The following is a 55,050-nucleotide window of genomic DNA, read 5'->3' as shown; positions in this document are numbered from 1 at the left end:
CGGCGCCGTGGGCGGAGCCGACATAGGCGCCAACGATCCGCTGCAGGTGGATCTGCATGGCGCGGTCACCGAGGCCGTCACTGAGCGCATCCGCGGTCTCGATGATGAGCCGTTCGTGAAGATCTCGGATCCCGTCGCTGTCGACAACAGCGTTCCCGAAGCTTTCGGCGATCTTGATCGCCTGGGCGCTGTCTGGGCAGGTAAGGCGGACCATTTCGAGGGTGGCACCCTTGCGGAGCTGAACGACCCGGGCAGTCTGGCGAGGATTGTTTGTGGGCTTGGCCATGTCTCTTCCTTTCGAGTCGAAGCGGTTCCGGCCCCGTGCCGGCTTGTCCTTCGGTGCGGTCGCCACGAACCGGCGGAAGACGGGCGCTTCAAGGTCCGGACATGCCAGGCCAAGCGGAGCCGATCTGCGAGCAAGCAGGGAAATTGCCCTGCGAAGCCGAGCGGAGCTGCTCCGTGCAGAACGGCAGGTTCCGGCCGCCCCGCGGCGCGATAGCGGACTTGAAGCGGACGGACGCTGGTTCAGACCGCAGCAAAACCGAAGGACAAACCGTCACGGTGCCATCACCGGACACGATAGGAATATGGCTCCAGCCCGCTCTACTCCTCGCCTTCGCCGGCGCCCACGTGCGAGACCGCTGCGATGCCGTCGGACTGGCCCCCCAGGGCTGCTTTCGGCAACCGGTAGGAGCGAAGCCATGTGGGACCATGGGTGTTACGGAGACCGCGCAAGATCCCGCCATCGTCATGAGGCGGCCCACCCATCCAGACTTCACTGAGGATGCTCTTCCACGGTCGGCCATGCCTGTCGGCATATGCTTGAAGAGCAGCTTCCTGATCGTCGCTCAGAGCCGGCAATCGCTGACGCCGGGATTCGCTGGTACGCGACTCGGTCCCCTCGCGTTCTGCGATCATCCGCTTGAGCTCGGCCACGCCCGCATCGAGGCACGCTTTTCCGTCGGGATGATGGAACCGCAGCCAAAACGCAGAACGGTCAGCATCGGTAGATTCAATCCCGGCCTTTTGCTCGAGGTCGCCTATCGTAGCTGTAGGGGGGTGTTACCTTCTGGACACGAACCTGCGGCCCGAGAAACGAGCGCAACATCCTGTCGGACAAGGATAATCCGTTACGCAGCCTCTAACGAGCGCGGGCCGCAAAATGCAAATTGCCTTTCAAAAGTGCGGAGATACCGCGCAACCTTCTGGACAGATTCGCGCATTCTTCCCTCATTGTTCTGCCAACACCGCTGACAAGAACGCATTCCCACCAATGATCTGTGAAATAAGGGCATTGAGCTGTCGGGAAACGGTCATCCCGCAAATGGCGCGCGAGAAATCAACGCGACGGGAGGACGAGGAAGAGAGTTATGGCGCATTTGAGGTGGGAAATTCCTTCTCACCCTGGCGGAAAACTTCCCACCTCGCCTAAGTGGCTTGATTTACTGGGAAATTCGGGCTGCTGGATAAACTTCCGGTGTCGCTTGGTGGGAAACGAAAAAAGCGGCCACCAAAGGCCGCCGTCCGATCCTAAACTGACATCAACTAGAATTGATGCCGTCTGTGTTCCAGGGGGAATTGATTGCTCAATCGAAACCAGACTCGAGCACTTCGCCATAGGCGCAAAGCACGCGCGGGTTTGCCATATCTCCGCTTTCTAGATCGACCGTAACTTGGTAGGCGGCGACGCCCGCAAAGCGAGCCGACATCGAATTTGCCATACGCTCTGCGGTGGCGACTGTTGTCGCTTGCCTCATCTCTGCTGGCACGGTCCGGCCACGAACTTTCTTAAATGGAAGAACAATATACTTCTCGGCTTTCGACATTTCGCTTCCTTTCGATGTTCCCTTTTTGTTCACATCGGCCGAAAGCTGTCAAACCCATAGTTGCAGCAATCCCGCTATGATGAATGGCCTATGAAAATCACCCTGCCCACCACGTTGAAGTCTTCGACACGGTCTGCGTCGAACGTCTCGGTAGGGTAATTGCCGGATAGATTATCGGACGCGAGTTCCAGCTTGCCATCCATGCGCCATCGAGCGCGCTTGACCACAATCGCATTGCCGACCGAGAAGACGTAAATGCGCCCGTGGTCCACAATGTTTTGACTCGAATCCACGATGAGCAATGAGTTGTCTGGGATTGTCGGCAACATGCTGTCGCCCGTGGACCACATCATAAAGCAGAAGTCTGGTGCGCCACCGAGGTTGCGTAGAAAGCTTCGTTCGAACGCGGTTTCTGACACCGGCATTTCATTGAACGGTATAAGCCCGCGACCGGCCGAAGCTCGGACATCGTATTGGGGCAGGTTCACGAAGTCTGCCGCAACGAGCTGCGCCGGCAATCTTTTGTCCGCACTGAGACCTTCCATGACGTGGGTCAGGAAGGTTCCGCTTCCGCTCGCCGGATCGAGAACGTGATCAGACATCCGTCCTTCGCCGGCAATCAGCCAATCCAAATTAACAGAGAATTTCTGCTTATAGAAAGCAAGGAAATCGATGTCAGGATTCGAATCGCCCCGCTCATATCCGCCCAAGGTTTCGGCGTGGATTCCCAAAAGTTCGGCAAACTGCTTGCGATGCGGATAACCCGCCGCTTCCCTGACCGCTGTAAGCCTTTGACCCAAAGGCGTTTTTGCAATTGCTGTTCGCGCCATGACATTTACAGATAATGTCTGTTTTCAAAACAGAAAATCTCTGTTAATTCTCCTATCGGCGAAGCGCACATGCGTTTCGCGGTTGTGAAAAGCAAGTCACCAAAAAAACGGGCGCTGCAACGCCCGTCTCTCCAGCGGAGTGAAGACTATGGGTAAACCAAAAACAGTGTTGGACTGGCAGGCTATCAAAGCCGAAGTCCATCGAAGAGGCATGACGCTAACGGCGCTCGCTGTACGTTCCGGCTTTCACCAGTCCCTGCTACGGAAACTGAACACCACTACGCATTACGAGGGCCAAGCTGCCCTGGCTGCTTTTATCGATCAGAGGCCCGAAGACCTGTGGCCGACTCGATACCCGAAGAAAACCTCCGGGATACTAGATACCGCGAAATGGCCGCCGTTAGAAAGCCAAAAATCTAACGACCACGTTGACATACGGGCCGCTGCCTAGCCGGCCGTATGCCAGCCGAAGGCGTTCAAGCTGGCGGCGGTCAGCGCAAAACTAGCCTGCGCACTCCAGCTCGCAAAACGCCCTTCCATTCCCATCACCCACGCCGATCCGGTCTTGCGTCCGGCTTGGGGATTAACGGAGCCGCTTCACCCCTTGCGGCTCCGTGAACGGACAGAAATTCCAGCACAGGTTCAGCATGACCGCGCATATTGAAGTAGTCGCCCCACGCCTCGGCCAGATCGAGGATACTCCACTTACAGATATCGATATCCCCGAAGATCGTGCCCGTGCATTCGACCCTGCTTGGGCGGAGGCTTTGGGCTCGATGGTTGCCAGACGCGGCCTCATCAACCCCATCACAGTTAGAATTGTGGAAGGTCGGAAGCGCCTCGTAACGGGCATGCATCGCTACGCGGCTTTCCAACTCAAGGGTTGGATGACAATTCCCACCCGTGTGTCACTGGCAATGTCTGATGACGAAGCCCGCCTTGACGAAGTGATGGAAAACCTCGGCCGACACGAGCTTAAGGTGCTGGATCGCTGCCACCACCTCTATGAGATGAAACAGGTCTATGAGCGGCTTCATCCTGAGGCTGTGCACGGCGGTGCCCGAAAGTCCGAAATCAAGAGCCAAAGATTGGCTCTTGAAATGGGACTACCGGTTGAAGGTGAAAAAGCCGAGGTCTTCGGCTTTGCACGGCAGACCGCCGAAAAGGTCGGTTTGAGCCAGAGCGCCATCAAACTCGCCGTGAAAATATGGAAAGACCTCTCCGTTGCGTCTCGACAGCGCTGCGGCGGCACATGGCTGGCTGATCATCAAGCAGGCCTCAAGCAGTTGTCGGAGCAAACCCCGGCTACCCAAAAGAGCGTTCTCGATATCCTGTTTGCGGAGCCGCCGCGCGTCACCAACGTTCCCGACGCGCTTACCATCATCACCAATGGCCGCGTCCTCACGCATGACGAAAAGAAGCTCGCTTCGGCCAAAAAGGCACTGAGCGCGTTGCCGGAAGCGACCCTGGCTACCGTCGTGGCGTCCAACCAGATCGATCAGCGCATTGCCGACTTGCAGAAGTCCATCGCGACGATGAGCAAGTTCTTTTCCGAGCTGAAAGATGACGAGTTGGACACGGTCATTTCGGAAAACGAAGAGCGCATCATTGCGTCTCTGAAGCGCCGGGGCCGCATTTAATGAGCAAGCGCCGCGATCCCGACACTATGGACTTGTTCCGCGACTATCAGCCTCCCGAAGTGGCGGCGCGTTTTCCGTCCGAGGTCGCCAAGGGCGGCACTCTGGACGTCAAGATTGCCCGCGTTCTCTCCGAGGCAATGACCATGAGCGGCAAGCCCCGTGAGCGGATCGCGGCGGAAATGTCCGACTACCTCCAGCAAAACGTCACCGAGAACATGCTGGATAGCTATGCGTCCCCGGCGCGGAAAGATCACAAGATCACATTGGAGCGGTTCATTGCGGTGATCGAAGTCACCGGCTGCTACGAGCTGCTAGGCTTTATCTGTGAGTTCGCTGGCTTCGTGGCCGTTCCCGCGAAGTATCACGAAGTTATCCAGCTCTGGCAGACGGAAGAGCGTCTGGCCGATCTTGAGCGCAAGCGCGCCGCCCTCCGTGGTCGTGTTGGAGGTCTCCTGAAATGACCTTCCAGCTTTACCTTTCCGCACAAGAGATCGCCGACGCTGGCACCCGCCTCAACCTTCGCGCCATGCCGACCACAAAGCGCGGCGTTCAAGATTATGCCAAGCGTTTCGGTTGGGATGCCACCACTCTCTATCGCAAGCGCCCCGGCCGAGAAGGCGGCGGCGGCTTCGAATATCATATCTCCCTGCTGCCTGACGCATTGCAGGCGGCGTTGCAGGCTGAACAGAACCGCGCGTTGGTTCTCGCCGCGCAGCAGAACGCAAAATCCGCCGAGCTGACCAAGCGTCAGGCGCTAACGACCGCAAACCTAACGGCGCGGCAACGCGACGTCATGAACGCGCGATCGGCCATCCTGTCGGCCATCGACGTGCATCAGATTTCTAACGGTATGTCGCAGCGGCAGGCCATTCAGGCATTTCTTGCCGACCCCGCCGCCATCGACATTTCCGTTTCCATGCTCACGGCTGCGAACGATCGAGCCTCCGGGAAAGCCTCGGTGAGCCGTGCCACGCTCTACGATTGGTTCAAGCTCCGCGACACGGTCGGTGTTGGCGCACTCGCTCCACTGCCCACCAAAGAAAAGCAGGACGTGCCGTCGTGGTTCTGGCAGTTCCTTCGCTTCTATGCGCAGCCGCAGAAGCCATGCCTGACCGATGCCTTGGAGCAATTCACGAAGGCACTGCCGGCCCATATCCTGCCGCCGAATTATGATCAGGTCCGTCGCCTCATGGCCCGCCTGGGCAACGTTGAGCGTCATCGCGGTCGCGAAGGCTCGCTGACCCTGAAGAGCCGCATGGCTTACACGCTCCGATCGACCGACGATCTGCTTCCCGGTTGCGTCTACACGGCAGACGGCAAGACGTTCGATTCCGAGATAGCGCACCCGATCCACGGCCAGCCCTTCCGGCCGGAAATCACCAGCATCGTCGATGTAGCCACGCGCCGCTGTGTCGGCTTCTCCTTCGGTCTCGCGGAAAACACGATCGGCGTCGTCGATGCCCTTCGGTTTGCCTGCGAACGGAACGGCATCCCGGCAATCTTTTATGTGGACCGTGGTCCGGGCTTCAAGAACGACGTGCTGGACAACCAATTGACCGGCGTGACCGAACGCCTCGGCGTCACGAAGCTGCATTCGCTGCCGCAGAACTCGCAGGCCCGCGGCATCATCGAACGGTTCAACGGTTCCGTCTGGAACCCGCTCGCCAAGGAATTTGAGACCTATATCGGCGAGGAAATGGACCGTCAGGCCCGTCAGCGGTCCTTCAAGGCGACCCGGAAGGACATCAAGGTTTTCGGCGCGTCGAGCCGCCTGCCGACGTGGGACGAGTTCATGGCCGCATGCTCGAACGCCGTCGCTGCCTACAATGCCAAGCCCCATTCCTCGCTTCCGGGCAAGATGTCGCCGGATCAGTATTGGGAATATCACGTCTCCACCGGCTTCGAGATCGTTCCGGTTCTGGAGCACGAAAAGAACGACCTGTTCCGCCCCTACGTCAAGCGCAAGGTCTCCCGCGCGATGGTCGAATGGCTGACGAACTCGTACTTCCACATGGCGTTAGAGGAGTTCCACGGGGATTACGTTCTCGTTGGCTACGATATCCACGACGCCAAGAAAGTTTGGGTTCGCGAGATCGACACCACGTCTGGCGAAGAACGCATGGGCCGCTTGATCTGCGTTGCCGTCTTCGCTGGTAATGAAGAGCGTTATATCCCGCTAACGATGGAGCGGGCCGCAATGGAAAAGCGCGCCAATGCCCGCGCCCGTCGCCTCAAGGATCATCTTGCCGAGGTCGAAGCCGAACTGTCTCCCGGCAGCTTCATCGACGCGGAAATTCAGACGTTCATGCCGATCATCGAGCACGTGCCAGAGCCGGTGCAAGCTGCGCCGGTTCTCGTCTTCGATCACGGGCAGGAAGTCGTTCCACCGGCTACCGGAGCCGTCGAGCAGCCGCGCAGGCGGACCTTTGCGAGCGATGAAGCGCTTGCAGCGTGGGTTCTCGAAAATCCGGATCAGCTCACTAGTAGCCACGTTCGCGTATTGCGGTCGGCCCTCGAAAGGCCCGCCACAACTGAACTCTTTCGACTGTCAGGCATCGACCTGGACGCGCTTCGAAACCTCATCCGAGCCGCTGCCTGACACTCACTTCACACGAGGGAAATAGCATGAAGAACTTGTTTGTCGAGACCACCAATGTGAGGCGCTTCCTTGCCGCTTTGTCGGCGCTGTCGCAGCGCGGTGCACAGGAAGCCTGCCTGACGGTCGTCGATGGCGCTCCCGGTCTCGGAAAGACCACCACGCTCAAGCATTGGGTTGCGCAGAATGGTGCCGTCTATCTGAGGGCAAAAAAGGAATGGACCCCTGCATGGTTCATGAACGAGCTGCTGGAAGAGCTGCGCGTTAATCCGCCCCACTCCTTCCAGAAGAAATTTCAGAAGGTCGTGCAGGAACTCGTCATGCGTAACAACGCCGCCGAGTTGGGACGCCGCAACTTCGCGCTCGTTATCGACGAAGCCGACCACATCAGCAACAAGGTCACGATCCTCGAAACCGTCCGCGATATCTCGGACATTATCGAGCTGCCGGTGATCCTCGTCGGCATGGGCAAGGTCAATGACCATCTGACGCGTTTCCCGCAGGTCGCATCCCGCGTTAGCCAGAAGGTTCGCTTTGAGAAGGCGACGATCGAAGACGTGCGTCTGCTGATCGACAAGCGTTGCGAGGTCAAGGTGGCCGACGATCTCGCCAAGTTCGTGCTGAAGGTCTCGCAGGGCTATAACCGCGAGGTTCTGGAGGCCATCGCCAATATCGAGCGGTTCGGCCTGCGCATGGAACCAGACGAACAAGGCGTAACCATGCGCGACATGGCAGGGATGGCGATCCTGAATGACCGTCACACCAGCCAACCCGTTGTTGTGCCGGAGCTTGTCTAATGCAGCGCCTTGCACCGGGTACATTGCCCAACGCCGCATTGGAGGGCCTTGCGGACGGCGTTTGCAGAACGCTCGTCGAGTTGGAAGCACTGTTGCCGATCTCGCGCCGGAAGATCACGGACGGTATCTTGTTGCTGGTTCAGCAAGGTTATGCCGAACGCGTCGAAGCGGGCTGCTACCAGCTCACGGCGCAGGGAAAGGCTTTCGCCGCTACCGGCAAGAAGATCGGGGAAACTCGCGGACCCAACACGCGGGTCCGAAAAGTTCGGTCCAGCACCCTCAATCAACGGCTTTGGACGGTCATGCGCATGTCCAGCAGCTTCACGATCGCGGATATCGTCATTTCCGCCCGTCGTGAGGAAGCAGACCCCGAACATCTTGCCCGTCGATATGTCGCGCACCTTGTCGCGGCTGGATACGTGCAGGAATTGGCCGGCCGCGTGAAGGGCAATCGCCCCGGATCGCAGGGTTTCAAGCGCTTCCGTCTGCTCAAGAACACGGGTGAATATGCGCCCGTCTGGCGCAGCAAGACGAACGCCGTCCACGACTTCAATACGGGCGAGGACGTGCCATGCGCCAAGCCAGTTTGATGTCGCTGCCCGATCCGTCGTGGGTCGATGTTCTCCGCGCCGAGGCTGAAAAGCCAGGGCGCTCGAAACAGGCCATTGCCAACGAGCTGGATATCTCCCGCACGGCGGTCTCCCTTCTGATCGCCGGGAAATACACAGCTCGCATGGACAAGGTGTCTGCCAAGATCGCCCCGAAGGTCATGGCGCTCTACTCGCATCAGCTCTGGTGCCCGCATTTGCGGGCATCGATCGGGCCAAGCGTTTGCGCCAGCCACCACACGGCACCGATGACCATGAGTGACCCCGACAAGCTCAAGCAGTGGGCTGCTTGCCGGGGCTGCTCCCAAAATCCTGAAAATCAGCAATCCGAGGTGAATGATGCTGTCTGACGCCATCAAAGAGATGCGCGAACGGTTCCGTGAGGACGTTAGCGCGTCCGATCCGACGGGTTTCCTGTTGGCGCTCCGGGCTTTCGAGCTGGAGGCCCGCAACATGGAAGATCGGATCGAACTTCTAACGGGCCTGCCGCACGTCGCTCTTGATGGACGCCTTGTCTCCGCACCTTCGCCAGTCATCGCCCTTAGCCAGTCGGAGCACTCCCATGGTTAGAACTTCGCAATTCCTGAAAATGCTGCGTCTCCAATTCGAGATGCGCGCCACCCTCGGGCAGCCGATTGATATCGGCGTACTGCCTGACGTTTGCGGCTACCTCCGCTGCTGCGAAGCGCAATGCGCGGAGATGGAAACCCGCCTTGCCGGTGAAATCCTGCCGGCCGCGCTCATCAACCAGCCTGACACCAATGTTGTTTCTCTCGCCGCCTTCGTAGCGGCCAGAGCCACCGACGCCGCCTTCAACTCCAAAGACTAACGAGGAAAAACTACGCATGAAAACCGCATTGAAGAACAAGGCTAAAGCAATTTCCCGCGTTCCGCAGAACCGCGAAGACGCCGTTTTTGCTGTCGGCCGCATCGGCTCGCTGCGCCGCGAACTGGCGGCGCTGAAGGCCGTGGCCGATGAGAAAATCCGGGTGGCGGGAGAGACGTTAGAGACGGCGAGCGCCGATCTTGCGACGGAACTCGCGGAACATGAGCGCGGCGTGCAGACGTGGTGCGAGGCCAACCGCGTCAGCCTGACGAACGACGGCAAGGTGAAATTCCACGACTTCGGTACCGGCCGGATCAACTGGCGGATGCGCCCGCCGAAGGTATCCATTCGCGGGGTCGAAGCGGCGCTTGAGGCCTGCAAGACGCTTGGTCTGAAGAAGCTGTTCGTTCGCACGAAGGAAGAGCTGAACAAGGATGCCATGCTGGCCGACCCCGACAAGGCCCGTCTGATCGTCGGCGTCAGCATTTCGTCCGAGGGCGAAGATTTCGTCATCGAACCGCTGGAGCTTGAAACCTCCCGCGCCAAGGCCTGAGGTGATCCATGGGCCTTTGCTTTGAGCGTTCGACCAATGAGCCCGATTTTCGCATCGGCAGGTTCGTCGAACATACCGTGACCGGCCGATTGGGCCGCGTTCACTCCGAAGTCGAGGAGGGCGCGCAGTTCGTGCGCGTCCTTTTCCACGGTGACAAACGAACCCTTCCTTGCCGGATAGAAGAGCTGGAGTTGCTACATGGGTAGAAGCCTCGATCCGTCGACCTTTTCAATCGCGGGTGCGATCTCTCCAGTAATAGGAATCCTCAACAGCGCATCTTTCGGGCGACCAATAACCGCTGTTCTCATGCCACCAAACCTTGGCGACTTGGGCCGAATAATCTTTGGGCTCCATGCCGAAAGGGCGTCGGCCTGCGCGATGCAGGAGGCACACTCGCTTCTCAAAGCGTTCGCAGAATTCATCCTCGGACATGAGGAGATGCTAACACGAAAGTCACGTCTGTCGACAGGAGATCAACGGTCCACGCGCAATGAAGAGGGCAAGTGCAATGGGTGAGAAATCTATCCCCGCCGCGTTCGCCCAAGGCTACGCACTCTGCACGCCGACTGGCGTGCTCTTGCCACACAGCTTTCGTCGCACCCAGGCAGAGGCGATCGCCTCTGTCCTAACCGACGCCGACAAGCGTGCCGAACATTGGGAAACCGCCAAGCAGCAAGGCATGACGTGCGAATTCGTTTACGTCCGTGTGTTCCCGCCGCGCTTCTTCGTGTCCGCCGCGCTCGCAGCCTTGGAAGCGCACGAAACGGCAGGTGCGGCATGAAGGCCACCGCCGTCATCAATATCGCCAAACAGCAGCTCGGCATCGAAGAGAACGCCTATCGGGAAATCTTGGTGCGGGTGACGGGTGTTTCGTCGCTCCGATTGATGTCAGAAACGCAGCGGCTTGCCGTGGTCAAGGAAATGCAGCGTCTCGGCTTCAAGGTCGCGGCCGGCTCCAAGAAGCTGCCGATCGCCACCAAGCCTTATATCCGGCTCGTGCACGCTCTCTGGAAGTCGTGCCACCTCAAAGGCGTCGTTGAGGACGGATCGCGGCAGGCGCTGCGCACATTCGTCAGGAAGCGCACGGGCGTCGATGATCCTGACTTCCTCACCTATGCCCAGGCAAATCCCTTGATTGACACCCTGAAAGCCATGGAGGCACGAGGGAAATGACATTGAAAAACGGCCACAAGGCACGCAAGAAACTACGCATGCCGCTTGCAACGCTGGTCGATCTCGCGCCCGCGATCATCCCGCAGCACGACCGTTTCGTCGGCGAAGGATATTTGCTTCAGGCTTCATCCGGCATCTATCGAAATCGTGTCGGCGGTTTATCGGCACGCTTCGTCTATCGCCCGCGTGGCGGAACGGAGCTTGTTCAAAGCTTCGTCATCACCGTCCGCAACATCGTTCTCGACAGCGATACCCTGTCTTATCAGAAAATTGCGCGGAACGCCTGACGCATGGTCTCTAACGTCTCCATCGCTGCGCTGCCTTTGAGCCTTCAGGAAATGGCCGACGCCCTCGGCGTCGCCATCGTCCTGAAGCTCATTGCCGCGTACGGTGGAGCCGAAATCAGCTTTCCCAAGCATCCTGACGACAGCCACCCGATTTTGCTGGCTCTTGGCAAGGACGATGGAAAAGCGCTATGTGCTTACCTCGCGGGCGAACTGATCTATGTTCCCCACATGCGCCCCCGCAAATCAGCGCGCATGGACGTGCTGGCCTTGCAGGATGAGGGCAAACAGCGCCGGGAGATCGCCCGGATGCTCGGAATTTCGCAGCGGCATGTTCGCCGCGTGGCAAACAAGCCCGAAACTCCCAACCAATTCAAACTCTTCGAAGACTGACCGGACCTGTTGTCCGCAAGAACCGGCTGATTGGCTGTCATAGGTTGCCTCGACTTGAAGGGGCAACACATGAATTTCGATCAGTGGCTTATTTCCCGCCTGCGTTCGCATGGGGCTTACGCGGGCCTTTATGATGACGCGCATGGTCGCGCCGTCATCGACGCGCTCGAAAAGTTTCAGGAAGCAGCAGGTCTCCCGGTCACCGGCAAGGCCGATCAAGCAACCGTTGACGCGCTTCGCGTCGATGCGCGGTCGATCGACGGCGTGATTTCCGTGGTGCCGCAGAAGGTTCCGGCCGAACCCGTTTGGATGCGCGAGGCGCGTCGTTATATGGGCCTGAAGGAAGTGGTCGGTAGCGGCTCCAATCCAACGATCATCGGTTGGGCCAAGCGGGCGGGTGGCTGGATCGCCAACTATTTCACCGATGACGATATCGCGTGGTGCGGGCTGTTCGTGCAAAACGCGATCTCGGTCACGCTGCCGAAAGAGTTTCTGCCGTCCAATCCGCTCGGCGCTTTGAACTGGAAGGCATTCGGCCGGCAAGCGTCGCCAGCGCTCGGCGCAATTCTCGTGTTCTCCCGATCGGGCGGCGGTCATGTCGGCTTTTACGTGGGCGAGGACCGCACGCACTTCCACGTCCTCGGTGGCAATCAGGACAATTCCGTTTCGATCAAGCGCGTCGAAAAGGCCCGGCTCGTGGGTATGCGCTGGCCGCTCACGGGTGAAGCGCCGGTTGGCGGTTCTGTCCAACTCTCCGAGTCCGGTGCGCCGATGTCGCGGAGCGAAGCGTGAGCAGACAGGGTCCGTCCTACAACACCACGAAGCTGCACATGGCTGGTTCGGCCGTCATGGCATGGCTTGTCATCGCGGCCCTGACAGCCGGCGCAATCGCCGGTTCTGAGCAGGCGGTCGCATTCGGCATGATGGCGGTTCCGGCCATGGTTGCCCTTATTTGCGGCCAGCTCGGACTTCATCGCCGCTACGGCTCCAAGGATTTTGCCGCCAGCAAGGCGCGAGGTCAGCGCGACGGCGAAACCCCGTTTCCGCCTTCCTCCTCCTTCAACCCGCGCGATGATCCGAGCGCGGGGAAGGGAGAAGCCCGATGATCCCGGCATGGCTCACGAAGGCGGTCGTGTCGGTGATCATTCTCGCCGCCCTCGCGCTCGGCGGCGTCTTCCTCGTGCTGAAGGTCATCGACACCGTCGAAGACATCCGATCGACGGCGCGGAAGGAAGGGATTAGCGAGCGCGATTCCTACTGGACGGCGGAAATCGAGAAATCGAACGCGCTCACTGCGCAGGCGGAGGCAGCGCAAGCGCGCGACACTCTGCGCATCAACACCGAGACGGCGAAGGTCATCGCCGATCTGCAATCCAACATTACCACCTTGAGGAAGGCCAATGCAGCCCTACCGAATGGCAACGCTGTCGGTCTTGATCGCGCTCGCGTCCAGTTGCTCCCCGATTGACCGGCCGGCCCCGCCCGTCGTCTCGACCCGCTTCGTGAAGACGGAGCTGCCGCCCGAGGCGCGCGAGGAAACGCCGGCACTGTCGCCCAAGCCTGACCGCGACTTGCCGCAGGAAGAACTCTTCAACAACTGGTCATCCGATCGCACAGCACGGAACATCGGCGAGCTTCGCCGCAAAGCGTGTGTTGCGGCGGTCGATGCCACCCCTACCAGCGAAAGGCTTGGAGTGAAGTGACTGGACCTGAAACCATATTCGGCCTGAAGGTCGCCACCCTGCTTTCGTCGGGCGTGGCCGCAGTCATCACCGTGCTTCTGGATTGGCGCAGCCATGATTTTCTAACGGCTGTCGGCTCGATTGTTGCCGGCGTCTTCGTTGCGACCGTCGCCACCGAAGTGACGCTTGATCTGCTTGGCGTCGCCGCCAACCCCGGCACGTGGGGATACGCGGTCGCCGCTGCATACGGCATCACCGGCCGAAATCTCATCCTTTGGCTGCGATCGGCTTCGATCAATCCGCCCAAGCTCATCAAAGACATTTTCGGCCTCGGGAAAGGAAATTCCACCAATGGCGAATGATATGGATGTTCGCCGCAAGGCCCGATCGGATTACGTCTACCGCCGCATGACGGCGGCAACGATCTCGATGACGCTTCAGATTTCGCAGGCCACGTTCGGCCGCTGGAAGAAGGCCGCAAAGGAAGCCGGCGACGATTGGGACATTGCCCGTTCCGCGTCCCTTATGGCCGGCGAAGGTATCGAAACCGTCGTTTCGTCGGTCGTCGAAGATTTCATGATCATGGCGCAGTCGTTGCTTGATGAGATCAAGAACGGCCAACTTGCCCTTGATCAGAAGGTGAAGCACCTCGTGGCGCTCGCCGATGCCATGACGAAGATGACGGCCAGCGCCGGCAAGCTCGCGCCCAAGATCTCGGAATTGGGCGTGGCGCAGGACGTCATGCAGTATCTGATTGAGTTCGTTCGCGAAAACTTCCCACAGCATATCGCCGTGATCCTCGAAATCATCGAGCCGTTCGGCGAGCAACTGGCACGTCGTTACGGATCATGAAGCGCCCCGCACTGAAGGCAAACGTCAGCGCGAAGGACTTCAAAGACCGGATCGCGGCGCTGGCCGACGAACTGTCGCGGTTCGTCGAGCTGTCGGTATCGGCTTTCCCGGCCGATCCGAAAGCAAAAGCCGAGCGCCTTCAGCGCGTCAGAGACCCCGAGACGGGGTTTCAATTCTTCATGGAAACCTATCTGCCGCACTATGTTCGCGGCGAGCATAGCCTTTTCCATGTCGAGATTTTCCGGCGCTGCCCGGAAATTCTTGCCAGCAAAAAGGGCGTCCGCGATCTCTTCGTTGCGCCTCGCGGTTCGTCCAAGTCCACGCACCTGTCGCTCGGCTTCGCGCTCTATTGCATCATGCTCGGCCACAAGCGGTACATTCTTGAAGTCTGCGACGTCTATGAGCAGTCGGCGCTTCTCATTGAGGCCCTGAAAGCCGAGCTGACCACGAACCCGCGTCTGTCGTTCGACTTCCCCGATATTTACGGGCAGGGCCGCGTCTGGCGCGAAGGGGAGTTCGTCACCCGCAACAATATTCGTGTCGAAGGCCTCGGCGCTGCCAAGAAAATCCGTGGCCGTCGCCATGGCCCATATCGCCCCGATCTTATGTTCTTCGACGATCTGGAGAATGACGAAGCCGTGCGTTCGCCCGAGCAGCGCAAAAAGCTCGAGAACTGGATCAACCGCGCGGCGCTGAAGGTTGGCCCGCCTGACGGTTCCATGGACGTCATTTGGGTGGGAACCGTCCTTCACTTTGATGCCGTGATCGTTCGCGCCTCCAAGTCGCCAGTTTGGCGCACGACGGAATTCCAGGCGATCGTGAAATGGCCCGATCGGATGGACCTTTGGGATTTGTTCGAAGAGGTCTATCAGGCTGAAGGCGATGAAGGCGCGCGGGCTTACTACGCTGAGAAGAAAGCCGAGATGGACGCGGGCGCGGTGGTCAACTGGCCGGCCGTGCAACCACTTATCTCGTTGATGCTGGAGCGGGCCGGCGACCACGACAGCTTCGCATGCGAGTATCAGAACAAGCCGATTTCCGAGGATAGTCCTTTCAAGACGCTGACCTTCTGGACGTATCGCATTCCCGATCTCATCCACTTCGGCGCAATCGACCCGTCGTTAGGAAAAAAGGGCAGCGGGCGCGATCCCTCGGCCATCTTGATCGGCGGCTTCAACCGGCTGCACGGCACCATGGATATTCTGGAGGCGTCCATTCGCAAGCGCCTGCCGGATATCATCATCTCCGATACGATCGCGCTTCAGCGCCAGTATCAGTGCCTGCTCTGGTTTGTCGAAGCCGTCCAGTTTCAGGAATTCTTGCGCACGACGCTGATGGTCACTGCTGCCAAGCAGGGCGTCGGCATCTCGGCTATTCCGATCACGCCGAACAGCGACAAGAACCTTCGCATTGAGCGCCTTCAGCCTCCGATCGCGGCCGGCATGATCCGCCTTAACCCCGGCCAGCAGACGCTTATTGACCAGCTTCAGCAGTGGCCAAACGCCGATCACGACGACGGACCCGATTGCCTCGATATGCTCTGGCAGAATGCCCTGTTCTACGCGGGCGGCGGGGCTGCTGTTGGCGGCGGGCAAATGATGACGGCTTCCGATAGCCACGACAGTTATGGAGACTTCCGCCTATGAAATCCCCCACGAAGGCGATTCCTGAAGAGCCGCGCAAGAACCTGCCGGCCAGCGCCGCCAACCTGATTGCCGACGCCAAGAACGATATCACCATCCCGTATTTCTCGGGCGCGTTGGTGCACCAGGACGATACCCTTATCCAGCGTGGCGGCGGCAAGGGTCTCAAAATCTATGACGAGATCGAGCGCGATACGCATGCTTTCGCCATGCTCCAGAAGCGCAAGAAGACGCTGATTGCTCGTGAATGGGAGCTAGAGGCGGCATCTGAAGACGCCCGTGACGTCGCCGCCGCTGATTTCTGCCGTCAGGTTCTCGATGATCTGCCGTTTGACACGATTTGCGAAAACCTGCTGGACGCGACGCTGAAGGGCTTTGCCGTCTGCGAAATCGTCTGGAAGCGCGATGGGAGCCGCATCGTGCCGGCCATGGTTGTCAGTCACGATCAGCGCCGTTTCGCCTTCGACGAAAACTGGCGTCCGCGCCTGCTGACGTGGACGAACATGCGCGATGGTATCGAGCTGCCCGAACGCAAGTTCATGGTTCACCGGTTCGGCGTAAAGGGCAATAACCCCTATGGCCTTGGCCTCGGCACACGGCTGTTCTGGCCGACCCTTTTCAAGCGGGAAGGGATTACCTTCTGGCTTCACTTCCTCGAAAAGTTCGCCAGCCCGACAGTCGTCGGCAAAACGCCCTATGGGACGCTGACCGAAGAGCAGTCGAAGCTCTTGAACACGCTGCGCCAGCTCCGCAGCAGTTCCGCCATCACCGTCCCGATCGGGACCGACGTCGAGTTTCTGGAAGCATCTCGCGGCGGCACGGTCCACTACGGGGATTTCTTGGCCTATTGGGACAAGCAGATTTCCATCTGCGTGACCGGCGAAACTCTAACGACCGATATCGGCAATTCGGGTTCGCGGGCCGCGTCCGAGACCCATGCCGAGATGCTGAGCCTCGTTGTCGACAGTGATGCCGATCTGCTTTCCGACACCCTTCGCGGCCAGCTCCTGACGTGGCTCGTCGAATACAATTTCCCCGGTGCCGGCGTCCCGTCGATCTGGCGTGTCCGCGCTAAGAACGAAAAGGCCGACGCGGAGGTTGATCAGGCCAAGGCGGGCGCTGCGACCGCTGTTAACAGTGCCCTGATGGCTGTGCTGGCGACCGCTGGACAGATCGACGATGACGAGTTCGCTCGTGAATACCTGACCTCGTTCGGTCTGACCGACCATCTGTCTGACGCTGCGATCGACCGGCTTGTTGAAGCGCGCTTCTCCTTCATGGAGGGCGGCAGGCGCGCCCGCGATCTGCGCCAGCTCGAAAAGGAAAGCCCCGAATTCGCTGCACTGTTTTCCGAGCCACGTAAAAAAAAACTGCAACCGCTAACCACGTAGGTTTTGCCGAGGAAAACAGCCGCGTTAGCGGTATCGCCGGCCAGCTCGAAGACGCGACGGCACGGCATTTCGATCGTCGCCTTTCTGCTGTCCGCAAGGCTCTCAACGCTCGCGATCTGCCAGAGGCCGCGCGCGCCGTTCTCGCCTTCGGGGCGTCGTGGTCGCCGATCGCGCTCGGCACGGTTATCGGTGACGCGCTCCAGCTCGCCGCGCTGCAAGGCCGCGAGGCGGTATTTCTGGACGGTGAGACGGATGCGAGCTTTGCGGAGCCGGACGTTTTCAATCAACCGTTCAAGGAACAGATCGACTATTTCAGGCAGAAGCGCGTCAAGCCGACGAAGGCTTGGACCGATGCCATGCGCGGGGTTCACGATCGCGCGTTCGTCATCGCGGGTGCTACCGATCTCGACATGTTGTCGGACTTCCAGAACGCCATAGCCAGGGCGATCGAAGACGGAACCACGCTCGACGACTTCCGCAAGGATTTCGATCGGATCGTTGGGCAATACGGTTGGGAATACAACGGCGAACGCGGTTGGCGCACCCGCGTGATTTTCGAGACCAACATTCGCACGTCGTTCATGGCCGGCCGGCTGAAGCAGATGCGGGACCCCGACGTCGTCAAGATGCGTCCGTTCTGGATGTATCGCCACGGTGAAACCCGCACCCCTATGAGCCCGCGCCGGCTGCACGTTGCATGGCACGGCAAAATCCTTCGTTGGGACGATCCGTGGTGGGATACGCATTTCCCGCCGAACGATTGGCTTTGCTCTTGCGGCGTCCGCACTCTGTCTAGGGCCGATCTGACGCGACTCGGCAAGACAGGACCGGACGACGCACCGGGCGCTTTGTTCCGGCCCGTGTTGGATCCGATTACCGGCCAACTCACGGAAGTGCCGCAGGGCGTCGGCTATGGTTGGGATTACATGCCCGGTGCTCAATGGGAGCAAGGATTGGTGCCGTCCGCGCTACTGGACGAAGGCACGCCAGCCCTCGGCAACCCGCGTCAGGCTGTGGAGATCGACACCCCCGAGCCGATCAGCACGCTTGTCGCTAACGCCAAGCCATTCGCTGCCAAACCGCTACCGGAGGGCTTGCAGCCTGAAGACTACGTTGCGGCCTTCCTGAAGCCATTCGGTGCGGAAGCCAATCAGGCCGTGCTTTTCACCGACGCGGCCGGCGACGTCGTACCGGTCTCCGACTGGCTGTTTCGGAACCAGAGTGGCGAGCTGAAGGTGATGAAACGAGGCCGCAACGTCCTGACGCCTTTGATGGCCGAAACCCTGATGGACCCCGATGAAATCTGGATGGGTGTTGCTCGGAAGAGCGATCCGACCGACCCGACTGTTGAAGAGCTTATCGTTGACCGTCGCTACATCCGCGTCGATCCCAAGACCGGCATTCAGGTGGTCTTTGAGATGGGGCAGCGGGTTTGGCAGGCTATCACCTCGTACAATCCGACTACGAAGAAAGGCGAGGTGGATTTCAACGCGATCGACAAGCGCCGGGGCGGCAAGCTGCTGTTCAAGCGAAAGGGAAAATAGAAAGGCCGGGATGATCCGGCCTCGCCACCGAAGAGCTATCTGGACCATCATCGGTCATTGCGTGTTCGGCGGAAGTCACAAACATAGTCTCAAAGTCAGGATTTGTCGACATGACCGGCATCAGCATCACCCATAGCGTCAGCATCAACGATGCCGACATGCTCGACCAGCTCGGCAAGCTTGTCGATCGAATGGAGAACCCGCTTGGCTTTTACAAGAACGTCGGGGAGCATCTGCGCAATTCGATCCAGGACAATTTCGAGCGTGAGACCGCACCCGATGGAACGCCGTGGCAGACGCTGAAGCCGCGCACGATCAAGGAACGGGAAAAGCGCCGCCTGACGCCGATTACCATCCTGCGCGCACGCGGCCGGCTTGTCGGCTCGTTCTCGGTTGCTGCCACGGCGACGGAAGCCCGCGTTGGGACGCCCGTCGAATACGCTGCAGCTCACCAGTTTGGTGCCGAAATCAAGATGCCGGCGCGCAAGCAGACGATCTATCAGCGCTACGATGCCAAGTCGGACACGCTTGATCAGAAATTTCGGCGCAAGGCGAACTCTAACTTTGCCCGTGAAGTCGAGATTGGCGAGCACACGATCAACATTCCTGCGCGTCCGTTCGCGGGCGTCAAGAAAGAGGACGAAACCATAATCATCGGCATCGCGGATGATTGGTTACGGGGCTAGTTAGTTGGGTGGCCTTGAAACTGATCTTTACCACCCAAGGGCGGCATGCTTATTTCAGATGCAATTATTTCGAGGCGCTTGGCGTGAGCCTAGGTGGGCAATGGATTAAGTAAAGATGTTTCGCGAGAACACGACATTCGTCATCGGGGCGGGCGCTAGCGCCGAGTTCGGTATGCCAGTAGGAACGGAACTAGCTCAAAGAATAAAGCGAAGCGCGGTTCTGCGAAACCTTGGCGCTCCGAAATCCGAAATTGGCGATCAGAACTTTTTTGAGACGCTTCTTAGGGCGTATCCAGCCGGAGAGCCGCGAGAGCGAGCGATCGCCGCCGCGCGCGCCATCCAGGGCGGTATCCATACGGCGGTTAGTATCGACGCTTTCATTGATCGGTTCCCGGAAGAGCGCGAAATTGCGAATCTTGGAAAAGTTCTGATCGCTCTGGAGATTATCAAGGCGGAAGATGACTGCAGCTTGACTGCAAAGCGAGAGCCGGATTTTGAAGCTCGTCCGGCCGCCCCCATGCTCAATAAGTCGGGAAAACAATTGATCAACCCCGATAACACTTGGATCGGGCACTTTTTCCGTATTCTTTGCGACGGCGTTCGCAATGCCAAGGATATTGGGCGGGGTGTCTCGATCGTCTGCTTCAATTATGATCGGTGTATTGAGTACTATCTTCGCAAGCAGATCGCAGCTGCCTATCGGATTACGTTGTCGGAGGCTCATGAGATCGTCATGGGCATGAACATAATTCATCCCTACGGTACGTTGGGGGAGCTGGCGTTGCATGACAGTGGTTACGGAGAGAAGAAACTTGGGTTTGGCCTCCATCCAAGCGACGTTGAGCTAGAGCACATCGCCGCGAACATTAAGACCTACACGGAGCAGCAACACGATCCCGAAACGATCGGCCGCATTCACGGTGCAATAGAGTTTGCCAGTGTGCTCGTCTTCCTCGGTTTTGGCTTTAACAATCAGAATTTGGACCTATTACGGGTGGATGGCGGTCCTGCCAAAAGGGAGCACCGGATTAACCCCGTAGTTTATTCAAGCGGCTATGGAATAGCTAAGCAGGTAGAAGACACGCTTAAACGGCGCATCCTTCACCTTCTCTACTCGCATCGACCGCATCACGATGCCGTAAAAAACCGGGTATCGGTTGAGTTCGGGCAGACGTGCGCGGAACTGTTTAGTGTGCACAATATGAACCTGTCTTCTTTCACCCGGGCCGTGTTCACGCCCGGAGCGCTTCCCGGCATAAGCGAGCGCACGGTCATTTCCTTTGGGGACGAGTAGACAGACGCTCGATCCTGTAACTTTCGGCATTAAGGATTCTGAAATGTTTAATCTGAGACCCGGCGACAGGTGGCGGTGCCCGTACTGTGGTACGAATACGTTCGTGACCAAAGAAAGCATCAGCGAGTCAACGATACAGGTCAACACGCGGTCGAAGCGCGGTCACGTCGGCCTTAGAGTCGAGTCTGTCGCCTGCGCGAATAGTGATTGCAGAGAGCTGAGCATCAATGTCCAGTTCGGAGATGTCGCGTTGCAACGTTCCACCACCGGCACTTACCTCCAAATGCAGCTTGACAGGTTCGAGCGAGCATTATTGCCTGAGGCTAGGCTGGTGACGCTTCCGACTGACGTTCCCGAGGAAATAGCTATTACATATCGTGAGGCCGTTCTTGTCGCCGAGGTTAGCGGAAGAGCCTCTGCTGCAATGGCACGGCGTTGTTTGCAGGGAATTGTGCGGGACTTTTTCAACATACCGAACAATAAGCGCGGAAACCTCGGCGCGGAATTGAGTTATGTCAGAAGCAGTATCGATCCAGAATTATGGGAGGCCATTCAAGCGGTTCGTGGGGTAGGCGATATCGGCGCGCACATGGATCAAAATGTCGACCACATCATCGACATTACCCACGATGAGGCAAAGTTGCTGATTGGTCTGATCGAAACGTTGTTCAAGGAATGGTACGAAGCTCGTGGGACGCGCAGAACCGCCACGGCTGCTTTGCGAGAACTCTTGGGTGATAAACGCGATCAGCAGAAGCAGGCAAAGAAAAATGCCACCCAGGACAGCCCAGAGGTCAGCGACAGCGAGGACAGCTTGACGACCGAATAGCTCTCCCTTCGGCTCCGAGAAAATAGCGGTTCCCAGTGCGCGCAGAACGGTCTGGCGGGCGATGATACCAGATTTCGGCGCAACCCCCGTTAGACCCCCGTTAGAAATCGACTGTGACGGCATCGCGCCTTGCCCTTGGCCTCCAGATTGCGCGCGGGACTTGAAACAACGATCGCCCTGACGCATTGTGTCCCTGACGGCGGCCGGGGTGAAGATTGACCGGACCTGTTGTCCTGAGGTGGCATAACCCACCCTGACGCATTGTCGTTTCCAGCAACGCACTGGAAACCGACATGCCGAACACCACTCCCAAGAAGACCGCCCGCATTGAGGTTTTCCGCACCGGCACCTTTACGCCGATGGAAGGCCAGCAGCTTTCATTCTCTGCCGCCGACCTGAAAGCGATGGCGGATGCCTACGATTTTGCGACGGCACCGGCACCTGTTGTCGTCGGTCATCCGAAGACGGACGCGCCGGCTTTCGGCTGGGCGCAAAGCTTCGACTACGACGCAAAGGCCGATCGGCTGTTTGCCAACGTCGGCGAGATCGCTCCGGCCTTCGCTGACGCCGTGAAGGCTGGCACCTACAAGAAGGTGTCGCTGTCCTTCCATCGCCCCGATGCTGCCGCCAACCCGGTTCCCGGTACGTGGTACCCGAAGCATATCGGTTTCCTCGGCGGCGCGGCTCCGGCTGTGACCGGTCTCCAGAACGTCCAGTTCTCGCAGCCTGACGATGCCGGCACCTGCACCGTCGAGTTCGGCGAACGCGGACTTGAGGAAACCGCCAGCATCCTGCGCGCTCTCCGCGAGTTCTTCATCGAAAAGTTCGGCATGGAAGACGCGGACAAGGCGCTTCCGGGCTTCCGCATCGAGTGGCTGGCCGAAACCGAGCTTCAGACGCCGGCCGTGCAGCCGTCGTTTTCCGCTTCACCTATCATCGAACCCAAGGAACCGCCCGTGACAAAGCCTGTCGATCCGGCCTTCGCAGCCCGCGAAGCCGAATTCACCACTCGTTTCGCCGACCTTCAGAAGCGCGAGCAGGCGCTTGCCAATGCCGCCAACGTCTCCTTCGCCGAAACGTTGGTAACGGACGGTAAGCTGCTGCCCGCGTCGAAGGACAAGGTTGTTGCGATCCTCAATGCGCTGCCGGCCGACACCGCCGTGTCGTTTGCGGACGGCGCGAACACCGTCACCGCTTCGGTCAGCCAGGCCGTCCGCGACGTCCTGTCGGCACAGCCGAAAATCGTCTCGTTCGGAGCAACCGATCTGCCGGAAGCCGGAAAGCAGGCCAGCGCCTCGTTTGCGTCTGACGGTCATGCCGTCGATCGGGAGCGCATGGAAGTCCACGACAAGGCGCTTGCCTATCAGCGCGCCCATCCGGGCACCGAGTACATCGCCGCCGTCAAGGCAGTGCAGTAACCCCCAACGGAGTTTCCAAGCATGCAGTTTTTTACTGAAGCCCTGTCGGACACCGTCGTTGCGACGACGGCAATCGACGCCTTCGATCTTGTCGGTTTCGACGACGCCAAGGTGGCCGCCGACGACGCGCCTGTGAAGGGCATCGCCAAAAACCCGGCCGCGATCGGCGAAAGCACCGCCGTGATCATGGTTGGTACTGGCCGCGTTCGCGCCAAGGGTGCCATCGCCAAGGGTGCCAAGGTCGTTTCCGCTGCGACCGGCGGCGTCAAGACAGCCGGCGCTACGCCTGCCAACGCCTTCGCCACGGCGCTGACCGCCGCTGCCGATGGCGAATTCGTCTCCATCCTCGTTCGATAAGGGCCTTTGCCACGATGACCACCGTTCTTAACGCACGCACCGCCGCTGTCGTCGATCCGATTCTTTCGACGCATGCACGCGGCTACCGCAACTCAACCTTCATTTCGCACGAGCTGTTCCCGCGCGTGACGATCCCGAACCGCTCGATGCGCGTCATCAAGTTCGGCAAGGAAGCCTTCCGGTTGCTGAACACCCGCCGCGCTCCAGGCGCGCAGAAGAAGCGCGTTCAGTACGGCTACGCGTCCGACCCTGTTTCGCTGGCCCAGGATGCGCTTGAGGGCGTCGTGCCGGTCGAACATCAGGAAGAAGCCGAAGCTGTTCCCGGTATCGATCTCGGCTCGGGCGCTATCAACATGGTGCTTGAAGTCGTTGACCTAGGGCTTGAAGTCGAGACGGCCGGCATTGCCCGCAACGCCGCCAACTACGACAACAATCACAAGGTCGCTCTGACTGGTTCCGACCGCTGGAAGAGCGAAGACAGCGACCCCAAGGCTGACTTCGACGACGCGAAGGAAGTCATTCGCCAGTCGATCGGCCGCTATCCGAACACGCTGGCGCTCGGGCCAAGCGCCAAGAACGCGCTCTGCAATCATCCGAAGATTAAGGAGCACTTCAAGTACACGTCGAAGGACAGCATCACCGTCGATATGCTCGCGGCCTATTTCGAGCTGAAGAGGGTTGTCGTCGGCGCGGCTGTCTACCTGCCGGAAACCGCAGCCGATTCCGATCTTGCCAACGACGTTTGGGGTGATGACGCCATCTTGGCCTACGTCCCGGATGCCGGCGACAATTTTCAGGTTCCGTCCTTCGCCTACACCTACGAGCTGGCCGGCTATCCGCAGGTCAATCAGCCGTATTTCGAAAACGGGACGGATAGCTGGATTTACCCGACCAAGGTCGAGCGCCGCCCGATCCTAACGGGAGCTGAAGGCGGGTTCCTGTTCCAGAACGCTGGCGCCACGCCGGCCTAACGGGAGACCGAAACCATGGATGACAACAAGGTATCCGTCACGCTCGCCAGCCCTGCAAAAATCGAGGGCAAGCGTGAACCTGCCGGCACGGTCGTGCTCGTCTCGGCTGCCGTGGCAAACCACCTTTACGCGGCCAGGGCGATCGGCACCGCGCCGCTCGTGTTCGACACGTCCGACACACAGACGTCGGCCGATTTCGACAGCGAAGTTGCGCTGACTGCCAAGATGCTGGCCGATGGCATCGTTGCACATGCCGTCACGGCCGCAGTCGCTCCGATCGTCGCCGAGCGTGACGAGCTGATTGGCAAGCTAGCCGAGGCTGAAGAGAAGCTTTTCGAGGCTGAAGCGCACCTTGAAAACGCGGCCTTCGACATGGCCAGCGAGCAGGAAAAAGCCATCAGAAATGAGGTGGAAGCCGCCGCCGAGCTGGACGAGCTGCGCAAGCGCGTTCCCGAGCTGGAAGCCGCTCTGGCGGAAGCCACCAAGGCGGGCGCTGCCAAAGCCATCAAGAAATAAGGGCCGTTCCGAAGTCTCCCAAGCCGGCCCTTATCGCGGGGCGGATGCCTCTACACCATCCGCCCCGTTCGGACTTCACCAATCCCCAACAAGGAACCTCGAATGCGCATTTGCTTCCTTCGATCCTGCATGCTCGGCGCTCTGGCAATCGTCGCCAGCGCCTTCTTCGCCAGTGCTCCGGTCTACGCGGACGTCTCCGCTGATCCCGGCTTCTATCGCGCCGTTCATGATTCGATTGTCGTTGTCATCGACGCGATCGACGTCGCGCCGACCAGCGTCGTTGTTGCCACCGATCGCCGCGACCTCGGCCTTCGCCCGGTTGATGTCACCGCAGCCGAGCCGCTGAAGCGGGAGTTTGCCGAGAGTTACGCGACCAACGGTCTCGTCTTTCTCAAACCGCCCATGCGCTGCTGATTTCTAACGAACGCGACTGCACCGGTCGGGTCGATCCCGGCCGGTGGCTCCCCCCTGAAGCAACGGTAATCGCTTATGTCCTACGCAACGCTTGAAGATTTGATTGAGCGCGCTGGCGAGACGGAAATTCGCCAGATTGCCGATCGCGACAATGACGGCGAAATTGATGCCGGCGTTATAGGCGCGGCGCTTGAACACGCTGACAACCTCATCAACGGGTATGTCGCGACGAAGTACACCCTTCCTTTCGCAGTCGTTCCCGATCTCGTCCGCACGTGGGCGATTGATATCGCGCGCCACCGCCTGCACCACGAAGCCCCGCCCGAATGGGTCATCACCGACTACGACAACGCGATTGCCGCGCTGAAGGACGTTGCCAAAGGCGCGATCACGCTGCCGATCGCCAGCGGCGAGACCCCGGCGACGTCATCAGGCACCACGATGTTTTCCGCACCTGAAGAGGTGTTTTCCGAACGCGGTTTGAGGGGCTGGTAATGATCAACACTATCGTCGAGCGCCTGAAGGCGGCCACCGATTTGCCGGATGTCGTCATGGCCGAGGATTTGGACGTCATCACCAAGTCCACCGCACGCCCGAGCGGAACGACGTTCGTCATTCCATTCCGCGAAAAGGCGAAGCCGAACACGCTGATGAGCGGCGGCTTTCGCCAGCACGTCACCGAGCAGTTTCTCGTTGCGATCATTCTCCGTCATCACGGCGATGCGCTTGGCGCAATGCGCGCCAAGGAGTTCAGCGGCTTCAAACACGCCATCGAACAGGCGCTTGCCGGTTGGGAGCCGACCGACATGAGCGAACCCTGCGAGCTTGTCGGCGGCGAAGGAACGCCGGTTGGCAACAACGCCACGGTCTACGTCCAGACGTGGGAAACAACACGATTTCTAACGGTTGAGGACTGAAATGGATCAGCCAAAAGCAGGCGGGCGTTTTGTCCGCGACCCCGAAACCGGCGCGCTCGCCAAGGTCTCCGAGGCGGTCACGCCTCCTGAACCTGAAGCCGCCGCCCTGACTGAAACTCCCGCACCGGCCGTCAAGGCCAGCACGCCAAGAAAGGCCGTTAGATGAGTGGTACCCGTTTTTTCCGTAAGCTCGCCATTCTGGTCAAGAACGAAACCGTCCAGGGCGAAGACGCCGAGCCGATCGCGGCGAATGCCGTCATCATGTCGAACGTCACGTTCACGCCTATGACCGGCGAACGTGTCTCGCGTGACCTGATGTTGCCATACATGGGTAACCAGGGCGTCATTCTCGCCGGCATCTTTGGCCGCTTGGAAGGCGATATCGAAATCGCCGGTTCTGGTGTTGCCGGCACCCCGCCGAAGTATTCACCGCTGCTACGCGCGGCCAACTTCGCCGAAACCGTCACGGCCGGCACGAAGGTCGAATATACCATCGTCGAAGACGAAGAGGAGTCGGCCTCGGTCTACTTCATCTCCGATAAGGTCCAGCACATCTTCGTTGGTGCCAAGGCCAATTTCGCGCCGTCGTTCGCGCCGAAGGGCATTCCGAAGTGGCGTGTGACCATTGTCGGCATGCTCGGCGAGATCACCGATATCGGCGTGATGCCTGCCGTGAGCAAAGTCGGTTGGGCGATCCCGGTTCCTGTCAGCAAGGCCAACACTGCCATGTCGCTGCACGGCTGGCCGTCCGTCGCTGAAAGCCTGTCGATCGACCTCGGCAACACGCTGACGCCACGCTTCCTAATCGGCGACGAAAAGGTGCTGGTTTCGAACCGTTCAGCCACCGGCACGGCTGTCGTCGAAGCGCGGGCGCTCTCCGATATCAACTGGTTCGAGAAAGCACTTTCCCGCGAACCCGGAAGCTTGTCGATCGCCCACGGCACTCAGGCCGGCAACACCATCACGATCACCGCGCCGGCCGTCCAGATCGGCGAGCCGACCCAAGGCCAGACGGACGGCATTCTAAACTATTCGCTGCCGCTCGATTTCACGCCGGTCAACGGCATGGACGAACTCAAGTTCGTCTTCACCTGATCCTTTCCCTCCAACCCAACTTTTCAGCTTCAGGAGACAAAGCATGAAATTCGTTATCGAGGAAAACTATCGCTATTTCTGGCCGGTCAAGGTTCGCATTCCCGACCCGGAAGCGGCCGGCAAGATCATCGAACAGACCCTGAAAATTCAGTTCGAACCGCTCCCGCGCGACGAAGCGCTTGCAGCTCAAGAGCGACACGAAAACCTCACCACGGCAAAGGAACGTGCGGACCATGAGCACGAGCAGTTGCTGCTTGTTTGCAAGAATTGGGATGACGTTATCGCCAAGGACGGCGGCGCGGTGTCCTTCTCCGAAGATCGTTTCCGCTCGGCGCTGCAAATGAGCTGGTTCCGCACGGCGGTCTATGAGGCCTATGCCGACAGCCTGAATGGGCAGGAAGCCCGCTTGGGAAACTGAGGGAAGCGGCGCGGGGTTGGGCGTATGCCCGCCTCGGCCGCTCCGATCCGCGAGCGACCGTCACAATTGATGAGGACGTTGCGGCCCAACTCGAACAGATGGGTGCCGCCGTCGATCCCTCACTGGTGACGGATGAGGCTAGCGAGGCGTTCAAAGTGTTTGCTCTCAATTGGGATAGCGTCACCGCCTTTCTCGCCTGTGAAACGCAATGGCGCGTGATCGCAGGCTCGTCCGCTCTGATCTGGACTGGCTTCGACTATTCCAGCGTTGACGTTGTGCTTCGCCGCTTCGACTTCGCTCCCGCCATCTTCGCTGACCTTCAGGTGATGGAGCTTGCAGCTCTCGCCGTTTTTGCAGGTGCCTCGGCATGACCAAGCAAATGGAATTCGAGCTTGTCTTTAAGGCGAACACCGCGTCAGCGCGAGCCGCGACGGCTGATCTCAAAAATGATGTTTCAGCGTTAGGAAGGGAGGCGTCCGAAACGGCCGTATCGCTGGATAAGCAAACCGCCGCCCTCGATCGCGATGCGCAGGCCATACGCAGGAACGCAGATGCGGCGAAACGGGCGGCAGCGGAAGAGAAGAAAGCACGTGACGAACTTCTGCGGGCATCCGGTGTTGGCACCCCGGCACCTCGCTCTACGCCGCAGGTTCCGAGCTTGCCGCCCGCGAATGACAATGCCAGCGCCGATCGCTACCGACGCCAGAACTTGACATATCAGGTTTTTGACGTCGGACAGACTGCATTCATGGGCATGAACCCGGCGATGATATTCGCCCAGCAGGGGCCGCAGATCATCCAGCTCTACGCCGGCCAGGGCGGCGTTAACGCGGCGCTCAAGGACCTCGGCGTTATCGCTTCCGGCGCGACCAAGCTGCTCAATCCGTTGACGCTCGGCGTCGGCGCGTTGGCCGCTGCCGCCGCGTTGGGTGTCATCTCCTACAGCAACTATCTGACCTCGACGAAGGAGGTTGCAACCGCCGCCGCTGGCCTCGGTCGCGCCACGGCAGGCACCGCAGCAGCGATGGAGCAAGCCGCGCGAGCTGGTGCAGCATCTGCCGGCATTTCGGTTTCATCAGCACGTGGGATGGAAGCGCAATTCCTTCGCACCGGTCGCATTGGCTCTGAGAACTTCGCCAGCCTGATCGGCATTTCCAAAGATTTCGCCGCGACGATCGGCATTGCCTCTAGCGACGCCGGCAGCGCTCTTTCCGAATTGTTCGCCGATCCGGCGCAGGCAGCACAAACCCTCTACGAGAAATATGGGCTGATTGATGCCGCCACGGCACGGCAGGCAACCAATCTTGCAAATCAGAACCGCCAGTCTGAAGCGCAGGCCGTGCTCTTGAAGGCGCTGCCCGATCGGCTTGCCGATGCGGCCGAAGCAACCACCGCGCTCGGTCGTGCATGGGACTTCGTCAGCACCAATGCCTCTAACGCTCTCGATTCGATTGGAAGCGCGATTGACGAGGCGATTTCGGGCAAGTCCGGTGCGGCTCGTATCGAAGAGCTGAAAAAGATATTGGCCCTGCCGCGCGTGCGAGGCCGCGAGGGGCTGCAAGCCGAACTTGATAAGCTGCTTGCAGATCAGGCCGCCGCCGAGGAGAAACAGCGACAGGCGGCGGAAAGCCGCAAAGGCGCGGCGTCCCTGACGATCGCCAATGCATCGAACGCGAATGCGAACTCGAAACGTGAGCAGGACCTTCGCAACGAAATTGCCGCCTTGCAAGCAGGACGCGGCGCACCGGGTATGGACAGCACGCAACAGGCTTCCATCGACACGGCCATTGACGCCAAGACGCGGGCGCTTGATGCCCTGATCAACCGGCAGCAGCGCGCTCTTGAGCTGGATCGGCTTGATATCCAGATTCAGAACGAGCGAAACCCGCTCCTGCGTGCCGAGCTGGAGGCCCGCCGCGCTCGCCTTCAGTTGGCAGGCGACGAGGTGTCGGCCGACACGATCGCCACCGAGGCGGCGCGGGCGCGGACCCGCGTTGTCGAAGAGACCATTGCTGCAGCCGCTACGCAGGCCAGCGATATGAATGCCGAGCTGGAAACGCGCCAGCGCCTCAATGCCATGGTGGCAAGCGGCGCGCTGACGTCGGCCGATGCAAACCGGCTGCTTCAGGAAGAGTCGGTTTTGCGCCCGTTGGTCGCCGCTGCCGCTGCCGCCGAAGGCGACGAAAAGGAGCGGTTGAACAAGGTCATCACTGATCTGAAGACGGGATATGCCAGCCTTGCGGCTGAGCAAAAGCGAGCTTCCGCGCTGGAGTATCTTCGCGGCCAGGACGAAAAGCTTCAGGAGCTCCGTCTTGAGAAGGCGCTGCTGGGCGAGAACGAGACCGTTAGAGCGCGTGCGCTGGCGCAGCTCGAAGCGGAACAGAAAATCCGCAGCATGGGAATTGAGACCACAAGCGATCTTGCTGCGCAATTAAGGGCGCAGGCTCTTGAGCAAGCGAACCTCAATCGAGAGATCGCGCGACAGGCCGACGCGTGGGGAAAGGTCAAAACCAGCGCAGAAGACAGCATCGACGGCATCGTTGATGGACTGATGTCGGGCGATATCGGCAGCGCGCTAGAAGGCGTCGCCAAAGACATCACCAGCATGTTCACGGAACTCACCATCAAGAACCCGCTCAAGAATGCGATCCTTGGCACGGACTATGGAACGCTTTCCGACGTCGGTGGTGTGGGGGGCATCTTTTCGAGGCTCTTCGGCGGCGGCGCAAAAGATACCGGTTCGTTGGTCAGCCAGGCGCTCGGTCAAACCGTCGGCTCGATGTCGGTTAATGCTGCTACCGTCATCGTAAATGGCGGCGTTAGCGGCGGTATTGGCAATCTGGCTTCCGGCCTCCTTGGGTCCAATGACAATGGAGGCGCGGCTGCGACCCCGACAAACCAGAGCGGTGTTGCCGCGCAGGTTTGGAACTTTTTTGCCTCCAAGGGCCTGAAGGACTATCAGGTTGCCGGCATCATGGGACATGCGAAGGCCGAAAGCGCCTTCAATCCGCTTGCCGTGGGCGACGGTGGCAACGCGCTCGGTCTGTTCCAATGGAATGATCGCGCGCCCGCGCTGCTGCAAGCGCTCGGGGGCCGGCAGAACCTCGGGAACGTCCAAGGCCAGCTCAACTTCGCTTGGAAGGAACTGCAAACCACGGAAAGCGCCTCTTATCGGGCGCTGCTGAACAGCCGGAACCTGAAGGAAGCCACGGCGGCATTTGGCGGTTTCGAGCGCCCGCATGGCTATAGCGCGAGCACGCCCGAAACGATGCACAATTGGACCGGACGCCTCAGCGGGGCGGAAGAGGCTCTTTCGAAGCTCGGTGCGACCACCAACAAGACTGCCCAAGGGCTTGGCAATCTCGGCACGGGATTCGATCAGTTCGGCAAGAACCTGACGAACGCTTTCCCCGCAGCGCCCTCGGGCGGCGGCGGGATTATGGGCTGGTTCAGCAAGCTCTTCGGCGGCGGCCTGACGAGCTACGGCACCTCGTTGCTTGGCAGCTCCTCGCAGTTTGCCTCTGCTTGGGCTGGCGGCGGCCTCGGGCTTTACGACGTCGGCGGCTGGACCGGTCCCGGCGCGGAAAAGGACGTCGCCGGCGTCGTTCATGCTGACGAATTCGTGTTCTCGAAAAAGGCTGTCCAGCGCGTCGGTGTCGCCAAGCTCGATGCCATGCACAAGGGTTTGCTGCGCGGTTACGACAGCGGCGGCTACGTCAGCGCCGGCAATGTCTATCCTTCGGCCGTGAATTCTAACGGGGCTTCTGGCTCCGGGCGTCCGTCCATCATCCTCAACAACTATTCCGGCGCGCACGTCGAGACCGAGGAAAAGGAAGACGATCGCGGCGGGCGGCAGACGATCTTCACGCTCTCGGAAGGCATCGCGGCAGGCATCGCCAAGAAGGGCGGAAAGGCCTCCCGCACGATCGAAGAACAGTATGGCGTTCGCCGCAGGGGGATTAACCGATGAGCGTCGCTATCTGGCCTGAAGACCTGCCGAGACCGGAACGCAACACCTATCAGCGAACGGCAGCGGAAGCGCGCCTGAAGCGTCAGGCCGAAGCCCCAACGCCAGCCTATCGACGCCGGTTTTCATCAGTACCGAAGATGGTGACGCTCTCCGTGATGCTGTCGCGCGCCGGCAAGGGCGTGTTCGATACCTTCTATGAAGAGGACACGTCGCACGGCGCGCTTCCATTTTACATGCCTGACCCGACAACGGACGGCTGGCCGATCCTGACTGGCGACGGCCAGCGCCTTCTTATGTCAGACGGTCGCCCGATGCTAATGGCGGCGCGTTGGTTGTGCCTCTTCGGTGACACGTTGCCGGTGGAGACCATTGTTGGTGTCGAGTTCCGTATCACTTTCAACGTGAGTGTGATGCCATGAGGCGCGTTTCGCTCAACGCCCGCTTGATGCAGGACGCATCGGCGACCGACGAAATCTATGTGGCGCTTTTCTACATCGAGCACGAGCTGCTGGACGCGCCCATTCGTCTCTCGACGGATAACACCGAACGGCTATCGGACGATCCGCTGACCTATGGCACGCGGTCTACGTGGATGGGCACAAACCCGGCCAGCAATCCGTTCTTGTTTGTCCTCGTCAGCGCAGTTGTTCCGTCCGATCTGGAAGATGCCCCGGCGTCGGGAACCTTCGTTCTCGAGAACATCGACAACGACATCGCCAAGCTGATGCGCAGCTTTACCAGCCTTGCGACGATCCACATGGCCGTCGTTCTGGCGTCATCTCCAAACCTCATTGAAGCGGAGTTCCGCGATATGAAAATCACCTCGGCCGACATCGATGCCGGCGAAGTCACCATCGAGTTTTCCCGCGAGGACATCGAGGAAGAAAAGTATCCCTCCGGTCGAATGACCAAGGATCGTTTTCCGGGGCTGCACCGATGAGCCATTGGACCAACCGCTATGTCGGCACCCCGTACCACGAGTTCGGCCATACGTTCGAAGGTGTCCATTGCTGGGGCCTTGCTGTCCTCGTCTATGCCGAAGAGCTTCGCATAACGCTTCCGACCTATTCCGGCTGCTATGTCTCGTTAGAGGAACAGGAGCAGATTGCTGCTCTGGTCGATGGCGAGCGCCGCGATCCCGTGTGGCGCGAGGTGGCTGGTGCTCGCACCTTCGATCTCGTCACCTTCCGGCGCGGCCGGCTGGAAACGCATATCGGCATTGTCGTGTCGCCCGGCTTGATGCTGCACGTGACGGCCGACGATCAGGCCAAGATTGAGCACTACAACACCGGCAAATGGCAGCCCCGTTTGACCGGCACGTATCGGCACGTGGCCACGACCAAGCGAGGTGGCGCATGAATGCCCTCGTGATGCCGGCCGGTCTCGCTTCAGCCGAACCGCGGAGTATTCCCGTTCTCGCGGCTCCCCTTCTTGATCCCGGCTGCGGACGCGTGGACATCGAGCTTCCGACCGGCCTGACCGTGGCGCAGATCGTCCAGGCGGCTCTTCCGAGCGCGACGCAGACCGACATGGCGCAGATGCGTGTGGTTCTCGTGTCGCGGCTCGGCTCGGTGGTGGTCGATCGGCAGCACTGGCACCGCGTTCGACCACTTGCCGGCGTCCACGTCGTCATTCGCATCGTGCCCGGAAAGAACATCCTTCGCTCGCTGCTTCAGATCGTCGTTTCCGTCATTGCGGCTGCCCTCGGGCAATATTGGGTCGGCGCTCTCGGGCTTGCCGGAACATTCGGCGGCACGCTGTTGGCGGCCGGCATCGGCATCGGCGTCAGCGTGCTCGGAAGCCTGTTGATCAATGCGCTTATCCCGCCGTCAAAGCCGAAGACGACGGATTCAACGCGCAATGAGACCTATACGATTTCCGGCTGGCAGAACCGGATCGATCCCAACGGCGTCGTTCCCGATGTCATGGGCACAATCCGCTATGCGCCGCCTTTTGCCGCGAAGTCATACACCGAAATCGTCGGCGATATTCAGTACATTCGAGCCGTCTTCAACTTCGGATACGGTGGCCCGAACGGGGTCGATCTATCGAAGTTCCAGATCGGTGACACCAAGCTTGATGACTATGACGAGGTCCAAACCGAGATCCGCGAAGGGCTGGCTTCCGATCAGCCGCTAACGCTCTACCCGAAGCAGGTCAACGAAGAGAACGTCGGCGCGGAGCTGGTTCGGCCATTGCCGCGAAACGATGCCGGCACGGTGATTTCGGGTCCCTCGAAATCGACCCCGATCATTCGCAGCACCGGCCCTGATGCGTCGGGCGCTTCCATCATCGTCGGGTTTCCGGCCGGCCTTGGTTCGGTCAACGACAATGGCGGCAACGTCAACGCAACGGTTGCGATCCGTGTAAGGCAGCGCCGTGCCAACACGGAAGCATGGACCGACGTCGTCACCCTCAACATCACGGCGGCGAAATTCGAGGGCTTCTATCGCCAGCACACATGGGATTTCCCGACGCGCGGTCGCTACGACATCGAAGTGGAGCGCATGACGGATGAGCACACGTCAACACGTACACAGAGCCGATCGAGCTGGCTTTCGCTTCAGACCTTGCGCCCGGAATACCCGCTTAACTTCAATCGGCCGCTTGCGCTCGTGGCGGTACGGGTAAAGGCGACCTATCAGCTCAACGGCGCACTCGACAATTTCAACGCCATCGCTGCCAAGCGCATTCCTGATTGGGACAAGACGACGGGCACATGGATCGTTAGAACCACCAGCAATCCGGCTTCGTGGTTCCGCTATGTCCTCCAGTCGCCGGCCAACCCGCGCCCGGTTCCTGATAGCTCCATCGATCTGCCGGCGCTTCAGAGCTGGCACGAATACTGTACTTTGAAGGGCCTGAAATACGACCGGGTGCACGATGAGGACAAGCTGCTGCGCGAGGCGCTTGCGGAAGTCGCCTTGGCCGGCCGCGCTCGCCAGCGCCATGACGGCATCCGCTGGACGGTGGTTGTCGATCGGCCGCAAGAGCTGGTGATCGACCACATCAACCCGCGCAACAGCGCGCAGTTCAAGACTACCCGAAACTACTTCGACCCACCTGACGGCTTCCGGGTCGCCTTTCTCGATGCCACCAACGACTACAAGCCGGCCGAACGGCTGGTGCCATGGCCGGGGCACTCCGGCGACATCACCTTGACCGAGGCGCTGGAGCTTCCGGGCAAGACCGATCCCGCCGAAATCTGGCGCGAGGCCCGTCGCCGTATGTACGAGGCCCAATATCGGCTGGACACCTATTCCGTCGTGCAGGATGGAGCCGTTAGAGTTGCCACGCGCGGCGATCTCGTCATGGGGTCGTTCGACGTTCTGGAGCGCACACAGGTCGCCGGCCGCGTGAAATCCGTCACCGGCAAGCTGATCGAGCTGGACGAAGCCGTGACCATGGTCGCCGGCCGCGATTACGCCATCCGCTTCCGCGTCTTCGTTGATGATGAGGACACGATCGGCGTTAGCGTCGTCAGGCCAGTCGCCACGATCGCGGGCATCCATCACACTGTCATGTTGATCGGGGACCACTCCGAACGCCCGTTGATCGACGACCTCGCGCATTTCGGACAGTCTCTAACGGAGAGCCTGCCGCTTGTGGTGACGCGGGTCGAATCCGGCCAGGACTTTGCATCGCTCTATCGCCTCGTTGATGCGGCTCCTATCATTGACGAGCTGACCGACGAAGAGGTGCCGCCAGCGTGGTCGGGCCGTGTCGGTGATGACGTTGGCGATGCGACGGGCCAACCTCCAGCGCCCGTGTTCACGTCCATCAAGACCGGGTTCAACGGCACCGGCTCCGAAGGCGGTTTGACTGTCCTGCTTCAGCCCGGATCGGGAGCGATCGTCAGTTCGATGTTCCGCCTTCAGCATCGCCTAAATGGGGCGACTGTCTGGAACTCAATCGACTTCGTTGCGGCAGACGGCGGCACTAGCGTCCCCGGCTATGCGACCGGCAATCCCGTTCAGCTCCGCGCCGCCGCGATCTCGCCGGCAGGCGTGGTTGGTTCGTTCACGACGGTTGTCAGCCTGACGATCGGCAACGATGACGCACCGGTTCCGACCGCGCTCGATAGCGCCACCATCTCGATTGGTGCCTTGCTCGGTGGCGCCAGCATTCTGTTCTCAACTAGCGACAATGCCGCCACCAAAAAGGTCCAGCTCTATCGGTCGATGTCCAACGTTCTCAACCGGGCAACGGACGCGATCGGGGTGGCGATCGACGTTGCGGCCTCTCGCAGCTACAGCCTGCCGGACGGCGACACGACGCGCGCGAACCTGCTGGCGAACGCGGGCTTCGACAGTGCCGCAAGCTGGACGCTCGGCACCGGTTGGACGATCGGCAGCGGCGTTGCCACCCACGCGGCCGGCACGGCGGCAGTCATCTCGCAGCCACTCGCGGCGACGACTGGAAAGACCTATCGCATCGCCGGCACGTTGTCGGCCGTCACTGCCGGCGCGTTGACGCCTAGGCTCTCGGGCGGCTCTAACGCTGATGGCGTTGCCCGCAGCGCGAACGGCAATTTCTCCGATCGCCTAACGGCGGTCGCCGGAAACAACGTCTTCGCCTTCTCCGCAAACTCCGCATTCGCAGGCTCGGTCGATAACGCCGTCGCCTTCCTTGAAACCGAAACCTGCCTGCCGGCAGGCACCCACTACTACTGGCTTGAACCGCAAAACGCAGACGGCGTGGCGGGTCCGATTTCCGGGCCTTTCTCCGTTGTCATCAGATGAGGAATCCCAATGGCTGATTCAGGCGTTAAATCGCCCAACATACCTTCTTCTTCGATCGTCGAAGACTTCATGGGCAATCGCAACGGCTCAACCGTTCGTATTCCGGCCGATGCGGCAGCACTTCAGTTGCTGGCAACTGGACCGTTTCAGATGCTCACCAACGCCGGCAAGCTGTTCGAAACCTTAGCCGAGCTGAATGCGGCGGCGGTGGGCGATTTCACGCCTTGGGTGTTTGCCGATCCAGATGGCGAAAAGAACGGAATCTATCGCCGGATCGGTTCGGCTTGGGTTTGGGCGATGCCGCTGCCCTACAGCTTTATCAAGGCGACGAACTCCGGCGTTGGCACGCCTTCGGCCATTCAGGCAGACACCGGCATTCCCGTTTCGGAGGCCGCTCTGGTCATCGTCCCGATCGCGGAGACGAGCGATGAAAGCCCCGTTGCGATCTCGTTCAATGGTCAAGCCGCCCTAACGGTCAAGTCGAACTCGGGTAATGATATTGCCGAAGGCGGGCTGATTGCCGGCATGCTGATTGTCGGTGTCAAAGACGGCGAGACGTTTCGGCTGATAACCGATCAGGCTAATTCCGCGATCGTGGCGCAAGCCGAGGCCTTTGCGCAGCAGGCTCGCGGTTATCGAGATGATACCGCCACCGCTGGCGAAGAGATTGCGGAATACATTGTTGAAGCGCAGGGCTGGAGCACCAAGGCCAAAGAGTGGGCCGTCTCCATGAACCTGATCGATGGCAGCTACCACTCTGCCGCCTATTGGGCCAATCAATCCTATCTCACTGGTGGGGTTCCGATTGGGACCAAGGTGGCAATGTATGGGAATGGCGCGACAACGCCTCCCGGCTACATCAAATGGATTCCGGGCTTTGAAGTCACCTCGGCGCTTCCCGATCTACGCGCTTATGGCCTTGCCAACGGTTGGGCAGTCAATGGTAACGGCAACCCGGTCCTGCCAGCAGGGGATAGCTTGTTTGAACGCATGTGGTTGCCCGGCCAGACCCGAGATGCGGGCCGTGCGTTTGGTACGGTGCAGGCTGACGCCTTCCAAGGTCACAAGTTCGAATTACTCACCAACGCTGGCGGTCGCGGTACCTCTACTGTGGTTGGGCAGGTTGACGTCATTGACGGCTCCACCACGGGTTCGGTCACTAATCGCATTGGGAACCCGATCACTGATGGCACAAACGGAGCACCCCGCACAGCTACTGAAACCCGAGTGGCTAACGTCACCTTTACGTGGTTCATCAAGGCCTATAGCGCCCCTATCGACGCCGCCACGGTCGCTGCGGCTCAGGTGCTCAGTGACTTGGCGGATGCACGAGCGCGGGTCGCGGCGCTTGAGGCTTCTCAGGGCTGGAAGTATGTCGGCAGGTATCAGCCGAGCGCTGCGGCATACGCCCTTGTCCCGAACCTAAGTGCGTACAAGAAAATCCGCCTCAAGGGACGCGTGCAGAAGTCTGTAACGAACGAGGCTATTCTCCTTCAGTTCAGTGCAGACAACGGCAATGCGTTTGTCACCACATCGACGTACGGCCAAGCCTATTACGGTCAGCAGGCAGCGGCAGCGATGATCAACACCTCAAGCCTTTCGGGCGTAGCCATTTCGGTCACCAATCTGGTGAACTCCAACGATATGGAATTCGAGATCACCATTGATCGGCTGAACGAGGCGGCTCAGACCCACATCCTCGGTAAGGCTGGCGGATACAACACCTCCAGCGTGCTTTTCGCCACCAGTTACTATGCCCGCCAGACGGACAGCACGATTTTTAACGCTCTCCGGCTGATAGCGCCCACGGGTACGCTTACCGGAGACTTCATCGTAGAAGGTATTGCCGCATGACAAAGATTTTTGATGGCGAGGTTACGCGTGACATGACGCCCGAGGAGGAAGCAGAGCTGGAGGCTTTTCGCCTGTCGGCTCTGCCAAATCTGGCCGGCGTGCAGACCGCGCTCAAGGCTGCGATAGACAGCCAGGCCGAAGCGGAGCGCCTGAGATACATCACGCCGGGGGCTGGCCAAGCTATGACATATCAGCAGAAGGCAGGCGAGGCCTCCCGCTTTCTCGCCGACGCTGAGCCGAATCCAGCTGACTACCCGATGCTTTCTGCCGAAGTTGGAATTACGGCAGAAACCCTTGCCGGCGTCGCCAACGTGGTCAACGATGCCTACATTAATTGGCAGATGATTGGGGCAGCGATTGAATCGATCCGACTGAGCAATAAAGCGGCGATCGATGCTGCAGCCGACATAGGCATTGCTCAGGCGATCTTCGATGCCATCGTGTGGCCACTCCGGTAAATGAGGACCTTTCAAGCAGCCGCTAAAGGGCGGCTCTTGGCGAATCAGGTGATCCAAAGACCAAGGTCGGCAGGCTGCAATCCCATTCTGCGAGCTGCCGCATGGCCTATTGCTTGTCCTACAGTCGTTAGCTTCAACCTCCGGAGTTGTGTCTTGTCCCACGCGTCGATGAGATCGCCGATGTTTGGAAGTTGCATCCCTACAACCTCTCGAAACTCGTCTGGTGTAAACGCGGAGCTTTCATAAATTGCCCAAAGCCCAAAACTGGCTTCCTCATCCAGTAAGTGCCTCGCTGCCTGCTCCTGAAACGCAGTTCGATTTCCAACCTTGAACTGCAACTTAGTCGAGTCATGCAGGCAGCTAACGAGATTCTCATCTAAAAATGGCCGATAACTCGCCCACCATTCCGAATTTATTCGGGATTTCTCAAACCCTTTGCTGACGACGCCGATACACGAGCTTCGGATAATTTGCATGAAGTCTTGTTCGAAAGGCGAAACGTTCGCGATTCCGAGGCTCTCTAGGTAGTCATACGAGGATGACTTAACAGAGACGTCGGGGACGAACTGCAGTAGCGCGCCCAGCAAATTTATAAACTGTTGATAGTTCCGAAACTCCCTGACCGTGTGTCTGAATACGTGGGCAAGCCCGAGTTCTGCGAACTCATTACGAGTGAGCAGGGCAGATTTCTCGATCGCGTCATTCAAAGTCAGCGTCAAGCGAGAGCGGTCGTTTTGCATTGATCGTTCGGTTACCATATCGGTCAGTATGTCGCCCAGCTCACTGTCCCCAGATCTTGCGAAAGCCTGCTGCGCGCGACCAAGAACATACTGAAAATCGGGGTCGCGAAACGCTTCAGGTCTTCCTCGCGCGCCTGGCACGAATTGAGCCAGCACTTGATGCCGAAACGCATCCAGCCGCTGCTCAACCATCTCACGTGCGTTCTCGGCGTAGGTGTCCATGACCTTTTTTAGCGCGTCGAAAACCATCATCATGTCCGTCGCAGACAAGCCGATATTCGTGTCACGCGCGCTCTGGATAATATGGCTATCGGATGATGCTCTCGCCTTTTGGTCTGTCATTTAAGATTGGTGTCCCGACCTGATTGTATTACGGTGGACCCGCTGCTGGCTTTGGCACTCTGGCGCGACCGATATACTGTCAGTCCCCCAGCCACGCCGATTACTACAGTAACCAAAATCCCTATCGCCCACTTCAGTGTGTCGCCATCCATCTCATTCCTCCAAGGTTGGTTAGTTGTTTGCTTTAGCCGCATCCGGTTCGGCGATTCCGTCTGCTAGTACCTAAGGTGGCAGAAGATCGAGGCTTCAACAACGCGGCTCAGACCCCACTATATGTTTTATCGGCTATGCCCCTCTTTCAGTCGCTCGAAATGCTCCTCTACTCGCCGGGCCGCTTCCGAAAGACTGTCGTACATCGAAGCCCTTGTAGTCCGCGTGGTATTCGCCCAACCATGTCTCTCGCCACCTGTAGCGTGGCTGACACTCTCCGTCGCTCGTCGCCATATTCACTATCTTTTTAAGCTTTGCCTGATGTACTTATCATATGGCAAAGTCTCCACGCTCCAAGCCGCTCGTCGCTGACGATAAACCGCTTCGCAGTCGCGTTCGCAAGCCGCGCGATCCTTCCCAGCCGCGCCTCCCACTGGACCCGATGCCGGCGCGTGTCGAACCGTGTTTGGCGCTGCTGAAGCCGCGTCCACCAATTGGCCCAGATTGGTTGTATGAGATCAAATGGGACGGCTACCGCATCGCTGTCCACCTTCAAAATAAGCAGGTCAGGATTCTCACTCGTGGCGGCCACGATTGGACACATCGTTTCCCCGCGATCGTAGGGGCAGCAAAACGCCTTGGGGTTGGGAGCGCCATTCTCGACGGCGAAGCGGTCGTTCTCGATGAGCAGGGCCGATCGGATTTCAGCGCGCTTCAACAATCGCTCGGTGGTCGCGGCGGCAAACTGAACTCGGGAGCATCAGTGATGTATGCATTCGACCTTCTCTATTTCGACGGCCACGACATCCGAGGCCTTGAATTGACGGCGCGGCGCTATTTCCTGCGGCAGCTTCTTGAAGGATCGCAAGACGCCATCCGGCTATCCGAAGATATAGAAGGCGACGGGCGGGAAATCTTCGCCGCCGCCTGCAAGCATGGGCTTGAAGGCATCATTGCCAAATACAAGGACAGCACCTACCGCTCAGGCCGGCTTGGCGAATGGGTGAAGGTCAAGTGCATCCAGAGCGACAGCTTCATGATTGTCGGCTACGAGCATTCGTTATCAGCCCGAGGCGGCATCGGTAGCCTGTTGTTGGCCGCCCGGAAGGGCAGTGATTGGGTTTATGTGGGTTCTGTCGGTACCGGCTTCAGCGAACGTGTAGCCGCGCAGCTCCGCAACACGCTCGATCGGATCAAGCGTAAGGCACCACCGCTACAGTACGATGGCCGACGCAAGGAATTGGTTTGGGTGCAGCCGACACTCATCGCAGAGATCGAGTATCGGGCATGGACGCATGACGGAAAGCTGCGCCACGCCTCTTTCAAAGGCCTGAGAGAGCGCCAGGACAACGCGGCGGTTTTCGAGCTGATTTGAAGTCCTTCGTCGCAAGACCAGACGGACCGTTAAGTTTCAATTCCCCTGAATCCATGGAAGACACTGCCACGCCTTGCAGCTTTGGTATGACAGGATTTAATGCGCATTGAATGAGGAAGTGCAAAGGGGCAGGCCACACATGCAGGAACACGCGCCACAGAAGGGTAAACCAGCCAGGAAGGGGAGCTGGCCGACGGCATCCGTGATTTGGTTGTTTGGTGCGACGCTGGCCTCTCTCGCTTGGGTTGGTCTCGCGGTCTCTTTTCTAGCCGGGCAGGAACCCGGGTGCGCGGTCACCAGTTGGCGTGCGTGTTTTGAGAAGGTCGGCGATTGGGGAGATTTTTGGGCCGGCACCTTCTCGCCCCTTGCATTCCTCTGGCTGGTAGTTGCGGTGATTTTGCAACGAGCCGAACTAGCACTGACGCGTCGGGAATTTGAGGACAATCGAGCGGTCGCTAAGGAGCAAGCCGAGGAGTCTCGGCGACAGGCGACTTTCATCGGAAAGCAAACAGACATCCTCGTTGAGCAGGAAGAGCAGCGAGCCGCAGACCAAGCGAAGAAGCAGTTCGATGGAGCTGTGGAAGTTCTTGCAGCTCGCCTTCTGAACTATGATCACATCTGGACGTTTTTCGGCGCATCGGCAGATTTGGTCGGTCGGGGGTTGTCGTTCCGGCTTGAAGACTACGAAGGCGGCAGCGATCAGCGGATCGTGATAGGCACTGGGCAAGAGCTACGCAGCTCCCTTAGACAGCTGAAACTATCAGCTATGTCGCAGATGGAAGCGCGATACCCGGTTGACTTTGTCCGGGTCTATCGCAGCGTTTTGGCTTGCATAACCGCACAGGACGCCCTCGAAGGCGCAGCGCTGACGATTGCAAAGAACTTGGAGCTGAGAAATCTGCGCTTGAATATGGAGCGTCTAGTCAACATGACGCCAAACCTTACAGACGCATTCAACACCGATGGCGATCTTGATGACTAACGCCACGCTGAGAATTTGTGTTTTGGTGTCCAAAAGCTAACGCCGATCTGTCCAGAAGGACGCGCCGCGCCACAGTAGCCATCTCATCAGCCCTCCTGGCACGCGTGTGGGCCGGCAGAAGACAAGCGATCGCGCAGCGCTGCTATCGCAGCGTCCTGTCGAGCGAGCTTCCTCGATAGCGCTTCGGCCTCCGGCTGACGCTCTGCGGTTAGCCCGGCAAGGTTGACGCGATAGCGCTCGAGTAAGGTGCGGCCATCCGGCGCCTTACCGCGATGGTATCCGGTCTGGCGTTGCGCAAGCTGCGGCAAGATTGCCGTCATCCGGCGGGTGATCTGCCTGTCAATGGGTTCCAGCTGCCTCTGGGTCTGACGGCGAACGTCTTCCATGCGAGAGAGCTGGGTTTCAGGTGACATTACCGGCGCCATCATGCCGCCCTCGTGCTCCAACCCACGAAGCTCGACGGACCGTCATAAGCGGCATGGCGCGCGAGATCGATGACAAATCCAAAACGCCCGCGTCCGCCGTACTCATCATGACTGACGAGAAAACGGCGTTCCTCAATCTGGAAATCGCGATTGCCAATTTTGGTGGCGACGACCTCGGTCATGCCGGAATGCTGATTGGATGCTATCGCAGAGATGACGACCCAGTCGTCGGCATGGACGCGCTCGAACTCAGTACGATCCTTCGACCAGGATTCGCCGACACTGAGCGGGCGGCCGCGAAGCTTCTCCCAATAGTCCGGAACGCTGTTGCGAGCAGCTTCGTCAGCACATCGGCGCTCGTAGCCGGTGAAGAGATCCGGGAACGTCAAGGCGACGATCGCCCATTCGCAATCTTCCTCGTACCAACCGCCCGCGCTTCGAACCGATGCGTCGACCTGACGATTTCGGTCGGGTGATAGATGAAAGCCCCCATGCCCTGAGGTCGAGTGGCTCACTATTCCCTCGGCATAGATCGTCGCCAGCTGTGAGCCGCCCCAAGGCGTGCTCGCAGACATGCGTGTCTGGACACGAGCCAGGGCAGATAGTTCCCGCATGTGCTCCGCGGTTTCGATCACCCTCAGACGGAAGGCAGCTTCGTCGGCCACGCGACCATCGTGGCCATAGAAATGGTGATGTCGCACCTCAGCAAGCGGCTTGGTGATGCGCCACGCGCTGGCCAGAAAGAAGGCGCCGCCTCCGTTGGAAATCATACCGAGGAGGATTTCGCGGATGCGTGCGACGGGAAATCCGTCGGCGCTAACCCCGAATTCGACGTCATCGGTCGCTGGGAACATGGACATTGGATCAGTGGCGGAAAGAGTTGTGGGTCCGTTCATGGCCGGGCTCCTTGTTTGGAGGTCCTGAAAAGCAAGCCGCCGCCGGAATAACCGGCGGCGGTGCTGTGAAAATCTGGAAGGGATTGGTACAATTATTCGGCCGCGATACCGTAAGCCGCTTCGTGATCGTCGAGCGTGCCGGGCTCCTCATCGGAGCCGACTAGATCGGAGGCATCGACCTCGACATGCTCGTCATTGGGAACGGCCTCCTCGGTTTCGACTTCGTCTTGCTGGCCGGTGTCGTGATCAAGGTGCTTGAGAAAGGCGAAGACCTCCGGCGGCTCCGGCGCGAACCGAGCAGAGGGATGGACGAGGTTCGCATCGCCTCCGAAGTGAGTGACGAGAGCTGAGCGGGTCTCGCGGACGCGTGCTCCCGGTTCGAGGCCGGCATCCTTGGCGACGCTTTCAAGCGCCTGACGCGAGAGGGATGTGAGGAACTCCTCGCTTCCCATGTTCGGCAGGTAGCCGTCCGCGCCAATTGCCTCGCCGGCGAGACGCGACACGACGCCGCTGTTCGACATGCCGCGCCGGCACGAGAGCACATCGATCAGGGCCGCACGTGCCGCGACGCGAACCGTGTCCATGTCGAAAGACAACCTGCCATCCTCGGTGACGAGGCGAGCCGCATGGCGGCCGAAGCGCACACCGCCATAGAGACCACCTTCTGCGCCGGAGTCGACGCGAACATTCTGGCCGGCGAACGCCAGCACAAGGATTGCCATCAGCATGTCGTCTTCGATTGGAGCGCGGCTGAGGGCATCGTGCAGGGCGTCGGTGCGGAAGTCGCCAATCATGTCCTGACCCTTCTGCGTGACGTCAGGACGCGCCTTCGGTGTCGACCCGTTATCACTGTCAACGACACCGTCGGCACCATTGGCACTGCCGCCCTTAGGCTTGGTAGCCTCGGGCATGCGATAGTGAACGGTCTGAACCTTGCCGTCGCGATCGAGATAGAGGCCTGCTTGATCGGATTTCGAGGGCTTGCCGTAGACCTGGCTTGCCTTCTTCGGCAGTTCCGGTTGGCCCCAGCTGTTAACTTCGACGATCGCGCCGCGCTTCGGCAGATTGTTGGTCATCCATTCATGCTGGGCGCCGAGAAAGCCCTCGACGTTGGTTGTGTAGCGACTGTCCTGATCGGCCGGTGCGAAGAGGTCCTCTGCCCACTCGATGCCATAGGCCTCGCGCAGATCGTCGCCGAAGCTCGCATCCTTGGCGAACATGCGCTTCTTGGTCAGGGCATTGGCAATCGTCCACCAGGCTGCGGTGTCGCCCTTCCTCGGCTTGTTCGCCTTCCAGACTTCCTTCTGCTCGCCTTCGCCGGCGGCTGCAATGATCCGAAGTTGCTGCTCGGACGGTATGTCGCCCAGTGCCATTTGTTCCAGCATTGCCGGCAAGACGTTTGCAAGCAGCCGCAGCTTGCGGATCTGGCGGAGGGGGAGTGCCAGCGCGACGGCGATCGCGTCCTCGGTCCAGCCGAGTGCGACCAGCCGCTCAATGCCGCGCCATTGGTCAACCGGGTTCAACGCTTCGCGCACACTGTTTTCGACCATCGAGCGCATGGCGCCGTTGTCGTTTGAGGCATCCGCGACGAGGATCTCTATCTCCTCGAGGCCGGCTTCGATCGCCAGGCGCACGCGGCGATGGCCGGCATCGATGATGTAGCCATTTCCACCATCCGCCTCGGGCGCAACGACCGGCGGCTGGACGATACCGACGGCCTTGATCGTCGCCAGCATCAGCGCATCGGCCTGCGGCGACGACTTTGTCTGACGCATGCGGTCGGGATTTTCCTTCAGGGCGCGGGGATCGATCGTCTTGATCTGCATGGGACTGTCCTTTCGGGAGAGTTTCGGGCCAGCGCCTTGCCGACCCTTCCTGTCTTCATTTTTTTCTCGAAGACATCTCCCGGACCGCGGGGCGGCCGGACTGCCGCAACTGCGGCCGAGCATCCCTGTTGGGCAGGTCAAGCGGGGCACTGCCCTGCGAAGGACGACCGGCCGGGATCGCGCAGGCGGCAATTGAGCGAAAGCGACGGCAGGAGGACCGATCTGCGACCGATTCGCTTTTCATCGCTCTTACTTCATCATTCTCTAATTCATTTTGCGGCGACGACCTGGCCGAATGACGCGAGGGGACATCAATGACCACCCGGGCCAATCACGAACATCACCGGTCCGAAAGACCTAAGGACGCCTTTTCAGAAGCGAGAACGCGTCAGCGATCATCCGCTTCAGCGTTGGCTTTCGATCGGTCTCAGCGACCGACGATTGGGCAGCGGAAGAGGCGTTGATCTGCTCGGCAACTTCGGGATCGGCAACCGTGGCTGCGCGAGAAATAGCCGGTTTCGCAGGAACGACGATGTGCGAGACGGTCGTCTCGTCGAACTTCACGGTGACGGCGACTTTGTCGCCGGAGCGGATCTGGTCGACCGCAATTCGAGCAGCGGCGTGCTCGTCTTCAGCTTCGATGAGAGAGGTCTGGGTGACAAGATAAAAAGGCATCGATTCCCGCAATATTTTGACTTTGATCTCATCGAGTTCGAGCATCGGTCAAGGCATGGAAAGCGAAAAGGGCGCTCATCCCGCGTGGGGAGCGCCCTTTTCTTGATCCCGGACGATATCAAAAGCCGCGGGTGTTGCCGGCGGCAGAACATCATCGAAACGGGAAGTGATCCTCAGATATTGTTGATAGCGTCCGATTTCAAGTCGCGGCTTAAGCAACCCCCTGATAGATGTCGCCGCCCACCTGATCAATCCCAAGTCGAGGCAAGATGAGCACGGACCCTAGCACCCGGAAATCCATCGCGCAGCGCGCCATCGACAGGGCGAAAGCCCAGGGCATGTCCATCGATGAAAATCCAACCTTCATCGCGCTTGTCGACGAATGGGTTCGCGGCGAGATCGATATCAAGCAGATGCGCGAGCGCTACCTCGACAGCCTCGCCGCCAAGGAGGCGGAGCAACGCGAGCGCCTCGCGCGCAGGCGGGCGGGACCAGAACCAGGCGAAGCCTGATTGCGCCCGGTTCCGGACCGGGCATCTAAGCGGCCTCCTGCGTGGCGTCTTCAAGGGCGGCGGTCGCGAGTTCCTCTTCGATCCCGCGTAGAAGGCGACGCTTCTCTAAGAGCTCGTCGGCGAACTGAAAGGTTCCGCCCGTGCGGGAGCGATAGGACGCCAAGCGTCGCTCGGCGTCGTCCAGGCGCTGGCGATAGCGGCGCTGCTCTTCCTCGAATCCGTCGAGCCCATGCTCCACCCGTGAGATGGCGCCAAGTGGGGTGACAGTAATGGCAAGCTCGATCTCGTAGTTAGCGCCCGTGCGTTGGAGGAGGGTCTCGTAGCGATAGCCATCACCCTTGCCGAACCGCTCGCCCTCATAGACGAGATCGAACCCGCCAATCTTCGCTACGTGAACCTCGCCCTCCTGTTGCAGTTGCAGAAGCGTCAGGATCTCCTTCATCAAGGCGCGGCCGGCCTCCTTGCGCTCTGTAAAGGTCTCGCCGAGCACGGTCATGCTGAAGGCATCGCCTGATGTGGGCTGAAGCCGCTCGACGTCCTGGCCGATCTCACCTATGCGCCGGGTTGAGACTTCGATCTCGCGCTCCGCGTCTCTCATCTGCCTGCGGACAGCGTACTGATCATCCTCATGCGCGGCGCGCAGCCGTTCCAGACGCGCGATGTCGGCCTCGAGCCCGGCTTTCTGCATCAGTCGCTCGTCGCCGGACGCGATCGCCTTGGCCATGGCGAACTGATTGGCGGCGCCTTCGCCGATATCGTCAAGCCTCCGGATTGACGTGTCTCCGGAAAGCGCAGCGGCGATGAAGCGGGCCTTTCGCTCATTGTTCTGCCACATGGACGCATCGAGCGAGCCCTCGGTGGCATAGGCGAAGATATCGACCTCGTCATGCTGGTTTCCCTGGCGAACGATGCGGCCCTCGCGCTGTTCGATCTGCGACGGCAGCCAAGGAACGTCGAGATGGTGGAGCGCCTTCAACCGCAGCTGAGCATTGACGCCGGTTCCCATCGTCTCGGAGGACCCGATCAGGAAACGCACCTTGCCGGCACGGACATCGCCGAACAGCCGTTGCTTGGCTTCGGTCTTCTTGAAGTCCTGCATGAAGGCGATCTCGGAGGCCGGCACGCCAAGCCGGACCAGCTCGCCGCGAATGAAGCGATAGGCCGAGAAGCCCCGGGTTTTCTCGACATTGATCGTGCCGAGATCGGAGAAGATCATCTGTGCCGCACCCGGCAGATCGAAGTCTTTGCCATCCGGGCGGCGATAGAGGGTTTCGCCGGTTTCCTCCCAGATGCGATGCGCATTGCGGACCAGGAGGTTGAGCTTGTTGTCCACCTCGTTGTCGGCCGCTGGCGTGACGAAGCGCAGGTCGATTGCCGCATGGCGGCCATCGGTGATGACGGACAGCAGGATATCATCGCCTGGCTTGGCCGGACCCTCGCGCTGCTCGATCATCTTGATCCTACTCCCGAGGGTCTGCTGATATGACTTGAATAGCGCCGTCGGTTTTGCGGTCAGGATCTGCCGCCGGCCGGTCGAGATGTCGGGCACCCTCACATACTGCCGCAGGTCATCCGGCACGACCACGTCGGCAAACGAGCGGAACATCGCGATCAGCTCGGGGACATTGACGAAGGAGGCAAAGCGGCTGACCGGCTTGTACTTGCCAGATGGTTGGATTTCGAGTTCGGTGGTCGTGTCGCCGAAGCAGGAGGCCCAGGCATCAAACTCGTGCAACCCGCGCTCGGCAAGCGCCGCATGGCCGAGCAGGCGCTGGATCGAGAACATCTCGCCGAGCGTGTTGGTGATTGGCGTACCAGAGGCCAGCACCAGCGCCCGGCCGGGGTTTTTCGTCTCGATATAGTGGGACTTCACGTAGAGATCCCAAGCACGCTGCGAGCCATTCGGATCGATGCCCTTCAGCGTCGACATGTTGGTGGCGAAGGAGAGCTTGCGGAATTCCTGCGCCTCGTCGACAACGATCTGGTCGACACCGATCTCCGAGATCGTCAGCAGATCGTCCTTGCGGGTCGCGAGCCTTTCGAGCCGCTCCTTCAATCCTTCCTTCAACCGCTCGAGCCGCTTGCGCGAAACTCGGTCCTCGCTATCGACCTTGGTCAGCAGCTCCTCGTAGAGCTGCAATTCGTCCTGGATCATCTGCTGTTCGAAGGCCGAGGGCACGGCGATGAACCGAAACGCCGAATGCGTGATGATGATCGCATCCCAGGTGGCGGTCGCTGCCCGCGACAGGAAACGAGCGCGCTTGTCCTTGGTGAAATTGGTCTCGTCGGCGACGAGAATGCGGGCATTGGGATAGAGCGCGAGAAACTCGCGTGCTGCCTGCGCCAGGCAATGGCCGGGTACAACAAGCATCGCCTTGGCGATCAGACCGAGCCGGCGTTGCTCCATAATCGCGGCGGCCATGGTCATCGTCTTGCCGGCGCCGACGGCGTGGGCGAGATAGGTCGAACCATCGGCGATGATCCGCCAGATGCCACGTTTCTGGTGGCCATAAAGAACAAAGGCGCCAGAGGCGCCGGGAAGTTTCAGATGGGAGCCGTCGAATTTGCGCGGCGCGATATTGTTGAAACGGTCATTATAGTCCCGCGCCAGGCGGTCTGTGCGATCGGGGTCGGTCCAGACCCAGTCCTGAAACGCCTGCTTGATCCTCTGCAGCTTGTCGCGCGCGGCCTCTGTGTCGACGACGTTCAGCACCCGCCGCTCGCCATCGAAGTCTTTGATGACGTCGAAGATCTGCGGGACGCGGCTGTTGAGCGCATCGGCAAGCAGCTCGCCGGCATGTCGCCGACTGGTGCCCCATTCGGATGTGCCGGCCGCCGAAAGCCCAAGCTCTCGCGCCTCCACGGTCCACGAGCCAAGCTCCGGCATGTGGTGGATGCGGATTTCGGCCTCCATCCGTTCCTTGACGAAGGCGACGACGTCGGCGGCCGGGAGCCACGGCGCGCCGAGACGTGCGGTAATGTCCGACGGACGCAGATCGGCTGGCTGGACGTCCTGAAGGGAGCGAACATTGCGCTCGTAGACCGGATCGAGCTCTGCCGCCGCCTGCGCCGCCGCCAACTTGGTGCGAACGGATCCGGAGAGATAGGCATCAGCCGTCTTCCACGAACCATCAGCCGGATCGTGGAACACCGTGTCACCGAGTTCATCGATGACTGTGGAGATATCGCAATGGAGAAGCTCGGCGATATGATCGAGATCGACATGGCCGCGCTCATTGAGTACCACCGCCAGCGCATCAGCCGCATTGGTGATGACAGGCGACATTGGCGGAGCGATCACACGGGTGGCGAAAATCGGACCCGGCTTCGCCGTGTCGGTCTCCAGATCATAATCTTCGATCGAGGCGACGAGCCAGCAATCGGGATCGTCGCGGAAGGGCGCGAGGTTCGGTTGGCGATGCGTCTCCTTCACCTCGCCGGTTTCCGGATCCTCCTGGATCGAAACGGTCGTGTGGTTGATCGGACCGAAGTCGCGCACGAATGCCGACCAGGCGAGACGAAGCCGAACCTGCAGGTCGCGCCAGGGCCGATCGGTCTCCTGCGCCTTCAAGACCTCCCGGACAGCATCACGGATCGGGATCAGCTTCGAGATGATCCGCACATGCTTTTCGGAGATCCCGTCGCCGGTGCGGCCCTTGCGGATCGCCACAGGCGCCGCCGCACCATCAAGCATCTGCATCAGGCCCTTGGCACGGTCGGTGAAGAAGCTGCCTTCGCGGACAGGGCCGTCCTTCGGTTTAAGATCGACGATTTCGGCGAGCTCGTCTTCCAGATCAATATCAACAGCCGTGGGTTCGCCATCGTAGAGGCCTGCCGGAAGAAGATCGATTGCCGCGGCGAGGGCGGTTTCGAGATCGGATCCATCGCAGGCAAAGCAGGTGTAGGTCTCGCCGAACGGCCCCGAGGTGAGGGCATGGGTGCCGAGCACGAAGTCGGGATGGCGGGCGAACCAGCAATTGACGCGGATTGCACCCTCGTCGGCGGTCGCGGCCTGAACCTCGTCCACGTCGAGCCATAGCTGGTTGCCCTCCGGCTCGCCCACCTTGCGCTTGCGGAAGAAGAGGATGTCAACGACGACATCTGTGCCCGCATCGCGGCGAAAGCTCCCCTCTGGCAACCGGATCGCCGCGATCAGGTCGGCGGATTTGGCGATATGCTCGCGCGCGGCTGTGTCGGCCTTGTCCATCGTGCCATGCGAGGTGACGAAGGCGGCCAATGCTCCGGGCCTCAGCAGGTCGATCGAACGGGCGATGAAATAGTCGTGCAGGCGCAAGCCCAGCGATCGGTAGGCGCGGTCCGAGCGGACCGTGCGGTCGGAGAAGGGCGGGTTGCCGATGGCGAGATCGTAGATTGGCGCCAGGGCGGTGCGCGCGAAATCGCCTTCGACGATGCGAGACCGCGGCTGCAGCAGGCGCACGATGCGGGCCGTGACCGGATCGAGTTCGATACCCGTGAGATAGGCGTTGTCGCGGAATTCCTCCGGCATCAGCGCGGGAAACAGGCCGGAGCCGATGGCGGGCTCGAGCACGCGACCGCCTCGCCAGCCAAGACGATTGATCCCGGCCCAGATCGCCCGGACGATGAACCCAGGCGTGAAATGGGCATACTGGGTGCAGCGGGCCAGCGAGGCGTAGTCGGCCTCGGAGACAGCGGTTTCGAGCGAGGAACCGAGCGCGTCCCATCCGTGGCGGAAATCGACCTCGCCCGGCCGACGGAACATGCCATTGGCAAGCTCTCCGGCGCCGAAGCCCGTGAAGCGGATCAATTGGGCCTGCTCCTCAGGCGTTGCGGGCCTCTCCTGCTTCGCGATGCTGTCGGCGACCAGGATCGCCGCGACATTGGCGCGGGCGCGGTCCTTCCACGAAACGCCGAGGCCGCGGTCGTCATCGAGATAGAAATTCTGGCGTTGTCCCCGCCGACGCGTCGGGGCCACCGCGGCCGGCAACGCCGGGGCGAGGGGCGGCGGCGTAGGATCCGGATCGTCGTCATTGGCGGCCAGCGTGTCGAAGCCGCCAAACGCGGTGACACCAAGGCCAAGGCCTGAAGAGAGTGCAGAGCTGCCGAACATGTCGAGCGTGAATGGATCGTTGCTCATCGGGGGTGTTCCTTTTTGGATGCGCGCCAGCGCTCGTCCGCCGCGATAGCAGGCTGGAAGCGCTCGAGGGATTGAAGGGAGTGGCGGCGACTAAGCCGCGATTACCGGCAGATGCCGCATGTGAACGGGGAGCTTTGCGGCGATCTCGTCATCGGTGAGGTCGTCGAGGAGCTTCAGGAGCGTGCCGTCGGTGCCACTCCACAGCATGACCGTGCGCTTTCCCTGCATCGCCGGTGGAAAGCGATCGCCGGCATAGCCGCGATAAGCGTCGGCGGTGCTGCTCCAGATATGCTCGAGGCGCTCGTCCCGGGTCATGGCGCGCACCGGCTGTGTTTCGCGGTCGAAGATCGTCGCCCGCATGGTTTCGACCGAAGTAGGATCGGAAAGGTCGCAATAGCCGTGGAAGTACCTGACCTTGCCGTCGATCCGCAGCGCGAAGAAAATGCTTGTCACCGAGCCGGTCAGGAATTCGCGCAGCGCGAAGATCGCCCCGCGCATCCACAGTGGCGGCAGGATATCGAGCATGTAGTCATAAAGCGCCTCATCAATCTCGAACCACTCTCCGCTGTGGAGGGGAGCGGCATCGGTCTCCCATCGGTTGGGGCGCTGGTTATGCCGATCAAACAGCCGGAACATTTGCGGGCGCGTTGCGACGCCTTCGAAGATCTTTCGGATCGGGGCAAGGGTGTTCATCTCTGGCTCCTTCAGGGTTTGGGGACTTGGGCATGGCCACTCCATCACCGTCTTTTCAGTCCCTCGTGACACCTTCCGGGCCGCCGGCATCCCGACCGGCCGTGTCAAGGGCCGGCTTCAGCCGGGCGAAGCCTCCCTTGATCCGGTCGGCGGCGATGCGGCACGCCTCTCTCCTCCTTCACTCTTCAATTTCTCCTTTCTCTCCTGCAGGACTACGTTCCAGTCGTCCGCCGGCGGCCGAAGGCGGACCGAGGGGCAATCAACCTGTTTGGCCAGGGCCTGAAGACGGCGCGCGAAGGCATCGCCTTGGCTATTGGCATCGGTGGCACAGACGAGGTGAGTGCCAGGCCGAGCGAGAAGCTTCAGCAGCGCCGCTTCGGTTTTAGGAGACCATCCGCCGCCGGTGCTGAGATACAGACTGCCGTCCTGCAGATTTTCGATCGCAGCGAGGCTCATCGCGTCGATCGCGGCCTCCGTCACGCAGAGACGAGGAGCGTCAGGCGCGCCCAGGCGGAAGAGAACTTTACTGCCACCGGTCGAAAAGCCGCGCCAGTCGGGCCCCCGCTCTTCCCATCCAACCACCAGTCCAGCGCTATCGGTGTGGGCAGCCCACATGCTGCCAAACGGCCCTTCTCGAACGATCCCTTGATCGATAGCCGCGCGCAAGATGGCGGTCGGAATCGCGCGCATCCAGCAAAGATACCGCCAAGCCCCGGATCCGGAACCTGGAAGCCGGCGGCCTTGCCATCGGGCCAGAATATCCGCAGGCTTTACCTCGGAGAGCGGCTTCTTCCAGATAAGAGGCGCAGATTTGTAGCCAATGAAATCGCCGACCCGGTCGACCGCGTCCGAAAACGTCAAATGCTCAAGCAGGGCCATTAGGCCGAAGACGTCGCCTCTATCGTCGCTCAATGGGTCAAACCAGCCGCGGCCTTCGTGCGTGACAATGACGATTTCGGCGCCACGCCGAAACTTCACCGACCGGCGCGTGCTTTCCTTGATGTCGACCGCAAAGCCAGCCTCTTCTAAAACAGCAGCGCAGCTTACCGCTTCACGGATTTTCTCGATTTCTTCTCTCTTCATAGTTTTTTCGATCGCCTGCGATCGCTCCTCATTTTAACTCCCCGCAAAGCGGCGGGACATTTTCCGGCCGCCGCGAAGAGCAGAGGGGGCAAGGGCGCGGGAGGCAAGGTGCAACCTTGCACCGCCCGCGGCGAAGCTTCCCTTGCGGCCGACAGGTCGCCAGCGGCACGCGGAACGGCAATTGCCGGGTCAGTGAGTCGGCCAGGGAAAAAACTCGTGCACGATGTCGAGGTCGTCGCTCGCGTCGATTTCGTCAGAGGGCAGCACGCCAAATTCGCCGTCCACTTTGAAGACGGTGACCGGGACCATAAGGTCGCGGGAGAGCTGGAAGGCGTGGGACTGAGCGAGGAAAAGATCGTGCGACATGTGCGAGCTCCATTTGGAAGCGGGCCGATCCCGCTCGATGGCTCCGAAGAGGTGCTGAGACGGGCGCGATCACGGCGCAGGCGGAGCCCAGCGGCCGCAGCTTGCTAGCGGACCCCTTGTGGGTTGATCGTGGAAGATCCGGATCAGGACCAGGACGCCATTACAGAGAGCGGGGTGGGCGTGGTCTCAGGGGACGTAAACCATCGCTGACGATCGAGATTGGACGCACCGTGCGTTACTCCGGCTCGCAGTGGCTGGCGAGGTAGAGCTTGCTGGATAGGGTGTGGCGGTCGGCTTGTGATCAGCCTGTGAACATCAGAAGTTCGGGTTGCCCGCGATGGTCAGAGAGGGCATTAGCGTAGCAGTAGCGATTCTGCAGTCTGACGAATGGAAGTGCGGCATGAAGCCAATGCATTTCGAAGGGACCATGTTCGACCCAATGCGCGAATATCTAAGAATACCGAGCTGTGTTGAAGTCGTCCGCGCTCACGAGATCATTGCGGCATCGGAGGCCAACTGCGAGCTTTTGCCGGGATGGGTCGGTGAATGCTATGAACGTGGCCAGATGGTTGTTGCCGCTACCGGCGTCACAATCTTCAATGGCCCGGAGGCTCTCAGAGCTCACCCAAGCGACTTCGTCGTCCGCGATCAAAACGGAGTTTTTTCGGTCTACGATGTGACTGCTTTCGAGCAAAGTTTCGTTCCAGCTCACTGGGCGGAAACCTACAAGCTGCATGCGGCTTAGGTGTCAAAGCGCTAGCTGGTTCTTGAGGGGCATAAACCGGCCTTCCTGTCGAAAACAATCCCTACCGCGCTCCCAGTGCGCGGATTAGCGTCAAATTTCCTTCGCGTTGCAACAAGAAATTTTTAAACGACAGATTAAAATCGACTAGCTTTAGCGCATTTTTTTAAAATCGATTTAAAACTCTTTGATCGCGAGACAATCCTTTCAACCCAATTGAAAGTCCAGGACGCCATCGCACTCTTTCCTACGCCCGGGGTTACATTCGACCGAACCTACTCGGCAAATTCCGTAGACTGCCCCGAGAGTATGGTGCTCGTGACATGCGTGAGGCGGGCGACAAACTATAAGAGAAATTCTGATACCGCAATGTGGCGGAGGAGTTGGAATGTCCGCCGGCTTGCAAAGTAGTAATGTCCGACTGGTCGCCACACGGCACATCGACCAGCCCCGATCTGAGCGGCTGATACCGGTTGCAAGATCAGATCGGGGGCGGGTGGTAAATACACCTCTTCGGCTTTAGCTTTGAGACGCCTCACTCCGCAGCCTG

The 55,050-nt window shown here is 60.0% G+C and carries 61 protein-coding genes (1 of these 61 only partly in view); 48 read left to right on the top strand and 13 right to left on the bottom strand.

From position 1 onward, the window contains the following. The 4 genes from ASE04_RS12985 to ASE04_RS12970 all read right to left on the bottom strand — a co-directional run. Window positions 1-286, bottom strand: the 5' portion of a protein-coding gene (locus ASE04_RS12985; RefSeq protein ID WP_056817828.1) for a hypothetical protein. It extends 302 nt beyond the left edge of the window; 286 of the gene's 588 nt are visible here — the first part of the coding sequence; it begins with the start codon at window positions 284-286; its stop codon lies beyond the left edge, outside the window. A gap of 317 nt (window positions 287-603) precedes the next feature. Next, window positions 604-936 (bottom strand): hypothetical protein, encoded by a 333-nt coding sequence (locus tag ASE04_RS12980; protein ID WP_244490393.1) that lies wholly within the window; start codon window positions 934-936, stop codon window positions 604-606. Between the two features lie 650 nt (window positions 937-1,586). Further along, the gene (locus ASE04_RS12975) at window positions 1,587-1,826 is read right to left on the bottom strand and encodes a hypothetical protein (protein WP_056817824.1); all 240 of its coding nucleotides are present in this window, start codon (window positions 1,824-1,826) and stop codon (window positions 1,587-1,589) included. 74 nt (window positions 1,827-1,900) lie between these two features. Then, window positions 1,901-2,656, bottom strand: coding sequence for an XRE family transcriptional regulator (locus ASE04_RS12970; protein ID WP_056817822.1), 756 nt, complete (start codon window positions 2,654-2,656; stop codon window positions 1,901-1,903). 148 nt (window positions 2,657-2,804) lie between these two features. On the opposite strand from ASE04_RS12970, the gene ASE04_RS32180 reads away from it, so the two are divergent. The 44 genes from ASE04_RS32180 (at window position 2,805) to ASE04_RS12745 (ending at window position 38,577) form a co-directional block, all read left to right on the top strand. After that, on the top strand, window positions 2,805-3,107 hold the full coding sequence (locus tag ASE04_RS32180) for a helix-turn-helix domain-containing protein (protein WP_056817820.1): 303 nt from the start codon (window positions 2,805-2,807) through the stop codon (window positions 3,105-3,107). Window positions 3,108-3,303: 196 nt separating this feature from the next. Next, complete coding sequence (locus tag ASE04_RS12960; RefSeq protein WP_056817818.1) at window positions 3,304-4,296, top strand: ParB N-terminal domain-containing protein; 993 nt, start codon at window positions 3,304-3,306, stop codon at window positions 4,294-4,296. After that, on the top strand, window positions 4,296-4,757 hold the full coding sequence (locus tag ASE04_RS12955; protein WP_056817815.1) for a hypothetical protein: 462 nt from the start codon (window positions 4,296-4,298) through the stop codon (window positions 4,755-4,757). Before ASE04_RS12960 ends, ASE04_RS12955 begins: the two co-directional genes overlap by 1 nt. Then, window positions 4,754-6,895: a Mu transposase C-terminal domain-containing protein gene (locus ASE04_RS12950; RefSeq protein ID WP_056817814.1), complete on the top strand. Its 2,142-nt coding sequence runs from the start codon at window positions 4,754-4,756 to the stop codon at window positions 6,893-6,895. Before ASE04_RS12955 ends, ASE04_RS12950 begins: the two co-directional genes overlap by 4 nt. A 26-nt stretch (window positions 6,896-6,921) precedes the next feature. After that, window positions 6,922-7,689 carry an AAA family ATPase gene (locus tag ASE04_RS12945; RefSeq protein WP_056817811.1) on the top strand — a complete coding sequence of 256 codons (768 nt, stop codon included), beginning with the start codon at window positions 6,922-6,924 and terminating at the stop codon, window positions 7,687-7,689. Continuing rightward, on the top strand, window positions 7,689-8,279 hold the full coding sequence (locus ASE04_RS12940) for a hypothetical protein (RefSeq protein WP_056817809.1): 591 nt from the start codon (window positions 7,689-7,691) through the stop codon (window positions 8,277-8,279). The genes ASE04_RS12945 and ASE04_RS12940 overlap by 1 nt, the downstream gene beginning before the upstream one ends. Beyond that, a complete protein-coding gene (locus ASE04_RS12935) occupies window positions 8,261-8,647 on the top strand; it encodes a MarR family transcriptional regulator (protein WP_056817807.1) in 387 nt (128 codons plus the stop codon). Before ASE04_RS12940 ends, ASE04_RS12935 begins: the two co-directional genes overlap by 19 nt. After that, window positions 8,637-8,867 (top strand): hypothetical protein, encoded by a 231-nt coding sequence (locus ASE04_RS12930; protein WP_156408771.1) that lies wholly within the window; start codon window positions 8,637-8,639, stop codon window positions 8,865-8,867. Before ASE04_RS12935 ends, ASE04_RS12930 begins: the two co-directional genes overlap by 11 nt. Next, window positions 8,860-9,126 carry a hypothetical protein gene (locus tag ASE04_RS12925; RefSeq protein WP_156408770.1) on the top strand — a complete coding sequence of 89 codons (267 nt, stop codon included), beginning with the start codon at window positions 8,860-8,862 and terminating at the stop codon, window positions 9,124-9,126. The genes ASE04_RS12930 and ASE04_RS12925 overlap by 8 nt, the downstream gene beginning before the upstream one ends. A 16-nt stretch (window positions 9,127-9,142) precedes the next feature. After that, entirely contained in the window at window positions 9,143-9,676 is a 534-nt protein-coding gene (locus ASE04_RS12920; RefSeq protein ID WP_082597325.1) for a host-nuclease inhibitor Gam family protein, read from the top strand. Between the two features lie 508 nt (window positions 9,677-10,184). Further along, on the top strand, window positions 10,185-10,457 hold the full coding sequence (locus tag ASE04_RS12905) for a hypothetical protein (RefSeq protein ID WP_056817796.1): 273 nt from the start codon (window positions 10,185-10,187) through the stop codon (window positions 10,455-10,457). Further along, complete coding sequence (locus ASE04_RS12900) at window positions 10,454-10,849, top strand: regulatory protein GemA (protein WP_056817794.1); 396 nt, start codon at window positions 10,454-10,456, stop codon at window positions 10,847-10,849. Before ASE04_RS12905 ends, ASE04_RS12900 begins: the two co-directional genes overlap by 4 nt. Further along, window positions 10,846-11,136: a hypothetical protein gene (locus ASE04_RS12895; RefSeq protein ID WP_156408769.1), complete on the top strand. Its 291-nt coding sequence runs from the start codon at window positions 10,846-10,848 to the stop codon at window positions 11,134-11,136. Before ASE04_RS12900 ends, ASE04_RS12895 begins: the two co-directional genes overlap by 4 nt. A gap of 51 nt (window positions 11,137-11,187) precedes the next feature. Next, window positions 11,188-11,526, top strand: a complete 339-nt coding sequence (locus ASE04_RS12890) for a helix-turn-helix domain-containing protein (protein ID WP_244490392.1) — start codon at window positions 11,188-11,190, stop codon at window positions 11,524-11,526. A 69-nt stretch (window positions 11,527-11,595) separates the two neighbouring features. After that, window positions 11,596-12,318 carry a TIGR02594 family protein gene (locus ASE04_RS12885; RefSeq protein ID WP_056817787.1) on the top strand — a complete coding sequence of 241 codons (723 nt, stop codon included), beginning with the start codon at window positions 11,596-11,598 and terminating at the stop codon, window positions 12,316-12,318. Beyond that, window positions 12,315-12,632 (top strand): NAD(P)+ transhydrogenase beta chain, encoded by a 318-nt coding sequence (locus ASE04_RS31180; protein ID WP_200960713.1) that lies wholly within the window; start codon window positions 12,315-12,317, stop codon window positions 12,630-12,632. Before ASE04_RS12885 ends, ASE04_RS31180 begins: the two co-directional genes overlap by 4 nt. Continuing rightward, window positions 12,629-12,994 (top strand): hypothetical protein, encoded by a 366-nt coding sequence (locus ASE04_RS12875; protein WP_056817785.1) that lies wholly within the window; start codon window positions 12,629-12,631, stop codon window positions 12,992-12,994. The genes ASE04_RS31180 and ASE04_RS12875 overlap by 4 nt, the downstream gene beginning before the upstream one ends. Further along, window positions 12,927-13,229, top strand: a complete 303-nt coding sequence (locus tag ASE04_RS12870; RefSeq protein WP_156408768.1) for a hypothetical protein — start codon at window positions 12,927-12,929, stop codon at window positions 13,227-13,229. The genes ASE04_RS12875 and ASE04_RS12870 overlap by 68 nt, the downstream gene beginning before the upstream one ends. Further along, on the top strand, window positions 13,226-13,570 hold the full coding sequence (locus ASE04_RS12865) for a hypothetical protein (protein WP_056817781.1): 345 nt from the start codon (window positions 13,226-13,228) through the stop codon (window positions 13,568-13,570). Before ASE04_RS12870 ends, ASE04_RS12865 begins: the two co-directional genes overlap by 4 nt. Continuing rightward, a complete protein-coding gene (locus tag ASE04_RS12860; protein WP_056817779.1) occupies window positions 13,560-14,060 on the top strand; it encodes a DUF1804 family protein in 501 nt (166 codons plus the stop codon). The genes ASE04_RS12865 and ASE04_RS12860 overlap by 11 nt, the downstream gene beginning before the upstream one ends. Further along, window positions 14,057-15,706 carry a phage terminase large subunit gene (terL, locus tag ASE04_RS12855; protein ID WP_244490391.1) on the top strand — a complete coding sequence of 550 codons (1,650 nt, stop codon included), beginning with the start codon at window positions 14,057-14,059 and terminating at the stop codon, window positions 15,704-15,706. The genes ASE04_RS12860 and terL overlap by 4 nt, the downstream gene beginning before the upstream one ends. Continuing rightward, a complete protein-coding gene (locus tag ASE04_RS12850; RefSeq protein WP_056817775.1) occupies window positions 15,703-17,094 on the top strand; it encodes a DUF935 domain-containing protein in 1,392 nt (463 codons plus the stop codon). Before terL ends, ASE04_RS12850 begins: the two co-directional genes overlap by 4 nt. A 356-nt stretch (window positions 17,095-17,450) precedes the next feature. Continuing rightward, window positions 17,451-18,638: a PBECR2 nuclease fold domain-containing protein gene (locus ASE04_RS12845; RefSeq protein ID WP_244490390.1), complete on the top strand. Its 1,188-nt coding sequence runs from the start codon at window positions 17,451-17,453 to the stop codon at window positions 18,636-18,638. 110 nt (window positions 18,639-18,748) lie between these two features. Beyond that, complete coding sequence (locus ASE04_RS12840; RefSeq protein ID WP_056817771.1) at window positions 18,749-19,324, top strand: phage virion morphogenesis protein; 576 nt, start codon at window positions 18,749-18,751, stop codon at window positions 19,322-19,324. Between the two features lie 115 nt (window positions 19,325-19,439). Beyond that, on the top strand, window positions 19,440-20,618 hold the full coding sequence (locus ASE04_RS12835) for a hypothetical protein (protein WP_056817769.1): 1,179 nt from the start codon (window positions 19,440-19,442) through the stop codon (window positions 20,616-20,618). 103 nt (window positions 20,619-20,721) lie between these two features. After that, entirely contained in the window at window positions 20,722-21,447 is a 726-nt protein-coding gene (locus ASE04_RS12830) for a DUF4145 domain-containing protein (RefSeq protein ID WP_162260524.1), read from the top strand. 293 nt (window positions 21,448-21,740) lie between these two features. Beyond that, the gene (locus ASE04_RS12825) at window positions 21,741-22,865 is read left to right on the top strand and encodes a hypothetical protein (protein ID WP_056817766.1); all 1,125 of its coding nucleotides are present in this window, start codon (window positions 21,741-21,743) and stop codon (window positions 22,863-22,865) included. A gap of 21 nt (window positions 22,866-22,886) precedes the next feature. Beyond that, on the top strand, window positions 22,887-23,222 hold the full coding sequence (locus ASE04_RS12820; protein ID WP_056817765.1) for a capsid cement protein: 336 nt from the start codon (window positions 22,887-22,889) through the stop codon (window positions 23,220-23,222). A 14-nt stretch (window positions 23,223-23,236) separates the two neighbouring features. Next, window positions 23,237-24,193, top strand: coding sequence for a major capsid protein (locus tag ASE04_RS12815; protein ID WP_056817764.1), 957 nt, complete (start codon window positions 23,237-23,239; stop codon window positions 24,191-24,193). A 15-nt stretch (window positions 24,194-24,208) separates the two neighbouring features. After that, on the top strand, window positions 24,209-24,709 hold the full coding sequence (locus tag ASE04_RS12810) for a hypothetical protein (protein ID WP_056817763.1): 501 nt from the start codon (window positions 24,209-24,211) through the stop codon (window positions 24,707-24,709). A gap of 102 nt (window positions 24,710-24,811) precedes the next feature. Further along, window positions 24,812-25,123, top strand: a complete 312-nt coding sequence (locus ASE04_RS12805; protein WP_056817762.1) for a hypothetical protein — start codon at window positions 24,812-24,814, stop codon at window positions 25,121-25,123. A 75-nt stretch (window positions 25,124-25,198) separates the two neighbouring features. Next, a complete protein-coding gene (locus ASE04_RS12800; protein WP_056817761.1) occupies window positions 25,199-25,618 on the top strand; it encodes a gp436 family protein in 420 nt (139 codons plus the stop codon). After that, complete coding sequence (locus ASE04_RS12795; RefSeq protein WP_056817760.1) at window positions 25,618-26,040, top strand: phage tail terminator protein; 423 nt, start codon at window positions 25,618-25,620, stop codon at window positions 26,038-26,040. The genes ASE04_RS12800 and ASE04_RS12795 overlap by 1 nt, the downstream gene beginning before the upstream one ends. Window position 26,041: 1 nt before the next feature. Beyond that, window positions 26,042-26,206, top strand: a complete 165-nt coding sequence (locus ASE04_RS31175; protein WP_200960712.1) for a hypothetical protein — start codon at window positions 26,042-26,044, stop codon at window positions 26,204-26,206. Beyond that, window positions 26,203-27,135 (top strand): phage tail tube protein, encoded by a 933-nt coding sequence (locus tag ASE04_RS12790; RefSeq protein ID WP_056817759.1) that lies wholly within the window; start codon window positions 26,203-26,205, stop codon window positions 27,133-27,135. Before ASE04_RS31175 ends, ASE04_RS12790 begins: the two co-directional genes overlap by 4 nt. 43 nt (window positions 27,136-27,178) lie before the next feature. Then, window positions 27,179-27,553, top strand: a complete 375-nt coding sequence (locus ASE04_RS12785) for a hypothetical protein (protein ID WP_056817758.1) — start codon at window positions 27,179-27,181, stop codon at window positions 27,551-27,553. Between the two features lie 98 nt (window positions 27,554-27,651). Further along, the gene (locus tag ASE04_RS12780) at window positions 27,652-27,924 is read left to right on the top strand and encodes a DUF1799 domain-containing protein (RefSeq protein WP_056817756.1); all 273 of its coding nucleotides are present in this window, start codon (window positions 27,652-27,654) and stop codon (window positions 27,922-27,924) included. Further along, a complete protein-coding gene (locus tag ASE04_RS12775; RefSeq protein ID WP_056817754.1) occupies window positions 27,921-31,523 on the top strand; it encodes a phage tail tip lysozyme in 3,603 nt (1,200 codons plus the stop codon). The genes ASE04_RS12780 and ASE04_RS12775 overlap by 4 nt, the downstream gene beginning before the upstream one ends. Beyond that, complete coding sequence (locus tag ASE04_RS12770; protein ID WP_056817753.1) at window positions 31,520-31,942, top strand: hypothetical protein; 423 nt, start codon at window positions 31,520-31,522, stop codon at window positions 31,940-31,942. Before ASE04_RS12775 ends, ASE04_RS12770 begins: the two co-directional genes overlap by 4 nt. Beyond that, window positions 31,939-32,463 carry a hypothetical protein gene (locus ASE04_RS12765; RefSeq protein WP_056817752.1) on the top strand — a complete coding sequence of 175 codons (525 nt, stop codon included), beginning with the start codon at window positions 31,939-31,941 and terminating at the stop codon, window positions 32,461-32,463. The genes ASE04_RS12770 and ASE04_RS12765 overlap by 4 nt, the downstream gene beginning before the upstream one ends. After that, complete coding sequence (locus tag ASE04_RS12760; RefSeq protein ID WP_056817751.1) at window positions 32,460-32,882, top strand: NlpC/P60 family protein; 423 nt, start codon at window positions 32,460-32,462, stop codon at window positions 32,880-32,882. The genes ASE04_RS12765 and ASE04_RS12760 overlap by 4 nt, the downstream gene beginning before the upstream one ends. Then, window positions 32,879-36,265: a host specificity protein J gene (locus tag ASE04_RS12755; RefSeq protein WP_200960711.1), complete on the top strand. Its 3,387-nt coding sequence runs from the start codon at window positions 32,879-32,881 to the stop codon at window positions 36,263-36,265. Before ASE04_RS12760 ends, ASE04_RS12755 begins: the two co-directional genes overlap by 4 nt. 9 nt (window positions 36,266-36,274) lie before the next feature. After that, window positions 36,275-38,119 carry a hypothetical protein gene (locus ASE04_RS12750; protein ID WP_056817750.1) on the top strand — a complete coding sequence of 615 codons (1,845 nt, stop codon included), beginning with the start codon at window positions 36,275-36,277 and terminating at the stop codon, window positions 38,117-38,119. Next, window positions 38,116-38,577 carry a hypothetical protein gene (locus ASE04_RS12745; protein WP_056817749.1) on the top strand — a complete coding sequence of 154 codons (462 nt, stop codon included), beginning with the start codon at window positions 38,116-38,118 and terminating at the stop codon, window positions 38,575-38,577. The genes ASE04_RS12750 and ASE04_RS12745 overlap by 4 nt, the downstream gene beginning before the upstream one ends. 44 nt (window positions 38,578-38,621) lie before the next feature. Here the strand turns inward: ASE04_RS12745 and ASE04_RS12740 are convergent, their stop codons facing one another. Continuing rightward, window positions 38,622-39,659, bottom strand: a complete 1,038-nt coding sequence (locus ASE04_RS12740; protein WP_056817746.1) for an LPO_1073/Vpar_1526 family protein — start codon at window positions 39,657-39,659, stop codon at window positions 38,622-38,624. A 484-nt stretch (window positions 39,660-40,143) separates the two neighbouring features. Between ASE04_RS12740 and ligD the strand changes: the two genes are divergently transcribed. Together ligD and ASE04_RS12730 are read left to right on the top strand one after the other, a co-directional pair. Next, window positions 40,144-41,184: a non-homologous end-joining DNA ligase gene (gene ligD, locus ASE04_RS12735; protein ID WP_056817744.1), complete on the top strand. Its 1,041-nt coding sequence runs from the start codon at window positions 40,144-40,146 to the stop codon at window positions 41,182-41,184. A gap of 139 nt (window positions 41,185-41,323) precedes the next feature. After that, on the top strand, window positions 41,324-42,166 hold the full coding sequence (locus tag ASE04_RS12730) for a hypothetical protein (RefSeq protein ID WP_056817742.1): 843 nt from the start codon (window positions 41,324-41,326) through the stop codon (window positions 42,164-42,166). An 86-nt stretch (window positions 42,167-42,252) separates the two neighbouring features. Here ASE04_RS12730 and ASE04_RS12725 read toward each other — a convergent pair whose 3' ends face one another. From ASE04_RS12725 to ASE04_RS12710, 4 genes are all read right to left on the bottom strand, one after another. Next, window positions 42,253-42,594 (bottom strand): hypothetical protein, encoded by a 342-nt coding sequence (locus ASE04_RS12725; RefSeq protein ID WP_056817738.1) that lies wholly within the window; start codon window positions 42,592-42,594, stop codon window positions 42,253-42,255. Beyond that, a complete protein-coding gene (locus tag ASE04_RS12720) occupies window positions 42,591-43,487 on the bottom strand; it encodes a DUF7007 domain-containing protein (RefSeq protein ID WP_082597323.1) in 897 nt (298 codons plus the stop codon). Before ASE04_RS12720 ends, ASE04_RS12725 begins: the two co-directional genes overlap by 4 nt. Before the next feature lie 92 nt (window positions 43,488-43,579). Continuing rightward, complete coding sequence (locus ASE04_RS12715) at window positions 43,580-45,313, bottom strand: ParB/RepB/Spo0J family partition protein (protein WP_056817734.1); 1,734 nt, start codon at window positions 45,311-45,313, stop codon at window positions 43,580-43,582. Between the two features lie 357 nt (window positions 45,314-45,670). Continuing rightward, the gene (locus tag ASE04_RS12710) at window positions 45,671-45,988 is read right to left on the bottom strand and encodes a hypothetical protein (RefSeq protein ID WP_082597327.1); all 318 of its coding nucleotides are present in this window, start codon (window positions 45,986-45,988) and stop codon (window positions 45,671-45,673) included. Window positions 45,989-46,257: 269 nt separating this feature from the next. Here ASE04_RS12710 and ASE04_RS30665 point away from each other — a divergent pair, with 269 nt between their 5' ends. Continuing rightward, on the top strand, window positions 46,258-46,500 hold the full coding sequence (locus tag ASE04_RS30665) for a hypothetical protein (protein WP_156408766.1): 243 nt from the start codon (window positions 46,258-46,260) through the stop codon (window positions 46,498-46,500). Between the two features lie 25 nt (window positions 46,501-46,525). On the opposite strand, the gene ASE04_RS12705 is transcribed toward ASE04_RS30665, so the two are convergent. The 4 genes from ASE04_RS12705 to ASE04_RS31170 form a co-directional block, all read right to left on the bottom strand. Further along, complete coding sequence (locus ASE04_RS12705; protein WP_056817730.1) at window positions 46,526-51,616, bottom strand: DEAD/DEAH box helicase family protein; 5,091 nt, start codon at window positions 51,614-51,616, stop codon at window positions 46,526-46,528. A gap of 90 nt (window positions 51,617-51,706) precedes the next feature. Beyond that, window positions 51,707-52,309, bottom strand: a complete 603-nt coding sequence (locus ASE04_RS12700; protein ID WP_056817728.1) for a DUF1419 domain-containing protein — start codon at window positions 52,307-52,309, stop codon at window positions 51,707-51,709. Window positions 52,310-52,426: 117 nt separating this feature from the next. Beyond that, on the bottom strand, window positions 52,427-53,188 hold the full coding sequence (locus tag ASE04_RS12695) for a DUF3991 and toprim domain-containing protein (protein ID WP_244490389.1): 762 nt from the start codon (window positions 53,186-53,188) through the stop codon (window positions 52,427-52,429). A 393-nt stretch (window positions 53,189-53,581) separates the two neighbouring features. Further along, window positions 53,582-53,758 (bottom strand): hypothetical protein, encoded by a 177-nt coding sequence (locus tag ASE04_RS31170; RefSeq protein WP_056817724.1) that lies wholly within the window; start codon window positions 53,756-53,758, stop codon window positions 53,582-53,584. A 328-nt stretch (window positions 53,759-54,086) separates the two neighbouring features. Between ASE04_RS31170 and ASE04_RS12685 the strand changes: the two genes are divergently transcribed. Further along, on the top strand, window positions 54,087-54,503 hold the full coding sequence (locus tag ASE04_RS12685) for a hypothetical protein (RefSeq protein ID WP_156408765.1): 417 nt from the start codon (window positions 54,087-54,089) through the stop codon (window positions 54,501-54,503). Window positions 54,504-55,050 lie beyond the last annotated feature (547 nt).

The sequence above is a fragment of the Rhizobium sp. Root708 genome (genome assembly GCF_001429725.1).
Lineage (GTDB): Bacteria > Pseudomonadota > Alphaproteobacteria > Rhizobiales > Rhizobiaceae > Rhizobium.
This window is presented reverse-complemented; position numbering and strand designations above follow the sequence as displayed.

What these genes read in the sequence shown, in the direction of transcription:
- ASE04_RS12975 (WP_056817824.1), bottom strand. Translation starts at nt 1,826, where the DNA reads ATGTCGAAAGCCGAGAAGTATATTGTTCTTCCATTTAAGAAAGTTCGT.
- ASE04_RS12970 (WP_056817822.1), bottom strand. Translation starts at nt 2,656, where the DNA reads ATGGCGCGAACAGCAATTGCAAAAACGCCTTTGGGTCAAAGGCTTACA.
- ASE04_RS32180 (WP_056817820.1), top strand. Translation starts at nt 2,805, where the DNA reads ATGGGTAAACCAAAAACAGTGTTGGACTGGCAGGCTATCAAAGCCGAA.
- ASE04_RS12960 (WP_056817818.1), top strand. Translation starts at nt 3,304, where the DNA reads ATGACCGCGCATATTGAAGTAGTCGCCCCACGCCTCGGCCAGATCGAG.
- ASE04_RS12955 (WP_056817815.1), top strand. Translation starts at nt 4,296, where the DNA reads ATGAGCAAGCGCCGCGATCCCGACACTATGGACTTGTTCCGCGACTAT.
- ASE04_RS12950 (WP_056817814.1), top strand. Translation starts at nt 4,754, where the DNA reads ATGACCTTCCAGCTTTACCTTTCCGCACAAGAGATCGCCGACGCTGGC.
- ASE04_RS12945 (WP_056817811.1), top strand. Translation starts at nt 6,922, where the DNA reads ATGAAGAACTTGTTTGTCGAGACCACCAATGTGAGGCGCTTCCTTGCC.
- ASE04_RS12940 (WP_056817809.1), top strand. Translation starts at nt 7,689, where the DNA reads ATGCAGCGCCTTGCACCGGGTACATTGCCCAACGCCGCATTGGAGGGC.
- ASE04_RS12935 (WP_056817807.1), top strand. Translation starts at nt 8,261, where the DNA reads ATGCGCCAAGCCAGTTTGATGTCGCTGCCCGATCCGTCGTGGGTCGAT.
- ASE04_RS12930 (WP_156408771.1), top strand. Translation starts at nt 8,637, where the DNA reads ATGCTGTCTGACGCCATCAAAGAGATGCGCGAACGGTTCCGTGAGGAC.
- ASE04_RS12925 (WP_156408770.1), top strand. Translation starts at nt 8,860, where the DNA reads ATGGTTAGAACTTCGCAATTCCTGAAAATGCTGCGTCTCCAATTCGAG.
- ASE04_RS12920 (WP_082597325.1), top strand. Translation starts at nt 9,143, where the DNA reads ATGAAAACCGCATTGAAGAACAAGGCTAAAGCAATTTCCCGCGTTCCG.
- ASE04_RS12905 (WP_056817796.1), top strand. Translation starts at nt 10,185, where the DNA reads ATGGGTGAGAAATCTATCCCCGCCGCGTTCGCCCAAGGCTACGCACTC.
- ASE04_RS12900 (WP_056817794.1), top strand. Translation starts at nt 10,454, where the DNA reads ATGAAGGCCACCGCCGTCATCAATATCGCCAAACAGCAGCTCGGCATC.
- ASE04_RS12895 (WP_156408769.1), top strand. Translation starts at nt 10,846, where the DNA reads ATGACATTGAAAAACGGCCACAAGGCACGCAAGAAACTACGCATGCCG.
- ASE04_RS12890 (WP_244490392.1), top strand. Translation starts at nt 11,188, where the DNA reads ATGGCCGACGCCCTCGGCGTCGCCATCGTCCTGAAGCTCATTGCCGCG.
- ASE04_RS12885 (WP_056817787.1), top strand. Translation starts at nt 11,596, where the DNA reads ATGAATTTCGATCAGTGGCTTATTTCCCGCCTGCGTTCGCATGGGGCT.
- ASE04_RS12875 (WP_056817785.1), top strand. Translation starts at nt 12,629, where the DNA reads ATGATCCCGGCATGGCTCACGAAGGCGGTCGTGTCGGTGATCATTCTC.
- ASE04_RS12870 (WP_156408768.1), top strand. Translation starts at nt 12,927, where the DNA reads ATGCAGCCCTACCGAATGGCAACGCTGTCGGTCTTGATCGCGCTCGCG.
- ASE04_RS12860 (WP_056817779.1), top strand. Translation starts at nt 13,560, where the DNA reads ATGGCGAATGATATGGATGTTCGCCGCAAGGCCCGATCGGATTACGTC.
- terL (WP_244490391.1), top strand. Translation starts at nt 14,057, where the DNA reads ATGAAGCGCCCCGCACTGAAGGCAAACGTCAGCGCGAAGGACTTCAAA.
- ASE04_RS12850 (WP_056817775.1), top strand. Translation starts at nt 15,703, where the DNA reads ATGAAATCCCCCACGAAGGCGATTCCTGAAGAGCCGCGCAAGAACCTG.
- ASE04_RS12845 (WP_244490390.1), top strand. Translation starts at nt 17,451, where the DNA reads ATGCGCGGGGTTCACGATCGCGCGTTCGTCATCGCGGGTGCTACCGAT.
- ASE04_RS12840 (WP_056817771.1), top strand. Translation starts at nt 18,749, where the DNA reads ATGACCGGCATCAGCATCACCCATAGCGTCAGCATCAACGATGCCGAC.
- ASE04_RS12835 (WP_056817769.1), top strand. Translation starts at nt 19,440, where the DNA reads ATGTTTCGCGAGAACACGACATTCGTCATCGGGGCGGGCGCTAGCGCC.
- ASE04_RS12825 (WP_056817766.1), top strand. Translation starts at nt 21,741, where the DNA reads ATGCCGAACACCACTCCCAAGAAGACCGCCCGCATTGAGGTTTTCCGC.
- ASE04_RS12820 (WP_056817765.1), top strand. Translation starts at nt 22,887, where the DNA reads ATGCAGTTTTTTACTGAAGCCCTGTCGGACACCGTCGTTGCGACGACG.
- ASE04_RS12815 (WP_056817764.1), top strand. Translation starts at nt 23,237, where the DNA reads ATGACCACCGTTCTTAACGCACGCACCGCCGCTGTCGTCGATCCGATT.
- ASE04_RS12810 (WP_056817763.1), top strand. Translation starts at nt 24,209, where the DNA reads ATGGATGACAACAAGGTATCCGTCACGCTCGCCAGCCCTGCAAAAATC.
- ASE04_RS12805 (WP_056817762.1), top strand. Translation starts at nt 24,812, where the DNA reads ATGCGCATTTGCTTCCTTCGATCCTGCATGCTCGGCGCTCTGGCAATC.
- ASE04_RS12800 (WP_056817761.1), top strand. Translation starts at nt 25,199, where the DNA reads ATGTCCTACGCAACGCTTGAAGATTTGATTGAGCGCGCTGGCGAGACG.
- ASE04_RS12795 (WP_056817760.1), top strand. Translation starts at nt 25,618, where the DNA reads ATGATCAACACTATCGTCGAGCGCCTGAAGGCGGCCACCGATTTGCCG.
- ASE04_RS31175 (WP_200960712.1), top strand. Translation starts at nt 26,042, where the DNA reads ATGGATCAGCCAAAAGCAGGCGGGCGTTTTGTCCGCGACCCCGAAACC.
- ASE04_RS12790 (WP_056817759.1), top strand. Translation starts at nt 26,203, where the DNA reads ATGAGTGGTACCCGTTTTTTCCGTAAGCTCGCCATTCTGGTCAAGAAC.
- ASE04_RS12785 (WP_056817758.1), top strand. Translation starts at nt 27,179, where the DNA reads ATGAAATTCGTTATCGAGGAAAACTATCGCTATTTCTGGCCGGTCAAG.
- ASE04_RS12780 (WP_056817756.1), top strand. Translation starts at nt 27,652, where the DNA reads ATGGGTGCCGCCGTCGATCCCTCACTGGTGACGGATGAGGCTAGCGAG.
- ASE04_RS12775 (WP_056817754.1), top strand. Translation starts at nt 27,921, where the DNA reads ATGACCAAGCAAATGGAATTCGAGCTTGTCTTTAAGGCGAACACCGCG.
- ASE04_RS12770 (WP_056817753.1), top strand. Translation starts at nt 31,520, where the DNA reads ATGAGCGTCGCTATCTGGCCTGAAGACCTGCCGAGACCGGAACGCAAC.
- ASE04_RS12765 (WP_056817752.1), top strand. Translation starts at nt 31,939, where the DNA reads ATGAGGCGCGTTTCGCTCAACGCCCGCTTGATGCAGGACGCATCGGCG.
- ASE04_RS12760 (WP_056817751.1), top strand. Translation starts at nt 32,460, where the DNA reads ATGAGCCATTGGACCAACCGCTATGTCGGCACCCCGTACCACGAGTTC.
- ASE04_RS12755 (WP_200960711.1), top strand. Translation starts at nt 32,879, where the DNA reads ATGAATGCCCTCGTGATGCCGGCCGGTCTCGCTTCAGCCGAACCGCGG.
- ASE04_RS12750 (WP_056817750.1), top strand. Translation starts at nt 36,275, where the DNA reads ATGGCTGATTCAGGCGTTAAATCGCCCAACATACCTTCTTCTTCGATC.
- ASE04_RS12745 (WP_056817749.1), top strand. Translation starts at nt 38,116, where the DNA reads ATGACAAAGATTTTTGATGGCGAGGTTACGCGTGACATGACGCCCGAG.
- ASE04_RS12740 (WP_056817746.1), bottom strand. Translation starts at nt 39,659, where the DNA reads ATGACAGACCAAAAGGCGAGAGCATCATCCGATAGCCATATTATCCAG.
- ligD (WP_056817744.1), top strand. Translation starts at nt 40,144, where the DNA reads ATGGCAAAGTCTCCACGCTCCAAGCCGCTCGTCGCTGACGATAAACCG.
- ASE04_RS12730 (WP_056817742.1), top strand. Translation starts at nt 41,324, where the DNA reads ATGCAGGAACACGCGCCACAGAAGGGTAAACCAGCCAGGAAGGGGAGC.
- ASE04_RS12725 (WP_056817738.1), bottom strand. Translation starts at nt 42,594, where the DNA reads ATGATGGCGCCGGTAATGTCACCTGAAACCCAGCTCTCTCGCATGGAA.
- ASE04_RS12720 (WP_082597323.1), bottom strand. Translation starts at nt 43,487, where the DNA reads ATGAACGGACCCACAACTCTTTCCGCCACTGATCCAATGTCCATGTTC.
- ASE04_RS12715 (WP_056817734.1), bottom strand. Translation starts at nt 45,313, where the DNA reads ATGCAGATCAAGACGATCGATCCCCGCGCCCTGAAGGAAAATCCCGAC.
- ASE04_RS12710 (WP_082597327.1), bottom strand. Translation starts at nt 45,988, where the DNA reads ATGCCTTTTTATCTTGTCACCCAGACCTCTCTCATCGAAGCTGAAGAC.
- ASE04_RS30665 (WP_156408766.1), top strand. Translation starts at nt 46,258, where the DNA reads ATGAGCACGGACCCTAGCACCCGGAAATCCATCGCGCAGCGCGCCATC.
- ASE04_RS12705 (WP_056817730.1), bottom strand. Translation starts at nt 51,616, where the DNA reads ATGAGCAACGATCCATTCACGCTCGACATGTTCGGCAGCTCTGCACTC.
- ASE04_RS12700 (WP_056817728.1), bottom strand. Translation starts at nt 52,309, where the DNA reads ATGAACACCCTTGCCCCGATCCGAAAGATCTTCGAAGGCGTCGCAACG.
- ASE04_RS12695 (WP_244490389.1), bottom strand. Translation starts at nt 53,188, where the DNA reads ATGGCCCTGCTTGAGCATTTGACGTTTTCGGACGCGGTCGACCGGGTC.
- ASE04_RS31170 (WP_056817724.1), bottom strand. Translation starts at nt 53,758, where the DNA reads ATGTCGCACGATCTTTTCCTCGCTCAGTCCCACGCCTTCCAGCTCTCC.